This is a genomic window from Streptomyces sp. NPDC021012, from assembly GCF_044333355.1.
In the GTDB taxonomy this organism is placed as follows: domain Bacteria; phylum Actinomycetota; class Actinomycetes; order Streptomycetales; family Streptomycetaceae; genus Streptomyces.
Genome location: NZ_JBIRQU010000013.1, coordinates 1 through 55,822, shown reverse-complemented (window position 1 = coordinate 55,822; position 55,822 = coordinate 1). Strand labels below are relative to the sequence as shown.

Below are 55,822 nucleotides of genomic sequence, written 5' to 3'. Positions count from 1 at the left end.
CGCCACCGCGGCTTCGATGCCGATCGTGTCGATGGTCTTGACGGCCTTGGCGCTCAGGGTGAGGCGGACGTGGCGTCCCTCGCTGGGCAGCCAGTAGCGCTTGCGCTGGATGTTGGGGTCGAAGCGTCGTGACGTACGCCGGTGCGAGTGGGAGATGGTGTTGCCGAATCCCGGCTTGGCGCCGGTCAGTTGGCAGTGGGCTGACATGGGTGGTGCCGCCTTTCTCAGGGGTCGCGCTTGTCGATAATGAAAATCGTTGCCATATAGTACCCGTCGTGGCGCGCAGCGAGATCAGCGACTTCCACGAAGAGCGCCGGCACCGCCCGTCGCCCGCCCCACCCCACCCGACCGTCGAAAGGTTCCTGCCGTGAAGCCCGGCATCCACCCCGCCTACGGGCCCGTCGTCTTCCGCGACTCCGCCTCCGGCACCTCGTTCCTCACCCGGTCCACGATGACCAGCGACAAGACGATCGACTGGGAGGACGGCAACACCTACCCCGTCGTCGACGTGGAGATCTCCTCCGCCAGCCACCCCTACTACACGGGCACGGCACGCGTCCTCGACACCGCCGGCCGCGTGGAGCGCTTCGAGCGCCGCTACGGAGCCCGCTGATGGCGCGCGACCGGCAGCTCCCCGTCGTGATCGTCGCCGGGCTCCACTCCGACGCACGCAAGGAGGTCGTCGACCGCCTCCTGCGGGACGTTCCGGGGAGCGTGGCCCTGCACCACGACCTGGCCTCGGCGCCCGACGGCACCGTGCTCCGCCTCGTCCGCGACGCTGCCGGCCCCGTCTCCAGCGGCGATACGCCGCTGGTGAACGACTGCGCGTGCTGCGCGCTGCGCGAGGACCTCGTCCCCGAGCTGGAGCGCATGGCGGACGGCGGCCTGACCCGGCTGGCCGTCGTCGAACTGTGGGACTCGGTCGAACCGAAGGCCATGGCGGAGGTCATCGCCGCACACGGCGGGGACCGCCTGGTCGTGACGAGCGTGATCACCGCCGTGGACCCCGCCCTCGTCCTGCCGTACCTCGGGAACGGGGACGATCTGGCCGAGGCCGGCCTCGCTGCCGCCGCCACCGACCAGCGGACCGTCGGCGACACCTGGGCACGCCAGCTGGAGTACGCCCCCGTCCTCGCCGTGGTCGACAGCGACGAGGCGGACGAGGAGGACCATGCCCTCCTCGCCCAGCTGCACCCCACCGCCCGACGCGTCCCGGCCGCCTCCGCCGAACTGGCCAGGGCCGCGCTCGCGGGATTCGACGTCGAAGCCGCCGCGGCCGCCCAGCACCCGGCGTGCGCGCTGCTGCCGCAGGAGGCGGACGAGGCCGGAGTCGCCACGCTCGTCTGGCACCGCCGACGGCCCTTCCACCCCGAGCGTCTCTACGAGGCGCTTGAGGACCTGTGCTGCGCGGCGGCCCGGAGCCGCGGCCGGTTCTGGCTCGCCGACCGCCCCGACACGCTGCTCGCCTGGGACGCGGCCGGCGGCGCGCTGTGCGTGGAGAGCGCCGGGCCCTGGCTGGCGTCGCTGCCGGACGCGGCCTGGGAGATGGTTCCTCCCGTGCGCCGGGCGGCGGCGGCGCTCGACTGGCATCCCGAGCACGGCGACTGCTGCCAGCACCTCGTCTTCACCTCGCCCGGCCTGGACCGGGACGGGCTGGAGCGGCTCCTCGACTCCTGCCTGCTGACCGACGCGGAGTACGCGTCGGGGCCCGAGGCCTGGAAGCGACTGCCCGCCGCCTTCGCCTCCCTCCTCGACGCCGCCTGACCGACGCCGTACGAAGCGAACCCCACGACCACGCAAGGAGAAGCCGCCATGGCTCGACGCCCCGAACCCCGCAAGCCCGCCAAGTCCCGCCCCAACCCGCTCGACGCGGCCGGGATCACGTACATCGACTACAAGGACACCGATCTGCTGCGGAAGTTCATCTCCGACCGAGGCAAGATCCGCAGCAGGCGCGTCACCCGCGTGACGGCCCAGCAGCAGCGGGCCATCGCCGCCGCCGTCAAGAACGCCCGCGAGATGGCCCTCCTGCCGTACGCGAGTCGCTGACCCGATCGAGCGCACCCGGCCGGCCGCCCTCCCCGCGAGGGCGGCCGGCGCGGGCGTGAGCACGTGCCTCCCGCGACGGGTGTCCCCGGAGGCACTTGCCACCTCTTATTGAAAATGATTATCGTCTTAGTTGTTCCTGTCGTGCTCGATCTCTGCCCAAGGGGGGCTTCTTTTGCGTGCCTTCACGCGCACTCTCACCGTCACCGGTTCCATAGCCGCGGCCATCGCGGTCGGCGGAATGACCGCCGCACACGCCGCCGGGACCACTCTCTCCAAGGGGCACGTCGACGTCCTCGACGTCGAGTACGCCGCCGGTGCTCTCGAACTCCACGTCCACGACGAGTCGGTCACCCCGGACGTGGAGTACGCCCCGGCGGACGTCGTCCTCCGGGCCCTGCCGGCCTCCGCGTACACCGTTCCCACCGGCACCTGCTACGGCCACCTGGGCACCGCGGGCACCACCGTCTACCGCCTGCCGCAGGTCGAGAACGCCGACCTGCTCTGGCCCGGTCTCTCCGGCGAGCACCTCGCCACCGGCGTCTTCCAGAACGACAAGGTGCAGGTCAAGCTCACCTCCGTCAGCGGCCCCGGCAAGCTCACCGTCTACAAGAACGGCCTCTGCCCGAAGAACAACCGCTCCTACGACAGCGGCGACACGACGCTCGCCAACAGCAAGGACATCGCCGCGGGCGAGCACGACCACGCCAACTGGGTCTTCACCAAGGCCGGTTCCTACACCGCCACCTTCCAGGTGAGCGGCACGCTCGCGAACGGCGCCCCGGTCGGCCCGACCTCCGCCACGTACACCTTCCAGGTCGGCTGACCCCGGCCCGCGTCACAAGCCCCGCGCCGGGGGCGGGCCGTGCCCGCCGTTCGAACCGCCCCCGGCGCGGCCGTGATCCCCCGCTCCCACGCCCGAAGGAGAAGCCCCGTCATGCGGGCCCCCATAGCACCACCCCCTCCCGTACGAGCCGCCGCTCTCGCGGTCGCCCTGTCGCTGCTCTCCGCGGCCCCGCTCGCCCACGCGGCCGACGCGCCACCGAGGGAGGCACCGCCCGGAGAGCGCACCGTCCTGAACGGCGGCCACCTCGACCTGGCGGCCAGGTTGAGGAACGGACGGCTGGAGTTCCGGATCAAGGACGGCACGGTGCCCGGCTCGCCCGTCTGGCGCGAACCCTCCGACGTGCTGCTCCACTTCGACCCCCGCCACGAGGTGGTCATCCCGCCGCGTGAGGAGGTCCCGCAGTTCGAGGGGTTCGGCCAACCGGGCAGCAGCCTCTGGGTCGACAAGGACTTCGAGGTGAAGGAAGGGCTGCTCTGGCCCGGCTGGAACACCCTGGAGATCCTGCCCGCGGACGTGTCGGGCGGGGTGGAGGTCACCTTTCCGAAGATCGAGGGACCGGGCCGATTCGTACTCGGACAGTGGGCCGACGACCCCGACATGGGAGTGCGGATCGGCGTCACCGTCGACAGCGCGAAGCCCGACCCGGGTGCGGTCGACCTTCCCGTGTTCACCCACGCGCACCCGCTGTGGATCTTCGACGCCGAGGGCGTCCACCGCATCACCATGCGGATGACCGCCACCCTGCCCTCCGGCGCCACGGTCTCCGACCGGGAGACGCTCGCCGTCGTGGTCGGCGACGACGTGGATCCCGCCACCGTCGTGCCGGGCGACGGCACGAACACCACACCCGTGCCCACGCAGACCCCGACCCCGACCCCGACCCCGACTCCGACTCCGTCTCCGATCGTCACGCCGACCCCCACGCGGAGTACGGGGTCGCCCTCGGTGACTTCCACGCCGTCCGCCATTTCCACCGCCACGGCGAGCCCCTCCACCGCGCCGACCGAGCCGCCGATCCCGACCGCGAGCCCGTCGGCATCGACGACCCTCCCCACGACGCCGACCCCGGCCTTCCCTTCGGGAGGCGGCGGCTCCACCGGTGCGAACACGGACGGGGGCCGCCTGGCGTCGACCGGTGCCGGTGCCGCCCTGCCGGCCGGAATCGCGGCCGCCGCGCTCGTGGCGGGTGCCACGCTCCTCGCCCTCGTCCGCCGCAAGCGGGTCGTCCGTTGAGCCGCCTGGCCGGCGCGGGAGCCGTCACCGCTGCCGCCCTCGCGACCGTCCTGCTGGCCTCCGGCTGCCGACCCGGCTCCGACGGGCCGGCCCGGGACGCCGTGCTGACCGTCTCCACGACCACCGCGATCATCGCCGACCTCGTACGCAACGTCGGCGGCGACCGGGTCGACGTGGACTCCGTCGTCCCGCACCACGGCGATCCCCACTCGTACGAGCCGAGCCCCGGCGACGCCGCCCGCATCGCAGAGTCGGACCTCGTCTTCAGCAACGGACTGCTCCTCGAAGAGCCCGGCATCATGAAGATGATCCACACCAACGCACCCAGGACCACGCCGAAGGTGCCGGTCAGCGAGGAGCTGGAGCAGTACGGCGGCTCCGTCATCAAACTCAAGGAAGACCTCGGCCTCGACGTCCTGTGGCTCGGGTGGGCCGTCGAGGGCGAGGTCGGCGGTGACGGCTCCCAGGTCCGTACGACGGCGACGAAGCTCGAAGGCCCGGGCGACCTCCACGTCTACCTGACCGACACCCTCGGCACCCCGAAGAGCTACATCGACTCCACGGACGGGTTCGACAAGAAGGACTCCTTCGCGCTGCCGCCGGAGGCCCACACCCACGTCAACTGGGTGTTCACCGCCCCCGGTACGTACCGGCTGACCGTTCAGGGACAGACGGAGACCCTCGAAGGGAAGACCGCCCCCGCCGGCAGCGGCACCATCACCTTCGTCGTCGGAGACGCCCGGGTCCCGCAGGGCAAGACCGTTCTGGACGGCGGGCACGCCGACGTCTCCGTCAACGCGCGGACCCGCACCGTCCAGGTCCGCTCCGACGATCCGGCGACCGGCCGGCGCATCCACCATCCGGCCGACTCGGTCGTGCTGCGCGTCCCCGACCGGGCGAAGGCGTCCGTGCCCGAGGAGGAGACGTACCGCTTCCTGGGACGTCCCGGCGCGGACATCTGGGTGCTGCCCCAGGCCGTCATCGGCAAGCACGTCCACGGCGAGATGGACCCGCATGCCTGGGAGGACGTCGCCAACGCCGAGGCGTACGTCCGCCGCATCGAGGCCGAGCTGATCAAGGCGGATCCGGAGGGCAGGCCCACGTACGAGCGGAACGCCGCACGCCATCTGAAGCGACTGGCGGCGCTGGACGACGAGGTAGCCCGGAAGCTCGCCCGCGTACCGGACGCGAACCGCAAGCTGATCACCACCCACGACGCCTTCGGCTATCTGGCCCACGCCTACGGCATGGAGGTGGCCGGCTTCGTCGTCCCGGTGCCCAGCCGCGAGCCGAGCGCCGCAGAGATCGCCACACTCCGCGCCACTATCCGCGACAAGAAGGTCCCGGCGGTCTTCCTGGAGCCGAACCTCGCCGCGCGGGCGGACGTCCTGCGCCGGGTGGCGGAGGACGAGGGCGTCGCCGTCTGCACGATCTACGGCGACTCCTTCGACGACAAGGTCCACGACTACGTCTCGATGATGCGCCACAACGCGAACGAACTGGCCCGCTGCCTGGGCCGCGAGGGGAGTGGGGCCCGATGAGGCTCGTACGGAACAGCAGGATCGCCCTCACGGCGGCGGGAGCGCTCACCCTCGGGGGCACGGCCATGACCGCCCCGCCCGCGCCCCCGCCCGTCGTCGCCCCCGTCACCCTGACCGACGGCACGCTCAGCCTGGGCGAGGGCGGGGTGATCGACCTCGACGACACCCACAGGACGACCGGCCCGGAGAGCACGGACCGCTGGGAGTTCGAGCCCGTCTGGGACACGACCGGACTGCCCTCGGGCTCCGTGCGCTGGTCCCTCAGCGGCGTGGAGGGGCCGGGCAGCCTCCGGGTCACCGAACCGGACCGCACCGAGGCGGTGGGCGAGGGCGACGAGCCTGTGGTGCGGTTCGACAGCTCGGACGGGCTGCCCGACGGATACGACCTGCCGGCCGCGGCACGCGGCGCGACCCGCTGGTCGTTCGACGCGCCCGGAACGTACGCGCTGACCTTCACGGCCCAGGCCCACGGCGAGGCGGAGGGCCGGTCGTCGGTCGCCGAGACCTCGTACACGGTACGGGTCGGGGACGCGGCCATCGCCCGGCCGCATCCCCGGCCCGAGCCGGAACAGGCGGTTCGGCCGCGAACGGAGCCGGTGGAGCCGGTGGCCACTGTCCCGGCGCCGGCCGCCGATCGGCAGGCCGCCGCTCAGGCCCCCGGCCAGGCCCCGGCCCAGGCCCCCGACCTGCTCCCGGCCGCCGAGCCGGTGGAGACCGCCAAGAAGGTCCTCGACGAAGGACACGTCGACATCGCCGCCCGCGTCGTCGACGGCCGACTGCAGATCCACGTCAAGGACGGCACGGTCCCGGGGAAGACCGTCTGGCGCGAGCCGTCGTCCGTGGTCATGCACGTCAAGCCGGAGGCGCGGAAGACGATTCCGGCGAACAAGGACTTCGCCTTCCTCGGGAAGGCGGGCGACCCGGTCTGGCTCCTCGACCAGGTGCAGCAGCCGGGGCTGCTGTGGCCCGGCTGGTCCACCGACAACATGGCGGCGGGCGCCACGAAGGGCGAGGTCGAGTTCCAGCTGGTGAAGGCCGATGGACCGGGAACGTTCGCCCTCTACAACTACGACGGCCTGTCGGGCGCGGCGATCCGCTTCAACAGCGGCGACGGTGTGCCGGACGCGTTCGGCGTACCGCAGAACACCCACGCGCACGGCGGCTGGGCCTTCGGCGAGGAGGGCGTGTACCGGCTGACCGTCACGATGTCGGCCACGCTGGCCGACGGGACCGGGACGAGTGACACGGAGACGCTGGCCTTCAGCGTGGGCGAGGGCGACCCGAACCAGGTGACGCCCGGCGGCACCGGCGGAGGCTCGACCGGAGGGTCCACGGGGGGCTCCACCGACACGACCGGCGGTTCGACGGACGGCTCGACGGACGGTTCGACGGGCGGTGGGTCGGCCACGGGCAGCACTACGGGTGATGGATCGGCCACCGGCGGTACGACGGGCGGCGGCACCGGCGGTACGACCGGCGTCGCCACGGGCGGCTCCGGTTCGCCCACCACCGGCACCATGGCGAGCACCGGATCGGACGGCACCCTGATGCTCGCCGGTACGGCCGCCGCACTCGCCCTGGCCGGCGCGGGCGCCGTCGCGCTGACCCGCAGGCGCACCTCGTGAGCGCCCCCGAGCAGTTGCTCGGCATCGAGGCGGTCTCCGTCGTCCTCGGCGGCCGCATGGTGGTGCGGGACGCCTCGCTGACCGTGGCGCCCGGTGAACTCGTCGGCCTCCTCGGACCGAACGGTGCGGGCAAGACCACCTTGCTGCGCGCGGTTCTGGGCCTCGTCTCGCCCGCGGCCGGCAGCGTCGAAGCCGTCGGACCTGTCGGCTACGTACCCCAACGCCACGAGTTCGCCTGGGACTTCCCCATCGACGTGGCCGGTGCGGTGATGAGCGGCCGGACCCGTACGATCGGCTGGTTCCGCGGGCCCCGCGCGCACGACCGCGCCGCGACCGAAGAAGCCCTGGAGCTGGCCGGCCTGACCGGCCTGCGACGCCGCCCCATCGGTGAGCTGTCGGGCGGACAGCGCCAGCGTGTTCTGGTGGCGCGTGCGCTCGCCGCGGAGCCCGGGCTGCTGCTCCTGGACGAACCGTTCACCGGAGTGGACGTCCCCACGCAGGAACTGCTGAACGAGCTCTTCGGCCGCCTCACGGCCGAGGGCAGAGGACTGCTGATGACCACACACGACCTGGCCGCCGCGGCCCGCACCTGCACCCGCGTGATCCTGCTCAACCGTACGGTCGTCGCCGAAGGCGGACCGGAACTCCTCTCCGACGCGGACCAGATGCTGCGGGCCTTCGGACTCGACCGAGCCGCCGCCACGAGCGGCGCGGAGGTGACGGCATGACCGACCTGCTCGCCTTCTTCGCCGACCCGTGGCAACTGCCCTTCATGCGACGCGCGTTCACCGTCGCCGCGGTCGTCGGCCTGGTCTGCGGAGTCGTCGGTGTCCACGTCGTCCTGCGGGGCATGGCATTCATCGGTGACGCCGTCGCCCATTCCGCGTTCCCGGGGGTGGCGCTCGCGTACGCCTTCGAGGGCAACCTGCTGCTCGGCGGGGCTGCGGCCGGGGTCACGACGGCGGTGCTCATCGCCTTCGTCTCCCAGAACAGACGACTGAAGGAGGACACCGTCATCGGGGTGTTCTTCGCCTTCGCGTTCGGCCTGGGCATCGTGCTCGTCTCGACCCGGGACAGCTGGACGACCGACCTGTCTTCCTTCCTCTTCGGGCAGGTGCTCGCCGTCGACGACGCCGACATCCGGCGGGTCGCGGTCATGGGCGCCGTACTCGTCGCGGTCGTCCTCGCGCTCCGCAAGGAACTCGTGGCGGTCAGCCTCGACCGCGAGACGGCCCGCGCCGCCGGGCTGCCGGTGCTTCTCCTCGACCTGACGCTGTACGTGGTCGTGACGGCCACCATCGTCATGGCCCTGGAGGCCGTGGGCAACGTCCTCGTCCTCGCCCTCCTGATCACCCCGGCCGCCACGGCCCGCCTGCTCACCGAACGACTGTGGGCGATGACGCTGCTGGCATCCCTCTTCGGCTGCGCGGGCAGCCTCGCCGGTCTGTACGTCAGCTACGCCTACGACCTCGCGGCCGGCGGCTCGGTCGTCGTCGTCCTCACCGCTCTGTTCGCCCTCGTCTGGCTGCTCGCCCCCCGTCACGGACTGGCCGCGAAACTCCGCACCCGAGGCGGAGCCGTCGAGATCGCCGGGAGCAGGTCCGGGCCCTGGCGGACGCTCGACGCGTGTGCCGACACCGCTCCCTGACCCGCACGGACGGGGTCGCGACCGGAGAGGGGAACCGGTCGCGGCCCCGCGCCGTCCTGCCCGGCGCTGTGTCAGTCCCCGGCCCGTACCAGCCCGCTCTCGTAGGCGAAGATCACCGCGTGGACGCGGTCGCGGAGACCGAGTTTGGTCAGGATGCGGCCGAGGTGGGTTTTGACGGTGGTCTCTCCCACGAAGAGGCGGTCGGCGATCTCGCCGTTGGCCAGTCCCCGGGCGACCAGCGCGAGGACTTCCCGTTCCCGGTCGGTGAGTGCGGACAGACGGCCGCGCTGGGCGGGCTCGGGCGCGGAGGCTTGCAGGACGAAGCGTTCGACCAGGCGCCGGGTCAGCGACGGCGCCACCATGAGCTCGCCCCGCAGCACCGCCCGGACGGTCACCAGGATCTCCTCGGCGGGGGCGTCCTTGACGAGGAAGCCGTTCGCGCCGGCCCGCAGGGCGGCGTAGGCGTACTCGTCCAGGTCGAAGGTGGTGACCACGAGGATCCGGGGCCCGTGGGGCCGCGCGCAGAGGTGCTCGGTGGCGGCGAGCCCGTCCAGACCGGGCATGCGTACGTCCATCAGGACGAGGTCCGGCTCAAGGGCGGCCACTCCCGCGATCGCCTCGTCCCCGTCGGCGGCCTCGCCGACCACGGTGAGGTCGGGCTGGCTGTCGATGACCATGCGCAGCCCCATCCGGATCAGCTCCTGGTCGTCGCAGATCAGCACCCGGGACGATGACGGACCCCGGCCGGTCACGGGGTCGCCGTGGTGGGCTCGGGTCCGGCGGGGCGCAGGACGGCGGCGACCCGGTAGCCCCCGTCGGGTGTGGGGCCGGCGTCGACGCTTCCGCCGTACAGGGCGGTGCGTTCGCGCATGCCGGTGAGTCCTCGACCGCGGGAGAGCAGGGGAGCGGGGCGCTTCGGGACGGCTCCCGTCCCGGCTCCGGCCGAGTTCTCCACCCGGACGTGGACCAGTCTTCCGGGCCCCTCGGTGCCGGTGTCGACCCGTACGAGGATCGTGGCGTCCGGCGACGCGTGCTTGACGACGTTGGTGAGCGCCTCCTGCACGATGCGGTACGTCTGCAGGGTGAGATCCGCCGGAAGGCCACCCCGCTCTCCGTGGAGGTCCAGCCGGGCGCGCGTGCCGTTCGTGTTGAGGCGCCCGACCAGCCGCCGCAGATCGGCTGAGAGCGACTCGCCGGTCCCACCGCCATCGGGTCCGGATCCGGGGCCGCCGGTCGGGGCGTCCGCGTCGGGGGTGCTGAGCACCTCCAGCAGTCGGCGCAGTTCGTCCAGGGCCTCGCGGCCGGTCGCGCCGATGACGCGGAGGGTGCGGTCGACGACCGTGGGGTCGGCGTGCCGCATCAGCCTGCCGCCCTCGGCGTTCAGCACCATCACGCTCACGCTGTGCGCGAGGACGTCGTGGATCTCGCGGGCGATGCGCGCCCGCTCCTCGGCGACGGCGACCCGGGCCAGGGCGAGGCGCTCCGACTCGGCGAGCGCGACCCGCCGCTCGAACTCGGCGATGTAGGCGCGCCGGGCGCGGACGTACTCGCCGAACACCCAGCCCCCGGCCAGCAACAGCCCCACGGCGAGCGGGGTGAGCCAGGCACCGCGGGCCCCCGGGCCCCCGTAGTCCCGCTGCCAGCCGGGAACCCACAGCACCACGCAGCAGGCGGCGCAGACCGCCGTCGCCGCGGCGGCCCGGCGCAGGCCACGCACCGTGAGGGTGGCCAGGACCGCGGCCAGGGCGACGGCGCCGCGTCCTGGTTCCTGTCCCCACACCTGGCCGAGGTACTGCGCCCAGAACCCGGCCGTCACCAGGGCCGCGACGACCACCGGCCGACGGCGACGCCACAACAGGGGCAGCACCAGAGCCGCGTACACGCCCGTCTGCACCCAGACGGGCCGCCAGTCCGGCTGGGTGCGGATCACCGGGGGCACGGCGACCAGCACGATCAGCAGCAGGTCCGTCAGCCACGGATGTCCGCGCCGCAGGCGAGGCAGGGTCTCGATCAGCCGTTGCACCGTCCCACGCTACGGCCGGGGCCCCCTCCCCGGCGTCATCCTGGCGGGTGTCACGGGGTCCTCCCGCAGTCGTACGGACACCGGCCGGGGATACGACGTGCGGCCACCCGGAGCGTTTCCACCATGAAGGCCATGTCGATCACTACCGAGTTCCTCAGACGGCCCTTCATGACCGGTGCCGTGGCGGCCAGTTCACGGCGGCTGGCGTACGCGATGACCGAGGGCATCGGCCTGGAGCGGGCCGGGCTCGTCGTCGAACTCGGACCGGGGACCGGGGCGTTCACCGACGCGATCCTCGCCCGGCTCGCCCCCGACGCCCGGCTCGTCGCCGTAGAGCTGAACCCGGTGCTCGCGGCCCGGCTGTCGGCCACCCGGCGCGACACGCGGCTGACCGTGGTCCAGGGCACGGCGGCCGAGCTGCCCGCTGCGGTCTCCGAACCGGTCGACGCGGTGGTCTCCGGGCTGCCGTGGACGGTCATGCCGCAGAACCGGCGCGGGCACATCCTGGATGCCGTGACCGAAGTCCTCGCGCCCGGCGGCCGGTTCACCACCTTTGCCTATCTGCATGCGGCCTGGACACCGCCCGCCCGTCACCTCACCGCCGAACTGACCGGCCGCTTCGACCGGTTGGAGCGCTCGAAGGTGGTGTGGGCGAACCTCCCGCCCGCTTTCGTGCACAGGGCCACCCAGAGGCCGTGACCGTGAGCCGGCCCGCGCAAGCGAGGACCTCCACGGGAAGACCGGCGCGAGAGGGACGCCACGGTGCTCGTCGGCGGCCTGCGCGCGGCGGGCGAGGGCCGGGGCCCGGGTTCCTACGTGGGCGGTTGGAGAATGCTGCGGGCGCCTCTTCGGCATCGGACAGCCGGTGCGGCGGAGGCCCGCCCCGGTGGCCGAGTGTCCGACGCGCGTGCCGTGGTGACCGTGTCCTCTGGGACACATCGGGAAAAGGTGGTTCACTCGTCGGACATTCCACGTACCTCGACAAAGTGAGGGATTCCTTTGACGGTTCTCGGGGACTCGGTCGAATCGATGGAGCAACTGGCTCTGGTCTGGCGGGCCATGGTGCTCGACCGGGACGGGGCCGCGGACGTCCGTGACCTCCCGGGCATCGCGGTGCGCTGGGCCGACTGCCGGTTCGCCTTCTGGAACTGCGTCACCCTGACCGAGGTCGGTGCGGACGGCGCTCTCCTGGAGCGGCGTCTGGGCGAAGCGGCCGAGGTCATGCGCTCGAAGAAGCAGCCGGGCTTCCTGTGGGTCTTCGAGGACCTGATCGAGGACGACGCGCGCGCCGGCCTGGAAGCGGCGGCCGAGCGGGCGGGCCTGGTGCATGCCTTCCCCGGTACGGGCATGGCAGGGGACCTGCTGCCCCTGCCGGAGCCCGTCCACCCGGACCTGACCTTCGTACGCGTGTCGACCGACGAACACCTCACGGCGTACGCCGACCTCAACTCCCGCGCGTACGGCTTCCCCCTGGAGGACGGCCGGGACGGCCTCGCCGGGTCCACCTTCTGGAAGGAAGGGGTGCATGCCTACCTGGGCCTGCGCGACGGAACCCCCGTGACCTGCGCGGCGACGGTGGAAGCGGACGGCCGGCTCTTCGTCGTCCTCGTCGCCACGGACCCGGAGTGGGAACGCCGCGGATACGGCGAGGCCGTGACGCGCAAAGCGCTGTACGAGGGGGCCCGCGCCACCGGCCTGACCCGTGCCACCCTGCACGCCACCGTCGCCGGTGCGCCCGTGTACCCGCGCATCGGGTTCCGGCCGAACTCGCCGATGCGCTTCTTCGCTCTGAAGGGCTGACCTGACCCCTGGATGTCGCCCGTCCCCGTGGGGAGTTCATGAGGCACCCCACGGGGACATAGGTGTGGCTTTCAGTAGCCGATGGTGAAGCGGCGCTGTACGAAGCGCGGCAGCTCCGCCTCGTCGATCAGGGCGATGGCCGCGTCCTCCGCCGAGATGCGGCTGCGGCCGTCGGCGTCCAGGACCGGCTGGTCGCCGCCGATCCGGAAGCGGCCGGTGCGCTCGCCGGGGCCGATCTCTTCCGCGGGGCTGAAGTAGGTCCACAGCCGGTTCGAGGTCCGCAGGACGTTCAGGGCGTCGCGGTGACCGCGGACCGCCGCGGCGTATTCGCGGGGCAGTCCGAGCTGGTCGAGGGAGGCACGCAGCAGTTCGTCGGAGTCGGCGCGCACCACTCCTGGTTCGATCTCGAGGCCGCCGGCGCCGCCGATCACGATGAGCCGGGTCCGCGGGCGGCTCTCCAGGGCCTTCAGCAGGGCCCGCGCCGCCGTCGCGTAGACGGTCGGGTCGGCGATCGAGAGCCGGACGGTGTCGGCGAAGTCCTTGGCCGCATTGCCCGGCTGGAAGCCGCTGACCAGGACGTCGAGTCCGGGCAGGACGTCGGCGATGCTCTTCGGGTCCAGGACGTCGACGCTCGCCCAGGTGATGTTGTCCCGATGCTCCTCGCGCTGCGCCTGAGCGGCGTTCCGACTGAACGCCTTCACGTGGTGGCCGCGGTCGAGGGCCTCGGCGACGACCCGGCTGCCGATGGTGCCCGTGGCGCCGATGACTCCGATGTGCATGGTTCTCCCCTGTACATGCAGACGTGGGACGCCACTGATCGGTGACGCCGTGCCGGAACTATACGCTGTGAAGTTTTCGCGCGGCGCTAAGTAAGTCGACGCTGTAGAGTGCCTGTTGTGACAGTCACGGGAAGCAGGGGACGGCGCGAGCGGCTACGGGCCGAGACCACGGCCGAAATCAAGAAGGTGGCATTGGGGTTGATGGCCTCGGGCGGGCCGGACGCCATCACCCTGCGGGCCATCGCCCGCGAGATGGGCATGACCGCCAACGCCATCTACGGGTACTTCCCGACAAGGGACGACCTGGTCACCACGCTGATCAACGACGTGTACACCGCCTTGGCCGACGCCGTGGACACGGCCTGGGGGGACACGCCCTCCGCCGATCCCGCCGTTCGGATCGAGGCATGGGCCAACGCCTTCCGGGACTGGGCCCTGCTCAACCCCCAGGGGTTCCGCCTCATCTACGGCGACCCCGTGCCCGGCTACCAGGCCCCCGAGGGAGGCCCCGCCCCGGAGGCCGCACGCCGGGTCTGCACCGGACTCACCGCCCTCGCGGCAGCCGCCTGGCCCCATGCCCGGCACCTCTACCAGGACAGCGCCTTCGACTGGCCCGACTTCGACCCCGGGCTCCTCGAGAAGGTGCGTCCCGCCTTCCCCGACCTGCCGCCCGCAGCCGTCGCCCTCGCCCTGCGCATCTGGGGACACCTGCACGGGCTCGTGTCACTGGAGGTCTACGGCCACATGCGCACCCAGACCACCAGCCCGGACAAGCTCTTCCGGGAAGAACTCGCCCAGCTCACGCAGACACTGGGCATCCCGCGCCGACGCTGAGCGTCCCAAGCGCCGACAGGCTCTTCGCACTGCGGAACCGGCCATGCCCAAAGCGTGGAGGCGGAGCCCGTTCGCGGCTCTGCCCCCACGTTCCATGAGGGCCATGGCCGGGTGTTCTCCTCGAAGAGCTCCTCGGCGCGGCGCTAGGGGATCCGGTATTCGCTGCGGTGGTGCTGAGTACGTCTCCGCGATCGAGCAACCGCTCCGAATGCGTTTCCGCTGTGCGGACTTGAGGGGAGTGGACCGTCAGTTCCCGGGGTCGGCGGGCTTACCGGGGCCATGCCCCGGATCCGCCGTCACGGGCAGGCACTCGGCGAGCAGGTCGACGACGTCGCGCCAGGCTCGCTGCGCATGCTGTGGGTGGTAGCCGACGCCGGGGACCGTGGGGTGGTCGACCGGCGGGTGGTGGAAGGCATGCAAGGCGCCGCCGTAGACCGTGAGGCGCCAGTCGACGCCCGCGGCCTGCATCTCAGCGGTGAACGCCTCCCGTTGCGCGGGCGGCATGATCGGGTCTTCCGACCCGACCCCGGCCCACACCGGGCAACGGATGCGCGCCGCCTCGCCCGGTCGGCCCGTGGTCAGCGCGTTGACTGTCCCGATCGCGCGCAGGTCGACGCCACCGCGACCGAGTTCCAGCGCGACGGCACCCCCCGTGCCGTAGCCGACGGCGGCGATCCGGTCGGGGTCGGTCCTCGGTTCGGTGCGCAGCACATCGAGCGCCGCGTGGCCGATGCCTCGCATCCGCTCGGGATCGGCGAGCAGCGGCAGGCAACGGGCCAGCATCTCCTCGGGGTCGTCCACATAGCGCCCGCCGTGAAGGTCGAAGGCCAGCGCTACGTATCCCAGCCCGGCGAGAGCCTCGGCCCGACGTCGCTCGACGTCGCTGAGTCCCATGCCCTCTGGTCCGAGCAGCACCGCGGGCCGGCGGTCGGCACCGGCCGGGAGCGCGAGGTGCCCGATCATCGTCAAACCGTCGGCCGGATACTCGACCGTACGCGTCGTCACCATCGTCATGGGACTGGACTGTAGGGATCGTCGAGCCCGGTCCGGCCGCTGTTCTGCCGCTGGCAGAACAGCACGGGTATCCCTCTGCGATGCGGCGAGGGGCCACTGGGGTGTACCGGTCCGCTCAAGGAGCGGGCAGCCGGGTCGGTCGACCATTTCCATAAACTATGAATATAAAAACGCTATGCTTCGAGCATGAGTCGTCAAGACACCGCCCCTGGCGCGTCCGCCGCCATCGGCGCAGCCCTCTACGGCCTGGCCACCAGGGCCGCGAGACGCCTGCCCCGGGACATGAGCCTGACGTCCGCCGCCACCCTGGCCACCCTGGACCGGACCGGCCCGCGACGGATCACCGATCTGGCGGCGGTCGAGGGCGTCACCCAGCCCGCGATGACCGCCCTGGTCCGGGTGATGGAGGAGTCCGGCCTGGTCGAGAGGAAGGGTGATCCCTCCGACAAGCGGGTCACGCTGGTGTGCCTGACCGAGGCCGGCGCCGCCTATGTACGGACGCGGCGCCAGGCGGGCGTCCGCGCGTTCGAGCGGTTGATCGGCGAGCTCAGCGGCGACGAGGTCGAGGCGCTGGTGGCGGCCCTTCCGGCGCTGAAGCATCTGGCAGAGCTCGAAAGCCAGGAACGCGAAGGGCCGAAGCCGTGACCGGGCAGCCGGTCGGCGGGGCCGTGGCGGAGGCGTTCCCGGCGGCGCGTCCCGAGGCGCGGCTGCTGGTCCCCGCCCTGATGTTCATCGCCCTGGTCGTGGCGGCGGTCGGCAGCCTCGGGACGCCGCTCATCACCAGTGTGGCGACCTCGTTCCACGTCTCGCTCGACAGCGCGCAGTGGACACTGACCATCGCCCTGCTCAGCGGCGCCGTCGCCACACCCGTCCTCGGCCGGCTCGGCGCCGGCCCGCACCGGCGGGCCACGATCCTCGCCACGCTGGCGGTCGTCGTCGCCGGCAGCGCGCTCACCGTGCTGCCGCTGCCGTTCGCGTGGCTGCTGGTCGGCAGGGCGGCCCAGGGCGTCGGGCTCGGGCTGACGGCGCTGATGATGGGCGTGGCCCGGGACCACCTCCCCGAGGAGCGCGGCGCGGCCGTGATCGCCCTGATCTCGGTGGTCTCGATCATCGGGGCCGGCGTCGGCTACCCGCTGGCCGCGCTGCTCGCCGAGCTCGGCGGAGTACGGGCCGCCTACGGCCTCGGCCTGGTCGTCACCGCCGCCGCCCTCCTGACCGCGTGGCGCTCCCTGCCCGAAGCCCCCGAAGGCCGCTCCGCCCACGTGGACGCGGCAGGCGCGGTCGTCCTGGCCGCCGCGCTGCTCCTGGTGCTCTTCCTCGCCGGTGAACGGAACCTGTGGAGCCGGCACCTCGCCGTGGCGGCGGGCCTCGCCGTCGTCGCGGTGGCGCTGCTCTGCGTCTGGGCCGTCATCGAGCTGCGCAGCACGACGCCCCTGGTCGATGTACGGGCGGTGCGGCACCCGGCGGTCGCCGGGGCGAACCTCGCCATGTTCGTCGGCGGGATCGGCATGTACCTCCTGCTCACGCTCCTCACCCGGTACGCGCAGACGCCGCACGGCGCCGGCTACGGCTTCGGACTGACCACCTTCGTCGCCGGGCTGGTCCTCATCCCGTTCTCGGTCCTTGGATTCGTCGCCGGCAAGCTCACGCCGCGGGTCCGGACGCGGATCGTCGAACCCCTGCTCCTGGCCGGCAGCGCCGTCGTGGTCGGCGGCGGGTTCGCCCTGTTCGCGGCGGCCCGCTCGGACCTGGCCGAACTGTTCGCGGCGATGGGCGTGCTCGGCTTCGGCGTCGGCGGCTTCTCGGCCGTGATGCCCGGCGTCATCCTGGCCGTCACCCCCCAGAGCGAGACGTCGAGCGCCATGAGCTTCAACTACGTGGTCCGCAGCGTCGGTTACTCTCTGGGCAGCGCCATCGGCGGCCTGATCCTCGCCTCGGGCACCGGCCCCGGCCACCTCTTCCCCGACGACAGCGCCTACACCACCGCGGCGCTGGTCGGCATCGGCGCCATGGCGATCACGACGCTGACGAGCCTCGCCCTCGCCCGCCGACGCTCGTCCGAGACCACCCCGTAAGTCAGATGCACTCATCCCGACACTGGAGGTTCCATGCCCAAGGGCTACTGGGTCAGCGTCTACCGCACCATTTCAGACCCTGAGAAGCTGGCCGCCTACAACAAGCTGGCCGCTGCGGCCGTCAAGGCCGCAGGCGGTCGGACCATCGTCCGTGGCGGTCGGGTCGCGGCGCACGACGCCGGAATCGCCGAGCGCACCGTCCTGGTCGAGTTCGACAGCTTCGAGCAGGCCGTCGCGGCGCGCGAGAGCGCGGCCTACCAGGAGGCGCTGGTCGCCCTCTCCGACGGCGTCGAGCGTGACTTCCGCATAGTCGAAGGCATCGACTGACCGAGGTCCGGCCGGATCCTCGCCGAACCTCTTTCATCCGGGGGTGCAGGGGTGAGGTGGACTGGTCAGTGAGGGTGGTGACACGGCAGAGCCCCCCTCGGATCCGCCCGTTGGCGTGGTGATCCCACTCCTCACAGCGGCGTCCGAGGGGCCCTGCCGGTTGCGTACCGTGCCACGCCCGACGTCCCGCACGGGCTGATCGAGCTTGCTTCGTGGAGGAGGGCCTGCTCGAAGCAACCGAGCCTTATCCAGGAGGAGTTCAGTCAGCTGATGGGTCCGGCGGGTCAGCCGGCTCCTCAGGCGGCGGGCGTCCGGCTCCGTGGAGGCTCGGTGGACAGCAGCGCCCAGATCCTGCGCCCTTCGTCCGAGGCGTCGGTGCCGCAGCTCACCGTTCCCGTGACGCCGGCGAGAGCGGTCAGCACGGTCTGGTCGGGCTCGGCTTCAGCGTGGCTGAGGACGACGACGAGGACCATGCCGTCCTGGTCGGCCAGGTGGACGCTGACGCGCTTGCCCGCGTCCTTGACGGCGGCGTCGACGAGGAGCCGTACGGTCTCCTGCAGGCAGCCGTCCTGGGGGTGGCTGTACTCCCAGCCGCGCACCGCCTGTGTGACATGGCGGACCGCCTTGCCGGCCGCCCAGGGGTCGGCAGCCAGGACCCAGTTGCTGACGCGCCGGTTCCTCACGGCCATGCGAGGACGACGGGTCTCCATACGGGCCTGTCCCGGCCCGGGCACGGGGAGCGCGGTCCTGACGGGCTTCGTCCCCGGCTCGGGCCGGGGTGCCTCGACCGGCTTCTTCGACGGAGGAGGCGTGCGGGGCGGGTAGGAAGGCGGAACCTTCGGACCCTTGTTCTCCGCCGGCTCGTTCAACGGGACCTCCTCGCACACTGACTGATGCCCCCCTGCCCATCGTGACAGCAGTCCAGGACCACAGGCAGCCACTTCCCCGATCCCGCCCCGGCAACCCCCGGTCAGAAAACACCCCACGCGTGCAACCGCACGCAACTGACGGCCGATCCCGGTCACCGCTGCGCCCGCCATGTCCCCACTGTCCAAGACCAGGGTGGAAATCCGGTGAAACCGCGATGCGAGCGCACCGGAGCCGCCACGATGATGGCGTGAACGAACAGGACGCGGTACCGGGCGAGTGGTCGATGGTGGTGAGGGTTCCGGTGGAACCGGTGGAGGCCGCGATGGAGGCCGACGCCCTGGACGCCGCAGTACGCCACAGCGCCCTGGCGGTACGGGGGCCGCTGTTCGGTGTCGCCTCCCACAGCGAGGACGACGGACGGCGGTGGCGCGTTGTCGTCGAGGTCACCCACGGCTGTCCGCAGCAGGCCCGCGACGCGCTGAACTCCCTGCTGTGGTTCCGGGCGAAGGACGAGGCGAAGAGCAGGCAGGAACGGCGCGCGCTGCTGGCGGCGGTCGCCCGGCTGGAGAAGGAGCACGTCGACGAGCTCACCGTGCTCGACACCCGCTACCGCGTCGTGCGGGCCGAGGAGTACGCGGCGATCGACGCGCACGGCGGTATCGAAACGCCCCGGCCCACCGACCCCGAACCCCTCACCCCCGACTGGAGCCCCGGCTCGGGTGCCCGCGGTCCGCAGGTCGACGACAACCTCGTCCTGGACCCGGACGCGCCGCTGACCCCGCTCCAGGCGGCGGAGCGACTCACCCTGCGTTCTCTGGCCTACAGCGGTACCAGGTTCCCCGGCCCGGTCCTGGCCGACTCCACGCGGGCCGTGGAAAGCCATCCGGACGTCCTGCTCATGCCGGCGGGGTTCCTGATCGTCGAACGGACCGGCAACAGCCCCTGGTCGCCGGGCAGCGGGCTGCAAGCCACCGCCCACGACGCGCGCCGCACCCTGCACTTCGCCCTGACCTGGATGGAACCACGCATCCGTGGCCTGATCCCCTACGACGCCGACCCCACGGTCGACGCCCGCCACCCGGACGCTGGAAACACCGAGGCGGAAGTCGCGGAGCTCAAGGAACTCGTCAAAGCCTCGGACCAGCTGCGCGCCGGCCGCTGCGACGAGGTCGAGGCCCACGGCACCGTCTACCGGATCGCCCGCTCCCGACGCCTGCTGCGCTGGGGCCCCGACGGACCGGAAGGCCCCCGCCCGTCCGACGTCAGCACCCATTCCCCCTCGGTACTCCACCCACGCCTCGACGAGGACGGCACCGTCCACTTCGACGACGAGCCCGCGAGCGACGAATCCACCTCGTGACAGGGAGACCGGACTCACGCGGCGCGCGGTTCAGCCGAGGGCCCGACGCCGGAGCCCGGGCGGGCAGACCGCGCGCCGCGTTGGTATCGGGGCCGCCTGGTGGGCGGTCCGTTCAGACCGTTCGACTCAGACGAGTGTGCCGCGCTCGAGCGGGAGATCGGGATGCCCTTGCCATCCGCGTACCGCGCGTTCCTGGAAGCCGCCGGCGGGGAGAAGCTGGACTACTCGGTCCGCCTCCCGGCGTGTGAGCCGGAACCGGTTCAGGGCTTTGACGAGCTCTTCCAGTTGGGCCGTGACGACGCCGGTGAGTACGGCTGGGGAACTCTCCTGGGCGAGTATCGGCGCAGTCGCGGTGGGCGGCCGGCCGAGAACGCGCACCTGACCGGCCTGCTGCCTATCGCCCGCAACGGCGGAAGCGACACCCTCTTCCTGGACCTGAACGCAGCCACTCATGGCCAGCTTCACGCGTTTGTCCATGCGGTGCCCCTCCCCGAGTACCTGGGCAGCCATGTCTTCACGAAGGTGGCCGAGGACTTCGACACCTACCTCGACAGCCTGTTCATCGACCCGGACACGGCGGAGGGTGTGTGGGCCGACGCCGCTGAATGCGATCCCTCGGATCCGTGGCGGAGGACCATCGAGGAATGGCTGGACAAGGAGCTACCGGGCTGGCGTATCGAAGCCTGGGCAGCCGCGTCCTGACCCCTGGCGCACCAGCGTCCTTCCAGATCTTCGTCGTCCGTGGACGGCCGTAGTTTGTCCTTCCCCCCACACGAACTCGGAGGGAGAAAGTATGGGGTTCTCGGGTGAGCTGATCTCTGGCCGCAGCGGCTGTCCTCTGCTCGTGACGCCGGTGTTCGACATCGCGGCCAGCCACCGCCCCTAACCTCGGCCGCGGCGGGCTTGGCGGTCCAGGAAGTCGATCACTCGCGTCTCCGAACGGAGGAGCCGCTCTCGCTGCTCAGGAGGAAGAGAGGCGAGGAGGTCGACCAGGACCCGCTTCCGTGGGACGTGCACCATGTTGCCGGAGTAGATCCTGCAACATGCACACCAAGCGAGTCCGATGCAGCGCTCGAACATCGGGGACTCGGGTGGATGGAAGCGGTACTGGTACGAGCAGACGGGCGTTCCGCAGACGGCGCAGATACGTCGATTGCCGTCGGGAATCGTGTCCCAGCTCCCGACCTTGCGCCAATGCTGTCGCCCGACCGGTGCTCTTCAAGTCGTCATGCCGAGCATTCTCGCTCACAGAGATCCGCCCAGCACGGCCGTTCCCGAACGAGCCAGGAGCTGCTCCTGTGGTCTTGGAGTTCGAGAACAGCCGCTGAGCTTGTTCTTCAAGGTCGGCCCGGCCCAGTGGCGACATGTGGCAGGGTCACCGACTGCCCCGAGCAAATCCGATGGCACCGAAAGCTTTTCGACGACAAGACTGCACCGGTGAACCCCTTGCCGCCGCCGCCCGACCCGTTCCTCCTGCCGGTACGGGACCCGCGCGCCCGCGACCTGGTTCTCGACTATGCGGACATGCACGCCCTGGTTGCCGACCTGGTTCTGCCAGGCGACGCTTCGATGTACGTCATGAGCGCGATGGAAACCTCCCGCGAGCTCATCCGGCACTCCTACTACCGGTACGAGTTCGCCACCGTCGCCGTCACGCATTCCCTGTTCGCCCTGGAGCACGTCCTAGCCGAGCGTCTGGCCATGAACGAGCCGCTCCACGGACTGATCGAGCGGGCCACCGACGCAGGGCTCATCACGGCCGGACTTGCCGCCGAACTCGACCGCAGCCGACTGCTGCGCGACAGGCTCACGCAGGGCGCCGAGTCAAGTGCCGCCCTCCGCCCGATCCAGGCCGTCGCAATGGTGCGTGCCGTCTTCGATGCCGTCTCCCTGCTCCTTCGCCCACCGTCCGCGGCAGAGGCGACAGCCGCCGACGTGGGCGGAACACAGCCCGAAGGCAGCCTCGCCCGACTGTGGGAGGACCACCTGCGCGCACTGTTCCCCGACGGCTTCCGAGGCGTGGACTTCGACGGCGTGGACCTGGTCCTCCTGGACGCCGACGTCGCCGGCCTCGTGCAGAGGGAACTGAAGAGCGGACTCGACGACAGCGGCATCGCCCACCTCTGGGGCTGCATAGCCGACCTCGACAAGATCGTGCCCCTGATCAACGAGGAGTACTGCGCCTCCTACTTCACGAGACTTCGGACGATGGCCCAGGTCGCAGCAGTGCGCTACATCCCCACCGCGACCTGACCGCCGGGGCTGAAACAGAATCAGGGTTTCCCACGACCCTCGTCAGGGTCTGGCTCGGTCCCGTTCGGTCAGGCTCTCTGGGCGTTTGGCTTCTCCCACGGGCGACGAAGGTCGGCGGCCAGGGGCCGGGCGAGGCGGAGTCGGGTGTGGGCGGCGATGGCCAGCCAGGTCCACCGGTCCGCCGCCGCGGGCATACGGAGCTTCGGACGGGCCCAGCCCAGCATCTGCTTGATCATCCGGAAGGTGTGCTCCAGGTCGAAGCTGCTCAAGAACGCCTGCCGGCGCAGATCGACGTCCTCACCCGACAGGCCGGCCGCCGACGACCACAGCCAGACTGACAGCGGATCGTGGCCGCCGGGCAGACGGTCGACCTCCAGACGGATCAACGTGCGCAGCCTGTCTCCGCTCGCCACCAGGACCTCCTGCCCTCGGCCCGCATCGGCCAACCGATAGGAGCGGGGCTGGAGGCGCCGTCGGGGCGGTGGTTGACGTGGTTGGCTGTTTCAGGGTTCGGTGTGTGTCGGTAATGGGGGAGGTGTGTCGATGCCTGACTTCGGGGCGATGCTCGGTGCGATAGGCAGGGGCGCGGCGACGGTGGGTCGGCTGGTGTGGGAGGCGGTGAATGCTCCCAGGCTTGCTGACGAGAGTGATGCCCAGTATGAGGTTTCCCGGCTGGCCGGTCTGATCGACGAGGGGGTCCCGGAGGAGCTGCGCGAGCGGGCATGGGGGCTGGTGGTCGACGCGCTGCGGGGGGTCGACTACGAGATCGAGCGGATGGTGCAGGAAGAGGCCACGGGCGACGACCAGGGCGATATGGGCAAGGAGAGCTATGCCGGGCGCCCGTCAGGCTTGTGAACGAGGACCTGCCCGTCCTGGGGCATCCTTCGTACGGGCGGCTTCCCGGGTCCCGGGGAGTGATGGTTCTACGCCCGGCCGTTGTCCCTGGTGAGGACGATCTGCTGCTTCCCGCGTCTGTGAGGGTGGCCCCATCCGCGCCACCAGCCGCGCCGAGCGCAAGAAGGCCGCACACGCCCTGGTCCGCGAGGTGCTCGCCCGAGGGCACTCGCGCCGGGTGGCCGCCCGGCACCTGGGCTGGGGCCTCGGCGTCGTGCCCCGGTACGTGAATGCCGCACGCCGGCAGGACACCTTCCGCGAGAACCGGCCCTGGTCCAGCAGGCAGGCTCCTGCAAGCCCTGCCTGGAGCGACGATTCGCCGAGGGATGCGCCAGCGTCATCTGATATCCGTGCTCGCCCTGCCTCGCCGTCGTCCTGGAAGCAGACCGCTGACCTCGCCGCGAGCTGGACGGACCACCGTCAGCAGTAGTGCTCGCCGACGTCACCGCCGAAAGCGCGGCAGCGCCCGGAAGAACCCGGGCCGGGCCCTCCCCGCGCGTGGGATCACTGCTCTGGTTCGGTGACGGGGGCGCGTCCGTCGGGCGTGTCGGTGGGACCGGGGGGATCCCGTCCAAAGGATTGTGGCGGCCGCGCCATCGGTGTCGATCGAATGGCGACCGCTATAGCGAAATGGACATGGTGTGACCAGAAGACACAGGCGGCGCCGGGGTTTCGGTGCTGCGGGAGTGGCGGTAGCCCTTGTCTGGGGATGTGCCGCTGCTGGGAATGCGCGGCCCTCCGACGCGGAATCCGGCGGCTTCGAGCGGGCTGCCGAGCGAGCGGCGGCGGAATTCGGTGTGCCGAAGGAAGTGCTTCTCGGCGTCAGCTACGAGTCCTCGTGGTGGGAGGCAAATGACGGCCGCCCCAGTACCAAGGGGGGTTACGGTCCGATGCACCTGACGGACACGACGTCCGGGGGAGCGTACGCCCATCGCCCAGGCGAAGGGCCGGTGGACGCGACGGGCACCGACGACCCGTCCGAGCACACGTTGCAGGCCGCCGCCACGATGATCGGCGTCGCGCCCCGGGCGCTCAAGCGGGACGAACTGCAGAACCTTCGAGGCGGCGCCGCGCTGCTCGCGTCGTATCAACGGCAGATCACCCGTGAGATGCCGCTCGACCCGGGCAGCTGGTACGGGGCCGTGGCGCACTACAGCCAGGCCTCCGACACCACCGTGGCCGGGCGGTTCGCCGACGGGGTGTTCGAAGCGATCCGCAGCGGCAGGCAGAGGGTGCGCAAGGACGGCCAGAGGGTGTCGTTGCCGAAGACGCCGTCCGTCCGTCCGGCGAGGTCGCAGCTCGCGTCCCTGGGGCTGCGGACGTCGGCCGCGGCGGCAGTGCCGGAGTGTCCCAGCGAGCTGCACTGCCGGTTCGTTCCGGCTGCCGCCTCGAACTACCAGGTGTCCGCGCGAAACTCGAACGGCATGGGTGTCGACTTCATCGTCATCCATGACCTCGAAGGGTCCTATGACGGGGGAGTCAGCTGGTTCCAGGACCCCGTCAGCGGGGTTTCCGCGCATTACGTGATGAAGGCCGACGGCAGCGAGGCAACGCAGATGGTTGCCACCAAGGACATCGCGTTCCACGCCGGTAACTACTGGACCAACCTGCACGGCATCGGTATCGAAATGGAGGGGTACGCCGCCCAGGGACCCACCTGGTTCACTCCGGCCCAGTACAAGGCGACCGCCGCGCTGGTGGTCTACCTGGCGCGGCGCTTCGACGTCCCGCTGGACCGCAAGCACATCATCGGGCACGACAACGTCCTCCCGCCGAGGCCGGCCCGCGTGCCGGACGCGCACTGGGACCCCGGCCCCTACTGGGACTGGGAGAAGTTCATGGCCCTCCTCGACGCCGATCACCGCCTGGCGCGCGAGGCCGAGGGAGCGGGGACGGGCGGGGACATCGCCATCGGACAGGCGGTCACGATCGCCCCGACGTACGGCAAGAACCCGCAGCCGGTGACGGTGTGCGCCCCGACGTGCCGGACCCAGACACAGCCTTCGAACCTCCTCTACGTCCGTACGGAGCCCCGCGACGACGCCCCGCTCGTCTCCGACCTCGCCCTCCACCCGGACGGATCGGCGGGAACCGACCAGATCGACGACTGGGGATCCACCGTGGTGTGGGGGCAGGAATTCGTGGTCGCCGATGTGCGAGGCGACTGGACGGCCATCTGGTTCGGCGGGCAGAAGGGATGGATCCACAACCCGGCGGGCGTGAACACCCGCCTCGCCCCGGACGCGCGGATCGTTCGTCCCGCGAGCGGGGTGAAGTCGGTCTCCCTCTACGCGACGGCCTACCCTCGCGCCGACGAGTACCCCCAGGGGGTGCCCGCATCGGAACAGACGCGGTTCGACATGTACGCCTTCCCCCAGGGGCAGGCGTACGTGGCCGCTCGCACACCGGTGGACGCCGACGACTTCTTCCCCGCCACACCCACGCGCCCGGAGGTCGTGGTCACCGGTGACCAGAAGTACGAGGTGATCCAGTACAACCGACGCCTGGCTACGGTGAACACCGCGGAGACAGCCCGATGACCCCCCCGGAGTGGTCGATCACGAAGACGGCCTCTGTGACGACCTCGTGGCCGATTCCCTCACCGATCCCGGCCTGAGCCGCTTGCGGAACGAACGATTCGCAGTGCGGCTCGCACACAGTGCGGGAGCGGGGGCGCGCTCAGGCCTTCTCTGCGTCGGAGAGCCTACGGGCTGTGCCGGATCCCGGTCGGCCGCCTGCTCGGGCGACGGTGACGCTCGGCGGCGGCTGGTCGGGAGGAAACGCGTTCAAGTCGGCGGGGCGCCGGGCGGGCGTATGCAGGTGAAGATGTGTGTTGCTCCCATCGGCCGCGCGGGACTCCGGGAGCGAGTCGGTCAGCAGCGGGTGCGCGTGCGAGACCTAGGACGAGGTGGACTGCTGCGGGGAGCGGAGCACGAGCAGCGTGATCTCGCTGGGGGCGAGGACGCGGAAGGGCGGGCCCCAGAAGCCGGTGCCGCGGCTGGTGTAGAGCAGGGTGCGAGCGCCGTGGTGGCTGAGGCCGGCGACGGAGGGCTGGTCGAGGCGGACCAGGTGGTGGAAGGGCCAGATCTGGCCGCCGTGGGTGTGGCCGGAGAGCTGGAGGTCGATGCCGTGGGCCGCCGCCCGGTCGATGAACTTGGGCTGGTGCGCGAGGAGGAGGACGGGCAGGTCGGGATCGGCGCCCTGGAGGGCTCCGGCGAGGTGGGCGCGGTGCCCCGCCAGTCCGGAGGACTCGGCAGTGACGTCGTCCACGCCCGCGACCACGAGGGTGTCACCCCCGCGCTCGAGCAGGAGGTGACGGTTGCGCAGCGGCTCCCAGCCCAGCTCGTCCATCAGGTCGACCCAGCCCTGGGCCTCGCTGTAGTACTCGTGGTTGCCGGTGACGTAGACACGGGCCCGCGTCGCCCGCACGGTGCCCAGCGGGGCGGCCTGGGCACGGCGGCGTTCGGCGGTGCCGTCCGCGATGTCGCCGGTGTGGCACACCAGGTCCGCCTCCAGAGCGTTGACCGTCTCGCAGACCCGGGCCGACCAGCGGGCGCGGTCCAGCGGACCGTAGTGGGTGTCGGTGATCAGGACGACTCGGGTGCCGTCCAGTCCCGACCCAAGGCGCGGGAGCGGCACATCGAGCCTGCGCACGCGCGGCACGCGCCGGGCCTCGAAGTACCCCCATCCGAGCAGTACGGCGGTCAGGCCGAGGACCGCCCAGGTGACGATCCGCGCGCGGTCCTGGCCGTCACCGACACCGGCCACGGTCAGGGCGGGCCGCAACAGGACGCCGAACAGCACCGACCAGGTGAACAGCACCCAAGCGCCGCCCAGCAAGGTGTCGCCCACGATCGCGGCCCAGTCCTGCTGACGCCTCCCGTGGCCGCGCACCATCGCGAGCGGCATCCCGACCAGGCCGAGGGCGAACAGCGCGGTGCCGCTCACCGCGACGGGCAGAGGCCAGTGCTGTCCCGCGTACAGGAGGACCCAGCAGGGCACGGACCACAGAAGGAGGGGCGCGATCAAGGGGATGTACCGCATCAGGCGCTGCAACCCGCTCCGTGACGCCCCGGGCGCCTCCCCGGCGGCGGATCGGGTGTTACTGGTGTCAGCCATGCGTCCTCCAGAGGTTCTGTCCGACGGACGGATCGTACGAGCAGCGGACCCGGGCGCCGTCAGCGGCCCGGTGGGTGGTGCGATCGTCTCGTGACGTCCTCGATCGCGGCTGCGACGAGTCGGGCGTCGCGGGTCAGGACCCGGGTGTGTTCGCTGTTCGTGGTGCCGAAGACGGTCACGTGGTCGTTGCGGGCGGCGGCCTTCGCGACGGCGGCGCGGATGGCGTGGTCCTGCCGGCCGGTGGCACCGGGGAGTTCACCGTGTCCGACGACGAACGTCGTCGGACAGGGCAGGGCCGCGAGGTCGGCTTCCAGGCGGCCGTTGACCTCGTCCGTTCCGATGACGACGTCGGCGGCCTGCAGCGGGGTCATTCGGGTCGAGCGTCCGAGGAGGCCCAGGACACGTGCGAGCGGTCCGGGACGGTGGAACCGCGCACGTACGCGCCGGCTTCCTGTCTCGTCCAGCAGTGTGAGGGGGTAGGCGCCGTCGACCAGTACGAGCCCTGCGATCAGGTGGGGGTATTCGACGGCGCAGCACACGGCGAGGGTCGCTCCGTGGGACCAGCCGACCAGGATCGGCCGGTCGAGCCCTGTCGCTTCGATCACGCGGTCGACGTCGTCGATCTGCGCCCGCAGGGAACAGTCCGCGGATGTGCCCGAGCGTCCGCGTGCCCGGGCGTCGAAGGTGACGGTCCGGTGGGTCCCGCCGAGACGGGCAAGGACGTGCCGCCAGCTGTGCTGGGTGGCGAAGCCCCCGTTGAGGAACAACAGTGGCGGCCCCGCGCCGGGAGTGTCGATGCCGCGAAGACGCGTATCGGGGGCGTCGACGGTGAACTTGTGTGACATGGAGGGGCTTTCGTGACTGGGGAAGGGGACAGGGGTGTCGCGTCAGTGACCGACGGCGGTCACACCCGGCGCGCGCTCCTGACGGCCAGAGAGGTGAGCAGGGTGAGGGCGGCGCCGAGGGCGAGGACACCGCTGAGGGCCAGGTGATCGGCCACGACTCCGCCGGCCAGCGCACCGAGGGCGATGGCCAGGTTGAACATCGCGGTGTTCAGCGCCGTCGCGGCCTCGGCCGATGCCGGAGCCGATGTGAGGATCCAGGTCTGCACGCCGACGGGGACTCCGCCGAAGGCCAGTCCCCACAGGACCAGCAGGATCGCTCCGCCGACCGGGGTGCGGCCCGCGAGAGGGAACACCGCCAGGACCAGGGCGAGTGCGGTGGCGATGGTGACGACGGTGGCCCGGACGTTTCGCTGCGCCGCCGCGCCGGCGAGGAAGTTGCCGATGATGCCGGCCACGCCGAAGCCGAGCAGGAGCGGGCCGGTCATGCCCGCGTCGAACCCGGAGACGTCCCTGAGGATCGGGCCGACGTAGGTGAAGGCGGCGTAGTGCCCGCTCACCAGGAGGAAGGTGGCGAGGATGCCGGCACGCACGACGGGGTTGCGGAACTGCTCCGGCAGCGTGCGCAGCCGCACCGGCCGCTCCGGGGGCAGGGACGGCAGGAGCCAGAGCAGCGCGGCGAGGACGAGGACGCCGAGTGCGCCCACGGCGGCGAAGGCGACGCGCCAGTGCGCGAGCGCGCCGATCAGCGTTCCGGCCGGGACGCCCAGGACGTTGGCGGCGGTCGCCCCGCCGAAGACGATCGACACGGCACGGGGGACATGACGCTCCGGAACCAGGCGGACGGCGAGTCCCGCCGCCAGCGCCCAGAAGCCGCCGATGCTGACGCCGATCAGGAACCGCGATGCCAGCAGGACCGCGAAGTCGGGCGCCAGGGCCGACAGCGCGTTCGCCGCCACCATCAGGACGATCAGACCGAGCAGGACGGCCCGGCGGTCAGCGCGTCGTATCGCGACGGGAAGCAACGGTGCGGTGACGGAGGCGACCAGTCCGGGGACGGTCACCATCAGCCCCGCCGTCCCCTGGGAGACGGCGAGGTTCTTGCCGATCGGGGCGAGGAGTCCGACGGGCAGGGACTCGACGGTGACGAGGGCGAAGGTGCCGACAGCCATGGCCACGACGGCGAGCCAGCTCCTGAGAGGGACACGGTCCCTGCCCTTCGACAGCGGCGGGAGGGAGGTGGTGACGCTCATGGGTGCTCCAGGCGGGTAGGGGTCCGGCCGGAAGAGCCGGACGGGAAAGGGGGGTTCAGGCGGCGGCGAGGCCGTCGGGTTCGATGGCGGTGGTGTCCTGGGCGACGGAGATGCGCCAGCGCCCCTCGGACTTCGTCAGGACGTACAGGGAGGTGTCGGACGCGGCAGGGGGGAGCGTGGCCACGAGGGAGGCCCAGCGGCGCACGTTCGCGCTGGAGCCGCGGCATCCGCTCGCCGTACCCGGGGTGTCGGGCCGGCGGAGCAGGTCGTCGAGGAGCTCCCCGTCGCGGGTCACCGGCCGCTGCCTGATCTTGACGGCGGCCACATCGGGGCGCAGGAAGTGGATGTACTCGGTCTCGTACGTGGAGGTCAGCGGCTGATCGGCCGTGGCGGGCAGCACCCGGCGGCAGAACGCGCCGATCTCCTCGATGCCGGCCACGGGGGTCCCGTACGGGAGCGACCACAGGGCATCGGGCCGGAACAGCTCGACGAACGCGTCCGGCAGCGCGTTCTGCTGGGCGTGCTCGACCTCGGCGACCAACGCCACGACGGCGTCCACGTCCTCCGGGGGCATGTCCACGCCGGCGAGTCGTGGCTTCATCGGTGGTCTCCTCATGGGTGTCTCGGTTCTGGTGGTCGAAACCGGCCGGTGCACGGCGGTCGTACGGGTGCCAGGGCGGCGGAGAGGCCCGAAGGCCGCCGGGGACCGCGTCGTGACAGCTCCGCCCGACCCGGCACGGCACCTCTGGCGGGCGCGAGGCCGCGCGGGCTGAGCCGTCGAGGTTCACGGCCCGGCTGTGCCGGCCGGTGGGCACGGCAAGCGATTCCGGCTGTGCCGACCGGTGGGCACGGCAAGCGGTTCCGGCTGTGCTGGCCGGCGGGCACGGCATGCGGTCCCGCCTCCAAGGCCTGTCCGGCGGATCATGGCCGGGGCCGCGGCGTATCCGCCCCTGATCCGCCGGACAGGCCCTAGCGCCAGCCGGCCGCCGGCCCGAGTCCCGGCAGTCGTATGTCGTAGGGGCGGGCGTGGATGTCGTGCCACTGCCGTGTCCGGAGCGGCGTCCACGAGCGGCGGGGCCTGTCCCTCTCGTTCTCCGGGTGCGGCGGCTCGGCCCGGGCGGAGGGCGCTCCCGGCACGGTCCACCCGGTGGAGGGCGTGAGCGGCCCGGTCACGACGCCCCCTGCTCCGTGCCGCGGACGGTGCCGTCGTGGCCGATGCGGACGCTGCGGCCCCACGCGCCCGCGTGGGCGTGCAGGATCGCCTCGACGGCGGCATGCGTCTCCGCACCTGCCCAGTCGCGCTGGAGCTCGCCGAGCAGCTGGAGCCAGGTGAGCGGGACGCCACCGGCCTGCGTGATGCGCTGGAGGCCCAGCTGGTGGGCCTGCGCGCTGGTGCCGCCGGAGGCGTCGGCGACGACGTACACCTCACGCCCCTCCTCCAGCGCGGACAGCGCGGGCAGGACGACGCCGACCTCGGACCACAGACCGGCGATGATGATCTGCCGGCGGCCGGTGGCCAGCACCGCGTCCCGCACCCGCTTGTCGGCCCAGGCGTTGACGAGGGTGCGGCAGATGATCCGCCGGTGCGGGAAGACGTCGGTGAGCTCGGTGAGGAGCGTCCCTCCGAACTCCTCCGGGGCGAGACCGGTGAGAACGGTCGGGACGCCGAACGCGTTTGCCGTCCTGGCCAGCCCCGCCACGTTGTTGCACAGCGCCTCGCGTTCACCGGGGGTACCGCCGGCCATCATCCGAGGCTGGTGGTCGATCAGGACCAGCACGCTCTCGTGCGGGCTGAGCAGGGTCTTGTACGCATGCGAGGTCATCGGTGTCTCTTTCCGTGCCGGGAGGATCGGTGGGTGCGGCGACAGGAAAGAGCTTCTGATGAGGCGGCCCGCACGGTGACGACGTGATCGCGTGATCGCGACGGCGGGGTCACGTGATCCCTAAGGCCGCCCGCGGGGGGTTCTGGTGAGACCGCGTTCGGCGGACGTGATCGCCGGAGGGACCTCATCGGTGAGAGGGGTTGTCCAGCGGCGGGATGCACGTGACATCAGGCCTGGGGGCGGCTCGGCCTCGGCAGCCCGGCTCGGCCTCGGCGACCCCCGGCCTCGGCGTGATCCGCCCGCCCGGTCAGGACCCGCCGACGGGACCCCCCTCGGTGACGTCCGCGCCCGGCGTGCCCGTCTCGGCCAGGTGTACGGCCGTCAGGCGCGCGAGCTCGACCCGGCTCGAGACGCCCAGTTTGGCGAAGACGTTGCGCAGGTGGGCGTCCACGGTGTGGCGGGACAGGAACAGCCGGTTGGCGACCTGGCGGTTGGTGAGTCCGTCGGCCACGAGCCGTACCACCCGCATCTCCGACGGTGTGATCGCACCCCAGCCTTCCGCCTGCCGGTCCGCCGACCGCGGCATCCTGCGGTGTACGCCCAGCGCGCGCAGTTCCTGTCGAGCCCGCCCCGCGCCGCGCCGGGCGCCCGCGGTGCTGTAGAGGGTGAAGGCCTCTTCCCACAGGGCCAGGGCCTCGTCACGGTCCGCGGTGACCTTCGCCGCGTCTTCCAGGGCTGCGGCCAGGGCCAGGGGGCGCGGGGCCGAACGCCACAGCCCCACCACCCGCCGCAGCCCGCCGGGGCTGCCCGACAACAGCGCGTCGACGTGCACGGCGGCGGCCTGGGCCGACGCCAGCCGCGGGCTGCGGACGGCGAGCAGCCGGGACGCCTCCGCCGCGCGCTCGGCCTGCTCGGGCAGCCCCGCCCGCAACGCGATCCGCACCAGCTCCGGCCCGAGTCCGGGCTCGTAGCACAGGGGGCGGATCCAGTCGGGCAGGATCGCCCACAGCCCGTCGCCGGGGTCGGCGGCCTCCTGGTCGCCGGCTGCCTGCGCGTCGCGCAACAGCACCTCCGCCAGCAGCAGTTCGTCGACGGCGACCCGCACCCCGCCCTCCGCGAACCGGTGCGCGGTGGTGAGCAGGGCCCGGGCGGAGGCGAGGTCGTCGCGCCAGATCGCCAGGCGCGCCAGCAGCGCGCGGGTCGCCTGGGCCGTGGGAGGAGTGCCCAGGGCGAGGGCGCTGTTCAGCGTCGCCTCGGCCTCGGCGGTGGCCTGTGCGAGCCGTCCCGCGGCCAGCCACAGCCGCGAGCGGTGACCACGAAGCCGGGGTACGGCCCAGGGCACGCCGAGCTGTTCGGCCTCCCGCTGCCCCAGGTCGAACGCGGCCTCGGCCTCGGCGAAACGCTCGGAGACGGCGAGGGCCTCGCCGAGCCATCTCCGGGGCGCGTGCCAGCGCGCCTCACCGCCGCTGTGCTCGGCGACGGCGGTCGCCCGCTCGGCGAGGACCACGGCCTCCTCGACCCGCCCGGCCGCGAGAGCGGCCCGCGAGCGGGCGGTGTACCCCGACGTCACGGCGGCCGGCACCCCTGCGGCTTCGCCCAGCCGGACCGCTTCGTCCCCGGCCGCGTCGGCGGCCGCGCAGCCCGGGTCCTCGCCCGCCGCGAGTCCGCCGTCGACGAGGGTGTGGGCGCGCAACGACCACAACTGCGCCTGATTGACCGGGGGGACGCCCTCGTCGGCCAGGGCGAGGTCCACCAGCGTGAGGACCTCGGGAGTCCGACCGGCGAACTTCAGGGCCGCCGCGACACCGTGCCGTACCGTGGCCAGGGCGGTCGGATCCGGCGCCGCAGCGAGCTCGGCCTCGCCCAGTTCCATCGCCTCGTCCATGCGCCCGCTGAACGACAGGGCGGCCAGCGCCTTGCAGACGTGGTCGGGACGGTCCGGGTCACCGGGGTCGCCGAGCTCGACCAGCCGGATCAGCAGATCGGCGGCGGTCCCCGGCGCGGCGCCCACGATGCTGTCGGCCGCGTCCCGCAGGACCCGCAGCGCCTGCGCGTCCCCCCTCCGGGCCCCGAAGGCGACGTGCGTCGCCGACTCGGCCGCCGGTCTGCCCTCGGCGGCCAGCACCGAACCCGCCTCGCGGTGCAGCGCGTGCTTCACGGGCGTCGTGAGGTTGTCGTACACGACCTGCCGGATCAGGTCGTGCCGGAACCTGAGCAGCGGGCCCTCCGCGACGAGCTGCCCCTGCGCGACGGCCTCCTCGGTGGCTGCGGCCATCTCCCGTACCGGCACGCCCATCACCCCTGCGGCCTCGTGCACCGTGAACGGCCGCCCCAGGACCGCCCCCGCCTCGGTCAACTGCCTGGCGGCGGGGGACAGGTGACGCCACCGGCGAGCCACCCGGGCCCGGAATCCGTCGGGCAGCGCACCGGGCGTGACGCGGGCGACGCCGTCCTCGACCAGCACCCGCCCCTGCTCGCGCAGCGCCCACAGCAGCTCCCGCAGGAGGAACGGGTTCCCGGCCGCACCCGCCACCCAGTCCCGCAGCCCCTTGCCGGGGCGGGCACCGAGCGTGTGCGTCGCCAGCTCCTCCACGGCCTCGTCGGACAGCGGACCGACAGCCAGGGACCGGGCGCCGTCCTCCACCAACCCCTCGACCGCGGTGCGCATCACGGACGCTTCCGGCAGGGGCCGCCCCGCGAGCACCCACAGCACCCGGGCGTCGGAGAGCGCGGGGACCAGGGAGCGGACCACCAGGGCCGTGACCTCATCCGCCCATTGCACGTCGTCCAGGACGATCAGCAGCGGCCGGGAACGGGCGTACGCGGCGATCCGCTCGCTCAGCAGGGCCGTCTGCCGGTACGGGACGGCCGACCGCGCCGCGAGCTCGGCCCGGTCGGCCTCGTCGAGCACCGGCACGGTGCCACTGCCGAGGGCGGCCACCAGGGTGCCCAGAGGAGAGAGCCGGTCGAGTTCGGCGGCCCTCCCCTCGGCGACGGCCACGCCCCGCGCGGCGGCCTCCCGCGCCGCTTCGGCGAGCAGACGCGACGTACCTATGCCCGCCTCACCGGACACCGCGAGACACTGGCCCGCTCCCGCCACGGCCGCGTCGACGGCCGCCGACACGATCTGAAGAACCTGCCGACGTCCCACCAGCGGAGCCGGTTCCCGGTCCCGGCCCGGCGTGCCCACCATGTGCGTTCCCCCTCGCGCAGGGCCGGTACGCCGGCCGATGCCTATCGGTCCATGATCAACGGGGCGGAAGGAAATCACCAAGCAACAGAAGGAGGCCGGCCGCGGGGATCAGCCGCCGGACGTCTCTGCGCCGACCCGACGGCGCCCTCCCGCAGGGGCGACCGCCGCGTCCGCTCCCGCGACATCCGCCGGATGCTCCGGCAACAGGTCGTCCCACACCGGCAATCACGAACCGTACAGCTGGACTCGCCCCGCGGGTCGGGCGAAGAACCGGATGCGCGGGTGCGCCCGAACTTTCGCCGCGCCGGTGTGCCGGGTGGCGGCGCCGTACAGGTAGGTCTCGACGAACGACGTACCGGTACGCGGGCACGGCATCGGACAGCAGCGGCCGGATCCGCGACCAGGCCCCGTCCGCGCCGACCGGCAGGTCCGCCGCCTCCAGGGCGAGCTGTCCGTTGCAGCCGTGGACGTCGAGCATCCCGCCCTGCGCGCGCCCGGCCACGGCGCCTCATACGGGTCCTGACCGCTGCGGCACAATCGGAGTCGACGAGACGGTCATCGGTGGGGGTGGAACGTGGGGCTTTTCGGTGCGCGGAACCGACGTAAGGGCATACCGAACGATCCGGGGCTGCTGGCCGCGGCTGCCGAGAATCCCGGTGGCAGCGTTGCCGAGATCGACCCGACGTACATCGACGACCCGAACGGCTACGTACCTCCCGAGGCGATCCGCGGCGCGTGGGTGGTCGATGGCAGCGGGAGACTGACCGGTGAGTACCAGGAGAATCCCCGTCACGGGGTGCCGCAGGACGACTTCGGCAAGCTCACTGATCCCGATCACTGGCTCGGCTGGCTCGGCGATGACCCCGCGAGGGCCGTCCGGGAAGGCATCGAGGAGTCCCTGCGCGCCCAGGTGGCAGACGCGGTGGTCGAGTGGGTGAAGATCCTTGAAACGCCCCGGTTCCTCACGGGTGGCCGTCCACGGTCTGACGACGACCAGGTCGTCCTGGTGACCCGCGCGGCACTCGCCGCACCGTTCGCGTTGTCCGTGCGGACAACGCGGCACGGGCGTTCCGTCCTGCTGGGGGTGTTCTCCTGGGCGGCGGTGAACCTCTCACGGCCCGCAGTACGGAAGGACCGGCATTGGTTCGATCTGGGCGTCGGGCTGGAGTGGGCCGGTGAACGGCTCCAAGAGCGGATCTACGAGATCGACGACGAGGACGACACCACCGAGCGGTAGAAGCGGTGGAGACGGGTTCGCCCGGCAGGTCCGGCAGCCGCACTCCGTGGGGCGCGGGCTTCCGGGGCCGGCTGTGGAAGGGAGGATCGCCGTGTCGCAGGAGGCGCGCGATGCCAGGTTGGGTCTGACGGGCTTGACCGGGGTGGAGAGAGAAGCTCGTATACGGCTGCTGACGGAGCGGATCGAGCGGGAAGCGGCCGTGGCGAGGGCCGCACTGCGGGCACAACGACGCGACAGGGACGCGGCCTCCGCGGCGTCTGTCTCGGCGCGCAGCACGGCAGAGGACGAGGACACGGCCGTCTGAGTCGACCTGGGCTGCGGCCGACACCAGCAGCCCGGGGGATGCGGCCCGGGCGCGAAACGGACTTGCTGTGCTACCAGCACAGCTCGAAGCCGAGCCGGAGCAGGATCCGTGCGCGCTCCGGATCGAGCCAGACCCGCAGGGGGCGTCGTCGGGACGGATAAGCCCCTGCCGTCCTGATGGGCGTCGTTCCGGGGAACTCGGAGTGTGGCGCGGCTGTCGGGAGGCCTCTCCGGCTGGGCCGCGTAGGGGTGGAGCGGCCCTATGCGGGCATACGACATGTCCGACGTCTCAACCGCTGCGACCGGAGGCCTCGTTCCCGCGCGAGCACACCGCCTACGTGAAACCCGCCGCGGGCTTCCGCATCAACGAGGGCACCGCCCACGCCTACGTACAGAGCGTGATCAGAGTCCTCGTCTCCAGAGCGCCGTCCCTGACTCGGACACTGCGCCGCGCCCCGGCCGCACCGTGGACATCACCAAGGACGCCCTCACCCCCAAGAGGCAACGCTGACTTCTTCACAGCGCCACGTGTGCACGTTCTCGAACGAGAAGGAGCTGCCCAGCCAGAGGGTGCGGACGTGGTCCGGTGGGCGGGACCGGTCCCGCCCGGTACGGCAGCAGAGCCCTGCCCCATGCGGTGCCGCCTTGCGGCGGCGGTGCGTCAGCTCTGTGCGGGTTCGTCGCCCGCCCGCTCGGCGCCCTCAGCCACGCCGGTCTTCTCGCGCATCTTGCGGACCAGCTCCGCCTTCTTGTCCGCTGCATTCCGACGGTCGAGGTTGCGGTGCGGGCCGTTGTTCTGCCGTTCGGCGCGGGACAGCTTCTTGCGCTGGCCGCCGCCCTGGCCCACGGGGTTGTTGATGTTCTTGCTGTCGGTCACGGGTTCTCCCGGTAATGGTGTGAAGTGGTCTACGGATTCGTCGGTGGGGGACGGGCGGCGACGTCGAAGAACGTCAGCAGAGGCCCATCACGTGCTCACTCGTGAATCGGTTTCTGGAAGAACATGACAAAGACGTTACCCGGTTCCGTCGGCCCCGCACGCCAACCTTTGCGCCGCCCGGCACCGGCCGGGCCTTCGGCGAGCGCCCGGGACAGCCGGTTCCTTCCGTTCCGGGAATCTCAGTCCCTGTCGGCCCCACCAGTGGCGCCGTTCGCCCGGGGCAGGTCCAGAGGGGCGTTACTGGGCCGCTGCGGGCGCTGTCAGCGGTTGCGATCACCCTGCCAGTCCCGGGCGGTCGCCATTCGCTACGACAAGCACGGTTACGTCTTTCTCAGCACCGCCACCGCCACCGCCGCGGCCGTCGCGATCTGGCTCCGGGCATGCACTGCTACGCGACCCAGCAGTAGACGCTCTGGTTCTGGCGCCGGGCGCTGCTGACAAGAGCAGCGAGACCACCCACGATCGCGTCGGCGATCTCAGTGTCGATGACCTCGCCGTCCTCCGCGCGCGACCGGGTCCACGAGGCAGCGACGTTACGCAACCCGGAGTGCCCTGCGTCCGCGAGTGCAGTGGACAGCCGCAGTGAGATCGCGAAGACGACGTATCCGTCGTTGTCCTGGCTGGCGACGATGCGAGGTTCACCGGCCTCGACGAGTTCCTCGAAGCTGCCGCCGGCTTCGGCGTATCCGTCGGCACCGCCCACGCCTACGTCCAGGCCGTCGTCGAGTACCTGTCCCGAAGGGCGCCCGGTCTCCTGCGTGTCCTGCGCGAGGCCGATCCGGACTACGTCCTGCTCGACGGGACGCTCGCCGAGTGCGACCGCGTCGGCGGCAGCCGGGCCGACTTCTCCCAGAAGCACCGCCGTCACGGAGTGAACGTGCGGGTCGTGGCCGATCCCGCGGGCAACCTGCTGTGGATCTCACCCGCGTTGCCCGGCCGTACCCATGACCTGACCGCGGCCCGCACCCACCGCGCCATCCGGATCTGCGAACGCCAGGGCGTTCCCGTCCTCGCCGACCGCGCCTGCATCGGAGCCGGCCCCTGGGTGACCACGCCGATCAGGCGGCCTCCTCGCCGGGACCTCACCACGACCCGGCGGACGATCAACCGGGCCCTGTCAGCGGCACGAGCGCCGGTCGAACGCAGCATCGCGAGGCTGAAGTCCTGGCGCATCTTCCGCCGGGCCCGCTTCAGCCCCAACCGCATGACCGTCATCGCCGCCGTCATCCTCACTCTGAAGCGGCAACGCTGAAAATGCTCACTCGTTCGGAGGACGGACCAATCCGCCCAGCGGGGGCCGCCGAATGCCGGGTGTGAGCAGCTTCCGCAGCAGACTCGTCCGCGCCGCGCTCGGCGCGTCGGTCGGGATCCTGGCCGCGTTCACGGCTCTGGCCGTGGCCGAGCTGGTGTCCGGACTGGTGAGGCCTGGGACAGGGCCGGTGGCCGTCGTGGGCGGTGCGGTGATCGACCGTACTCCCGCTCCGGTGAAGGACTTTGCGATCCGCACCTTCGGAGAGAACGACAAGAGCGTCCTGCAGTTCGGGATTCTCGCGGTTCTCGCCCTCATCGCCGTCGCCCTGGGCATCCTCGCCACGTCGCATCGGCGAGCGGGAGCCGCAGGCGTGCTGCTGTTCGGGATCATCGGAGCGGCAGCCGCCCTCGGTCGACCCGACTCCACCGGCATCGGCGACGTACTTCCCTCTGCCGCCGGAGCACTGGCCGGAGCCTTCGTCCTCTGTCTCCTTGCCGCGAAGGCCGTAGAGGTACCCGACCCGGCCGGCGCGGGCGGGGAGGAGGGCGTCGGCGGATCGAGCCGGCGTGGTCTTCTCGCTGCGGCCGGTGTGACGGCCGCGGTGGCAATCTCGGCCGGTGCACTGGGCAGGTTCTTCACCGACCGGCAAGGTCAGGGAGCCGTCGCGTCCCGAGACGGGCTGGTCTTGCCCACGCCCGCCTCCCCGGCTCCCGCCGTCCCGGTCGGCGTCCAGTCGAAGGCCCCCGGCATCAGCGCCTTCACCACTTCCAGCTCCGACTTCTACCGCGTCGACACCGCCCTGACCGTGCCCAGGATCGACGCCAGGACCTGGCGGCTGCGCATCCACGGCAGAGGCGTCACGAGGCCCCGCACCTACACCCTCGACCAGCTCCTGGCCCGCCCCCTCATCGAACGCGACATCACCCTGACCTGTGTCTCCAACGAGGTCGGCGGCCCCTACATCGGCAACGCCCGCTGGATCGGCGTCCCGCTCGCCGACCTGTTGAAGGAGGCCGGCGTCATCCCCCCGGCGCGGGGAGGCAAGGCCGATCAGCTTGTGGCGCGCTCGGCGGACGGCATGACGCTCGGCTCTCCGGTCGAGGACGTCATGGACGGCCGCGACGCGATGCTCGCCGTCGGCATGAACGGCGAACCCCTGCCGTTCGACCACGGCTTCCCCGTACGGATGCTCGTCCCCGGCCTCTACGGATACGTGTCAGCCTGCAAATGGATCACCGACATCGAGCTGACCACGTTCGAGGCTTACGACCCGTACTGGGTGAAGCGGAAGTGGGCGCGCAGGGCGCCGATCAAGACACAGTCCCGCATCGACACCCCCAAGCCCTTCGCCCGCCCGGCCGCCGGCACGGTCACCATCGCAGGCGTCGCCTGGGCGCAGCGCCGAGGCATCACCCGGGTCGAAATCCGCATCGACGACGGCCCGTGGCAGGACGCGGACCTCGCCGCACAGGCCGGCGTCGACACGTGGCGCCAGTGGTCCTACCGCTGGGACGCGACTCCCGGCGGCCACCACATCACCGTCCGCGCGACCGACGGCACCGGCCTCGTCCAGACCGAACAGCGCACCCGGACCATCCCCGACGGAGCGAGCGGCCGGCACAGCGTCTTCGTCACCGTCACCTAGACCACCCGGTCGGCAAACCGTGGCCGGGCCACACGACCAACCACGTCAACACCCGCGTAAGAACAGCATTCCGAAGGAGCAATCGATCATGAATGGCATGAAGATCCGCCGCACCGCCATCGCCGTGACCGCAGCAGCCCTGCTGCCCCTCTCCCTGGCCGCGTGCTCGGACTCCGGCAGCGACACCAAGGCCGCACCGTCGAGTGCGGCGGACGACCAGGCCCAGACCAGCGCAACGCCCACCGGGGACACCATGAGCGACGACCAGCCCTTCGGCCCCGCCTGCGCGGGCGTGCCCAAGGAGGGCGCGGGCTCCTTCGACGGCATGGCGAAGGACCCGGTCGCCACCGCCGCGTCCCACAACCCGGCCCTGTCGACCCTGGTCGCCGCCGTCAAGCAGGCCGGCCTCGTCGACACCCTCAACAACGCCGAGAACATCACGGTCTTCGCGCCGACGAACGACGCCTTCGCGAAGATCCCGAAGGCCGACCTGGACAAGGTCCTCGCGGACAAGGCCACGCTCACGAAGATCCTCACGTACCACGTCGTCGGCCGGAGGCTGACGCCGGAGCAGCTGCAGAACGGCTCCTTCGAGACCCTCCAGAAGGGCATGATCACAACGAAGGGCTCCGGCCAGGACTACACCGTCAACGACACCGCCAAGGTCGTCTGCGGCAAGGTGGAGACCGCCAACGCCAACGTCTACATCGTCGACACCGTCCTCATGCCCAAGTAGTCCGGAGCACGGGACGGGGGAGCTCCGAGGAGCCCGAGGACGAGACTGCTTCAGTCCGAGGAGCCCGAGGACAGGACCGCTCCGGCAAATCCCTGCAGGGGGCGCGCGCCGTCAGGCCGCGCCCCCTGCAGGTCGTACGGGATCGTACGGGCAGCCCGCGCCCCCGGGGCCGGCGCGCCCTGCAGGGAGCCGGTCGCCCGGTGTTCCCCGCACACGTGCCTTCCGGGGGCCCACAGCGTCCCCCGGAAGGCCGGGTGGGGCCGGGTATCGCCGGCAGTGGAGCGTCGGCGACCGTGACGCGGTGTACGGGTTCCCAGTCGCCCGTGTCCGGGCCGTACACGTCGCCGAGCGCCCGCAGCACCGCGTCCGTGTCCGACGGGCCGGGGGAGCCGGGCACGGAGGTGGACGTCGCGGAGCGTGCGCTGTTCGTCCGCCCAGGCGGCGAACTCCTCGGGGCCGACCAGGAAGCCGCGCGGCGGCAGCACGGTGACGTTGCCGAGTGATCGGACGAGACGCAGTGCCGCCCGATCGGGTGAGGCGGCCGTGAGGTGACCGCCACCCGCATCCGGCGTACCCGTGTCCTGAGAAGTACTGAGGGCACGCACCGAGACGTCGGCCCCGTAACACCCTCTCCTCATCGGAGGCCCCCATGCCCCGTTCCCCGGAACCCCGAGGCCGTGTCGCGGTCGTCACCGGCGCCGCCCGAGGGCTCGGCGCCGGACTGACGCGACTGCTGGCCGCGCGCGGCATGCGCGTGGCCCTGCTGGGGCGGGAGCACGCCAGGCTCGCCGCCGTCGCCGTGACGCTCGGCACCGAGAGCCACGTCGTGGAGGTCGACGTCACCGACGACGCGGCGATGGAGCGGGCCGCCGAGGAGGTGACGCGGATCCTCGGCCCCCCGTCGGTCGTCATCGCCAACGCGGGCGTCGCGGAGGGCGGCCCCTTCGAGAGCTCCGACCCCGAGACCTGGCGCCGTGTCGTGGAGGTCAACCTGGTCGGCAGCGCCATCACCGCGCGGGCCTTCCTGCCGGGGCTGCGGGCCACCCGGGGCTACTTCCTCCAGGTCGCCTCCACCGCCGCCTTCGGCGCGGCCCCGATGATGAGCGCGTACTGCGCGTCCAAAGCGGGGGCCGAGGCCTTCGCCCGCTCCCTGCGGGCCGAGGTGGCGCACCTGCGCGTCGGCGTGGGCGTGGCGTACCTGCACTGGACCGACACCGACATGGTCCGCGACGTCGAGCGCCACACGGTCCTGCGCGAACTGCGTGGACACATGCCCGCCCCCGCCCGCCGCGTGTATCCGGTGGACCGGGTCGCGTCCTGGCTGGTGCGGGGGATCGAGCGGCGCCGCGCCTCTGTCTACGCCCCGCCATGGCTCCGGCTCGCCCAGGCCGGGCGGCCGTTCTTCCCCGTCGCGGTGGACCTGCTCTCCCGCCGCGAGCTTCCCCGGCTCCTGAAGGAGCACTCTTTCGAGCAGACCGGTCTGCTGGGCACGGGCGGCCACATCGAGGAGAAGCTGATCGACCGCTCCGCCGCCCAGGCGGCGACCAGCCCCGACCGCGGGCACCCGGCTTCCTGAACGGCGCCGCCAAATACCCCCGTCGCGGACCTCTTCGCAGTCAGTCCGCATCCGTCGCGTGTGGATCGGGGGAAGGGACGGTGACCGGTCGGCCGACACCGCCTCACGAGGGTCGGTGACGGGAGCCCGGTGCCTCCGTGGTCGAACACGTCTCGATCATCGAGGTAGTTGATTGCTGAGACATTTCTGGGGGAGTGCTCCATGTTCACGCCCGCGCGCTCGGCGAGCAGACTGCTGCCGCTGCTGGTGCTCGTCGTCTGGCTCGCCGTCGGAGGAGGGCTCGGCCCGTACGCCGGCAAGCTCGGCGAGGTCGCCACCAACGACCAGGCCGCCTTCCTGCCCCGCGGTGCCGAGTCGACCCAGGTCCTCAAGGCCCAGGAGGCGTTCCGCCAGGAGGAGACCCTGCCCACGCTGGTCGTCTGGACCACGGACGGCGGCGGCCGCGTCGACCCGGCCGCGCGGGAGAGCGCGAGCCGCGCGCTGGCCTCCCTGAAGGGCGCCGAGGGAGTGGTCGGCACGCCCTCCCCGGCCCTCCCCTCCGAGGACGGTGAGGCCCTTCGCGGCATCGTCCAGCTCCGTCCCGACCTCGGCGAGGAACTCCCCGTGGCCCTGGACGAGGTCGAGGCGGCCGTCTCCGCCGTACCGGGGACCGAAGTGTGGCTCGCGGGCCCCGCCGCGACCCAGGCGGACCTCGGCGACGCGTTCTCCGGCATCGACGGCCTCCTGCTGGTCGTCGCGCTGGTGACGGTCCTGGTGATCCTGCTCCTGGTCTACCGGAGCGTCCTGCTGCCGCTGCTGATCATTCTCGGCGCCGTGTTCGCGCTCGGACTGGCCTGCGCCGTCGTGTACGTGCTCGCCGACCACGACGTCGTCCGGGTCGACGGTCAGGTGCAGGGCATCCTGTCCATCCTGGTCATCGGCGCCGCCACCGACTACGCCCTGCTGCTTGCCGCTCGTTACCGGGAGGAGCTCGGCGCCCGCGACGGCGACCGCGTCCCCGCGATGCGCGCCGCCCTCAGGCAGTCCTTCGGACCGATCGTCGCCAGCGCCGCCACCGTCGTGCTCGGCCTGCTCGCCCTGCTGCTCAGCGACCTCACCAACAACCGGGCCCTCGGCCCTGTCGGCGCCGTCGGCATCGTCTGCGCCGTGCTGAGCTCGGTGACGTTCCTCCCCGCCGTCCTGGTGCTGCTCGGCCGCGCCGCCTACTGGCCGACCCGCCCCAAGGCCACCGCCGACGGCGAGGCGGCCCACCCCGTCTGGCACAGGGTCGCAGGGCTCGTCGACCGCGCCCCCCGCAAGGTCTGGGCCGGCTCCCTGGCCGCTCTCGTCGCCTGCGCCGCCTTCTCCTTCTCGCTCGACTCCAAGGGCGTCCCGTTCGACGAGATCTTCGTCAAGGACGCCCCCTCCGTCGCCGCCCAGGCACGCCTGAGCGAGCACTTCCCGGGCGGCGCGGGCACCCCCGCCGTGGTCATCGCCGACGCCGACGCCGCGGAGAAGGTGCGGACGGCCGCGGCGGCCGTCCAGGGCGTCGACTCCGCGACGCTCTTCGCCGCCCCCGGCTCCGGCCGGCCGCTCGTCGCCGACGGCCGCGTCCGGATCGACGTCACCCTCACGGACGCCGCGGACAGCGACGCGGCCAGGGACACCGTCGTCGCCCTGCGCGGCACCCTCCACGCGGTCCCCGGCGCCGACGCCCTCGTCGGCGGGTCCACCGCCCAGAAGTACGACACCCAGGTGACGGCCGAGCGGGACCGGAATCTCATCGTCCCCGTCGTGCTCGCGATCGTCCTGGTCATCCTCGTCGGCCTGCTGCGCTCGCTGCTGCTGCCCGTGCTCCTGGTGGCCACGGTCGCGCTCGGTTTCCTCGCGACGCTGGGCGTCTCGGCCCTGGTCTTCGAGCACGTCTTCGGCTTCACCGGGACCGATTCCGCCGTGCCCTTGTACGGGTTCGTCTTCCTGGTGGCCCTCGGCGTCGACTACAACATCTTCCTCATGTCGCGCGTACGGGAGGAGACGGAGCTGTACGGCACCCGCGAGGGCCTGCGTCGGGGCCTGGTGGCCACGGGCGGGGTCATCACCTCGGCCGGCGTCGTCCTCGCTGCGACCTTCGCGGCGCTCGGCGTGATCCCGCTGGCGTTCCTCGTCCAGATCGCCTTCATCGTCGCCTTCGGCGTCCTCCTCGACACCCTCGTGGTCCGGTCGCTCCTGGTCCCGGCGCTGGTCCGGGACATCGGCCCCACGGTCTGGTGGCCGGGCGCCCTCCGCCACCGTCCTTGACCCACCGTCCCTGACCCCCGCCCGGCGGTCTCCGACCGCCCGGGGAAACGGCGCTCCCCCTCGGCCCCGTCAGGCCGAGGGGGAGCGCCACGTCGTCCGTCCTCAGGGCGGCGGCCCGGACACCGGACCCGGTGGGGGAGGGGTCAGGCCGGGAGGGCCAGCAGGAGCAGGGGCTGGGTCGTGGGCTGCCTCGAACCGCCTGCCGGTTCGAGGGTGAGCCCCACCCCCGTCGCGTCGGCCGGGTCGCCGTCGAGGAGGACGGTGCCGTCGGCGTGGATGAGCCCGGCGGGCCGCATGGTGCCCTTGTGGTCGAGCCACAGCTGGTACGTGTGGCCCTCCGCCGGGACCGGAAGCCCGGTGGCCGTGAACACCGCCCGGTTCTGCCGGTCCGACGAGACGACCGTGGCCACCGCGCCGTTGGCGGTCCGCCCGTGCACGGTCCGCGCGTCGGGCGCGGCCAGCACCCCGCTCACGGCCTCCAGCCGTTCTTCGGCCTGCCGGGCCTGCTGCCGCGCGGCCTCGTTCTCCTGGTGCTGCCAGGCGGCGAGGCCGGCGAACGAGACGGCGGCGACCAGGCTCGCGGCGAGCGCGAGCGGGACCGCCCTGCGCCTGACCACCTGGGCCAGGCTCGCCGCCGGGCCGACGGCGGGCACGCGGGGCGGCAGCTGGCGTACGCCCTCGACGGCGGCGAGCGTCCGCCGCTTGAGGGCCTCCGGCGGGGTCCGGCCGACGGCGCCCGCGAGCCGTGCGGCGGTCGCCTCGAACCCGCTCACCTCCCTGCGGCAGTCCTCGCAGTGCGCGAGGTGGGCGACGAACTCGTCCCGTTCGACGGCGTCGAGGGCGTGGAGGGCGTAGGCGGCCGTGAGCGCGTGGAGGTCGGAGTGGTGCTGCTGTGTCACGAGGTCACCCCCATGCAGTCGCGGAGGCGGATCAGTCCGTCGCGCATGCGTGTCTTGATGGTGGGAAGCGGGGTCTGCAGGCTCTGGGCGACCTCACGATAGGTCAGGCCCTGGTAGTAGGCGAGGGTCACGGCCTCGCGCTGGAGTTCGGTCAGGCCGCGCAGGCAACGGCGTACCCGCTCGCTCTCCAGCCGGGTCTCCACCTGCTCGGCGACCTCGTCGAAGGCGGTGGTGTGCTCCCGCGCCGCCCGGGCGTGCTCCCGGTCGGAGGCGGCCTGGGCCGACCGTACGCGGTCGACGGCCCGCCGGTGGGCGATCGTCGTCGCCCAGGTCGTCACGCTTCCTGCCGTCGGCTCGTAGCGGGCGGCCTGGCGCCACAGCTCGATCATGACCTCCTGGGTGACCTCCTCGGACTGGGCCCGGTCGCGCACCACACGGAGGACGACGCCGAAGACCAGCGGGGCGAGGGCGTCGTAGAGCGTGGAGAACGCCTGCTTGTCGCCCCTGGCGACCTCCCGCATCACTTCGGCCAGGTCGCCCCGCGCGTCGGCGTCGGAGGCACCGGCGGGGAGCGGCCGGGTCACCTGGCCGGCTCCGGGCGTCGGGACCGGACGGAGCCGCCGCCTCGAGCGGTCGTCCTCGGAGTGGGGAGCCATCGCATGCTGGTCCTTCGCGGTTCGGCGGGCCGGTGTCCGCCCTTTCGGCGGCCCGGCGGAGAGCCTGCGGACAGCTCCCCGGGATACTTCGGCGCGGACGCCCTCCCGGATGGGCCGGGAAGGTCACGATGTCGTCGCGGTGTCGGTGGCGCTGCGTCCTCCTCCGCGGCGGCACCCGTCCGGTGGGACCCATCCGCCGGGCGGTCGCTGCCGAAGGACCGGATGCGAGCAGCTTCCGGAACACCCTCGGCCCCTCGCGCGGGGCGCGCTCGGCGTCCCGGCGTTCGGGATCGTCGGCGCCGTCGCCGTAACCCTGGCGGCTCATCCGACTCGACAGGGCGGCCGTTGCCCGGCAGCGCGGCCGTTGATTACCCGGACGCGGTGGTCGCACCCTCCCCAGGGCCGGCCTGCTTCAGGGGGCTTCGCGGTACCACCTGACCTGCGGTGTTCCTCGCTCGCATCGATACACGGAGATTTCCGATGCGAAAACGATGCGAGTTGTGGGCGGGGAGGTGCCGGGCGGAACGTGAAGCGCACGGGGTCATCGAGGTCCCGGAGCCGCCGCTCTCGAAGCGCGTGCGGCACACCCGGTGGACGCCCGAGCCACCACCTGGAGGAGGAAGCGCCATGACCGCACACCGGCCGACCGGAGCCCCTGCCCCCGCCCCGCCCACGGCAGCCGTCACCGCGGATACCGCCACCGCCCGTACCGAGCCGACCGCGGCCACGGACGTCGCCGCCGCCACCGACGACCGGATCGCCCGGGGCCTGGTCGGCGGCGACGAGCAGTGCTTGGCCGTCGCCCACCAGCGCTGGGGCCGCCTGGTTCACACCCTCGCGACCCGCGCCCTGGGGGACCCCCGCGAGGCGGAGGACGTCACCCAGCAGGTGTTCGTCGCCGCCTGGTGCGGCCGGGCCAACTTCCGTCCCGAACGGGGCAGTCTGCCGGCCTGGCTCACCGGCATCGCCCGACGCAAGATCGCCGACGCCCTGACCGCCCGTACGCGGCGGACCGAACTCGCGGCGAGCCTCGGCGCGTCCCTGGAACACGAGAGCCGGGCACACGAGGAACCCGAGCGGGTCCTCGACCGGTTGGTCGTCACCCAGGAGTTGTCCCGGCTGCCCCACGTCCAGCGGGACGTCCTGGAACTCGCCTTCTTCGCGGACCTGACCCAGACCCAGATCGCCGACCGGACCGGCATGCCGCTCGGCACGGTCAAGAGCCACGCCCGCCGCGGCCTCCAGCGCATGCGGCACAGCCTCGAACTGGCCGGCGCCGGCGTAGGCCGCTGACCGACCCACCACGACCGACCCACCACGACCGACCCACCACGACCGACCCGCCACGGCCGATCCGCCACGGCCGGCCCACCACGGCCGATCCGCCACGACCGACCCACCGGAGCGCCCATCCGAGCGCCCGGTCGATCCGGTCCCGAATCCGTTCGCGATCCGACCCATCCGGCCGGCCGACGGCTCCGAACGACCACACGGCCCGACGGCCGGACAACCGAGCACAGCACACGACACGCCGTCGCCCCCGCACGGGAGCGCCGCACAAAGGGGATGGGAAACGATGAACGGACGCAGCGTCGCCGTGGTGGGGGCGGGGGTGGCGGGCCTCACCGCCGCCCACTACCTGTCCCGCACGCACGACGTGGTGCTGTACGAGTCGGACGACCGGCTCGGCGGCCACGCGCACACCCACGAACTGCCCGTCGCCGAGGGCGGGACGGTCCACGTCGACACCGGCTTCATCGTCCACAACGAGCACACCTACCCCCAGCTCCTGCGCCTCTTCCGCGAGTTGGGCGTCGCCACCCAGGACGCCGAGATGAGCATGTCGGTGCGCTGCGACGGCTGCGGCCTGGAGTACGCGGGCGCGCGGGGTCTCCGCGGCCTGCTCGGCGGTGGCAACGTCCGCCGGCGCAGGCACCTGCTGACGCTCGCCCACGTCCCCAGGTTCCACCGTGCCGCCCGCGGTCTGCTCACCGCCGACGACATGACCCTCACCTTCGGCGACTTCCTCCACGCCCACCGCTTCTCCGCCCACTTCGTCAGCCACTTCGCGATCCCCCTCGTCTCCTCCGTCTGGTCCTGCGCCCCCGACACGGCCCTGCGGTACCCCGCCGTGTACCTCTTCCGCTTCCTCGACCACCACGGCCTCCTCTCGGTGACCGGATCCCCGCAGTGGAAGACCGTCACCGGCGGATCCGCGGCCTACGTCGAACGCCTCGCCAAGTCGATCCCCTCCGTGCGGACCGCCACCCCGGTGCGCGCCGTGGTCCGGGGCGACGACCGTGCCACGGTCGTCACCGAGGACGGCGAGTCGGCCGAACACGCCGCCGTCGTGCTCGCGGTCCACCCCGACCAGGCTCTGCGGCTGCTCGCCGACCCCACCGAGCAGGAACGGCGGGTCCTCGGCGCGTTCACCTACTCCCACAACCCGACCGTCCTGCACCGCGACACGAGCCTGCTGCCGCGCTCGCCCCACGCCCGTGCCTCCTGGAACTACCTCCTGCCGTCCTGCACCGCCCGCCCGGGCTCCGTCCGGGTCAGCTACGACATGAACCGGCTCCAGCGGCTCCGCACCGGCGAGCCGCACGTCGTCACCCTCAACCCCGGCGACCGCGTCGACCCCTCGACCGTCCTGGCCCGCATGACGTACGAACACCCCGTCTACACACCGGAGTCGGTGGCCGCCCAGCGGCTCCTGCCGACCCTGCGCACGCCCATCACCGTCTACGCCGGCGCCTACCACGGCTGGGGCTTCCACGAGGACGGCTGCCGCTCGGGCGTCGAGGCCGCCCGCCACCTGGGAGCCAGGACGTGAAGCCCGCTGCCCCGAGACCGCCCCTCGTGCCGGCCCTGTACGAGGCGGAGATCGCGCACACCCGCGTCACCCCGCTCCGGCACAGGCTCCAGCACCGCACGTACATGTGGCTGGTCGACCTCGACGACCTGCCGGTCCTGCCGCGTCCGCTCCGGCCGCTCGCCCGCTTCGACCCGGCCGACCACTTCGACGGTGACGCCCCCACCCTCCGGGCCGGGCTCGACGCCCGCCTGGCCGCGCACGGCGTGCACGACGCGGACGGCCGGGTCCTGATGCTCGCCCACGCGCGCGTGCTGGGACACGTCTTCAACCCCCTCACCCTCTACTGGTGCCACGACCGGGCCGGCCGGCCCGTGTGCGTCGTCGCCGAGGTGCACAACACGTACGGCGGACGGCACACGTACCTGCTGCGTACCGACGCGGAAGGCCGCGCCGAAACGGCCAAGGACTTCTACGTCTCGCCGTTCCTCGACGTCGCCGGCACCTACCGGATGCGGCTGCCGCTCCCCGGCGACCGCCTCGACCTGACCGTCCAGCTCCGCCACACCGACGGCACCCGCCCCCTGACGGCCACCGTCCGCGGCACCCGGCGGCCCGCCGGCCCCCGCAGCCTCCTGGCGGCCACGCTCCGCCACCCGTGGTCGACCGCCGCCGTCTCCTTCGGCATCCGCCGCCACGGCGTCCACCTCTACCTCAAGGGCGTCCGCGTCCGGCCCCGCACCACCCCCACCCCGCAGGAAGGCACCCCGTGACCCTCTCGTCCCCACTGCCCGCCACCCACGAGGCCCAGGCCGGCCACGATGTCCACGGGGGCCGCGTCGAGGTCGACCCCGACCGCTGGCCGGACGTCGCCCGTGTGCCGCACGCCTCCGCCGTGCGCACCACCGTGGCCCGCCTCATCGTCGGACGCGCGCTCACCCGGCTGCCCCTGCGGGTAGGAACGGACGGCCGCACCACCGTCCCGGCGTCGCGGAACGGTGACGCCGGCGCAGTACCGACGCTCACGCTCCACGATCCCGAGGCCTTCCACCGACGGATCGCCGCCGACGGGCTGATCGGCTTCGGGGAGTCGTACATGGCCGGCGAGTGGGACGCCGACGACCTCGTCGGCGTCCTCACCGTCCTCGCCCGTCACGTCGACGACCTCGTCCCCGCCCCGCTGCACCGGTTCAGGGGCGCCTGGGTCCGGCGCAGGCCGCGCGCCGACCTCAACACCCCCGACGGGTCCCGCGAGAACATCCGCCGTCACTACGACCTCTCCAACGAGCTCTTCGCCCTCTTCCTCGACCCCGGACTCAGCTACTCGTCGGCCGTCTTCGACCCGCTCCCCGACACCCCCGACGTCCTCTCCGACGCGGCCTTCACCGCCGCCCAGCACCGAAAGATCGACCGCCTCCTCGACCTGGCGGAGACCGGCCCGGGCACCGAACTCCTGGAGATCGGCACCGGTTGGGGCGAACTCGCGATCCGCGCCGCGGCCCGCGGCGCCCGCGTCCGCACCGTCACCCTCTCCGAGGAGCAGCTCGCCCTCGCGCGCGACCGCGCCGCCCGGGCCGGCGTCGCCGACCGCGTCACCGTCGAACTCCTCGACTACCGCGCCGTACGCGGCCGTTACGACGCCGTCGTGAGCGTCGAGATGATCGAGGCCGTCGGCGCCGAGTTCTGGCCCGACTACTTCACCGCGCTCCGCCGCCTCCTCGCCCCCGGCGGCCGGGTCGCGCTCCAGGCCATCACGATGCCGCACGAACGGATGCTCGCCACCGCCCGCACCCACACCTGGATCAGCAAGTACGTCTTCCCCGGCGGCCTGATCCCCTCCCCGGAGGCCATCGCCCGCGAGTCCGCCGCCGCCGGGCTGCGCATCACCCACGACACCGGGTTCGGCGACCACTACGCGGAGACCCTCCACCAGTGGCGCGCCCGCTTCCGGCACGAGGAGGCCGCCGTCGCGGCCCTCGGTTTCGACCGCGTCTTCCGGCGCATGTGGGAGTTCTACCTCGCCTGGTCCGAGGCCGGGTTCCGCGCCCGCTACCTCGACGTCCGCCAGCTCCGGCTCACCGCCGACGACGCGGGCACGGCGTCCTCCTTCCCGGCTGACCGGTACGGGGAGGCGCCGTGAGTCCCGTCGACACCACGGCGCTCGGTTCCGTCCTGGCCGCCTCGGCCGCCGCCGCCCTCGCCGTCATGCTGGTGGCCTTCGCCGTCGGCACCGCCCGACGGCTGCACCGGATCGTCGACGTCGCCTGGGGGATCGCGTTCGCGGGCGTCGCATCGGTGTCCTGGTTCCTGGCGGACGGCCACGGCGACGACGTCCGGCGGAGCGTCGTCGCGCTCGCCACCGTCGTCTGGGGACTGCGGCTCGCCGTCCACATCGCCCGCCGCGGTCGCGGCCGCGGAGAGGACCCCCGGTACGCGCGCATGCTCGCCCGCGCCCGCAGACACCCCGCCCTCTACGCCTTGTGGAAGGTGTACCTGCTCCAGGGCGCCCTCGTCTGGCTCGTCTCCCTGCCCGTCCAGTTCGCGGTCCTGCTGCCCCGGCCACTGGGGGCGACCGCGTACCTCGGGCTCGCCGTGTGGGCGGCCGGCCTCGCCTGTGAGGCGGTGGGGGACCACCAGCTCGCCCGCTTCACGTCGGACCCGGCGAACCGGGGGCGCGTCATGGACCGGGGACTGTGGAGCTGGACCCGGCACCCGAACTATTTCGGTGACTTCCTGGTGTGGTGGGGCCTGTACCTGACGGCCTGCGCCACCTGGCAGACCGCCCTGCTCGCCCTGGTCTCCCCGCTCGTCATGAGCGGCCTCCTCATCTGGGGCAGCGGCAAACGGCTACTGGAGGCCCACATGAGGGACCGGCCGGGGTACGCGGAGTACCAGGCCCGGACGAGCGGCTTCGTCCCCCGACCGCCCCGCCCGTCCCGACAGCCCCGCCCGCGACGGACATCGGGCGCGCCCCGTCCCTGAGGCGTCCGGGGCCGGGGTCAGCCACCGGCCCCGACGGCGCCTTCCTCCTGGCCGACCCGCTCCTGGACGCCCTCGCCCTCCCCGTACAGCCGGGAGATCACGGCGAGCGCCTCCCGCAGGCCGGTGGGACGTACCGTGCCCGGCGCCGGCGTCCGGCCGAGCCAGCCCGGGCCCGCGAGGAGGACCAGGGGTGAGGTGCGCGCTCCCTGCATTCCGAACGCCGTCCGCGCGACGTGCCGGGCCAGGGCGTGGTTGGCGGTGGAGCGGGACTGGGACCAGAGGACGACGGCGGCGGGCCCCGACCGCCGCACCGCCGCGTCGAGGGCCTCGGCGGGCACGGCCGCGCCGAACATCCTGGTCGGCAGTCCGCGTTCGGCCAGGCCCGCGGCGAGCGCCTCCAGGGGCAGCGTGTGCTGTTCCGAAGGGACGCACGCCAGCACGACCGGAGGAGCCTGCGAGGTGACCGCGGGTCCGGAGACGGCGGCCCGCCGCAGCGCCGTGGAGATGTGCCAGGAGAGCAGGTGCTCCACCTCGACGTAGCGGTCGTCCGACGACTCCCACTTCCGGCCCACCGCATGCAGTGTCGGCGCCATGATCTCCTCCCAGGAGGTGACGAGGCCGTACTCGGCCAGCGCCGCCCGGAGGAGCTCTTCCATGGCGAGGGCGTCGAGCCGCACGGCGGCACGGGCCAGACCCCGGCACTCCTGCCGGACGTCTCCCAGCGGCAGGCCGCTGCCGGCCACCGGCCGCCGGGAGGGCGAAGCCGGTTCCGACGCGGGTTCCGACACGGCCTCCTCGACGGGTGCGACCGGCGCGGTGGCGGCGGCCCGGGCCGGAACGGCGACACTCACGGCGGGCGCCTCCGGCGAGGAGCGCTCCCGTCGTGCGGCCCGCGCCGCCTCGGCGGGCGGGACGCCGGACGCCGTGAGACGGCACATCTCCTCCAGCATCGCCACGTCCGCGGGGCTCCACCGCCGGTGGCGTCCGTCCCCGCGGTCGGCCGGGCCGATCCCGTACCGCCGGTCCCAGGACCGGACCGTGGTCGGGGAGACGCCGAGACGCCGGGCCAGGGCGCCGGTGGTGATGCCGTGATCGGTGTCGTACATGGTCACCACCGTAGGGTGCGGAAACGATGCGAGCAGGTGCGTTCGGAGCCGGGGCGCATGGTCAGGAGTGCCACGCCACGGCCGCTGGCGGAAGGCGGTCGGCCACGTCGTCGGCCATCCGCTCGAATTCCCCGCGCAGGAACGGCGCGGCCAGCCGTGCGAAGCCCTTGAAGGTGAGCGACGCACGGTACGTCAGCCGTGTCGCCGTCCCTTCCTCGGCGAACCGCAGATCGTCCAGCGCCGTCACGGTCTTGTTCTCGCCGCGGAACACCAGGCGGAAGGGCTCCCGGACGGCGAGTTCGTACCGCAGCTCGGTCGTGCGGCCCCGGAAACGGGACGTGTTCCGCCACCGGGCGCCCTGCCGCACGGGCCCGTCGTCGAGCCGCACGCAGCGTACGGTGCCGGGGTCCCATTCCTCCGCACGGCCGAAGTCCTCCAGGTAGGCCACGACCTCCGCGAGGGGCCGTCGCACCACGAGCACCCGCTCCACACTGATCACCGTACGGCCTCCTCCACGTCGTACCGGTCCGCGCGCCGGCTCCGGTCATCCGGGGTTTCCGGCCGGGCGGCCGAGCCGGATGCACCCGACACGAGGCCGCGCCCGCGCTGGTGACCGACGACGGGCCGGCCACCCGAGCCGGCGGTCAGCCGCGCGGCGTCGTCCCGGGGGAGCAGCCGCGGGCGGCGCGGCCGCCGACCGGCTCACCAGCCCCACGTGCCGGGACCGCCCTTGAAGGGACCCTCGATCTCGCGGGTGATCCACCCGCCGTAGAAGTCGCCCTCCTGGGCGACCACCGGCTCTCCGTCGACGGTGCAGCCCACCGCGGACGGATAGAAGGCCAGGTGGCCGCGGAGGGCCTCGTACGCGTCGAGGGGCCGCTCGTAGCTCCATGCGGCGCGGGGTACGACGAAGTCGCCGACGACGACGTCCCAGTAAGAGGCGGCGCCCTTCCACTCGCAGTGGGTGCGGCCGGGCCGGGGGCGCAGGAACTCCGCGCGCACGTCGCGGCGGGGCAGGTAGAACGTCGGCGGGTGGCTGGTCTCCAGGACCCGCAGGCTCGCGCGTGTGTCCGCGACGACCCGGCCGTCCACCGTCACCGTCACGCGGCGGTCGTCACCGACCAGCCGGGGCGGTCGCGGGTAGTCCCACACGCACTCCGTCGGCCGGGCGCCGGGCCGCGCGAGCCCTCGGGGGCCGCCCGCCATGTCGTCAGCGTCGTCCATGGGGCCCTCCTCGCCTTTGGTTGCGGCTCCGCTGTCGGTTCTTCTCCCGCACACCGGTCCGCGGATGCAACGGGGCCGCCCGACGAGGGTGGACGGGTGAACGGCTCGCTGTCGGGCGGTGAGGCGCATCCGGACGCTCCCGTGACGGGAAAAAGGCATTGAAGCATCACAAAAGGTGCTTCGGTGCAGGTCCGTTCGCGCGGAGCCCGATCCGTACGGCAGTGGCCTCGGGCGACGGACGGAACCACGGACGGGTAGGGGAACAGCTGTGCGGCTCAAAGACGAACTTCCTGTGGACCACCACCTCGCCACCGTGTACCGCTGGGGCGCCGCCCTCTGCGGTTGCGTCCTGCTCGTGTTCGGCTGCCTCGGCTTCGCCGACGCGCTCAGCCCCTTCGACACCTCCGGTGAGCGGATCGCCGGGATGACCACCAACACCGCACTGAGCTGGATCTCGGTGCTGACGGGACTCGCCCTCCTGGCCGCTGCGGTCGCGGGCGGGAACATCGCCTCCACCGTGAACATGCTCGTGGGCGGCTCGTTCCTGCTCAGCGGCTTTTACCACCTGTTCGTGCTCGACCGGCCCGCCAACTTCCTCGACTTCGGCATGACCAACGTGATGTTCAGCTTCCTCATGGGGCTGTTGATCCTCACGTTCGGCATGTACGGGCGGGTGTCCAGCAAGCTGTCGCACGACAACCCCTACTGGATCAGGCGCCACCCGCGCGAGGCCGCCGCGGAGTCGCTCGCACGCCGCCGCCTCGCCGCCGCGCCCCTCCCGGCCGGGACCGCGCGCACCACGGCCCCGACGCTTCCCGGAACGTCCGGTCAGACGCTTCCCGAAGGGCCCCCGCGGTGAACGCGGTCCTGGTCGTGGGAGCGACGGGGACGGTCGGCGGCCTCGCCGCGCGGGCGTTGCACCGCCAGGGCGCGTCGGTGGCCCTGGCCGGCAGGAACGCGGAGCGGCTCGCCGACCGGTCGCGGCTGCCGGGCGACTGCCCCCGCCGTGTCTTCGACGCCTACGACCTCGACGGCTGCGCGGCGCTCGCACCGTGGGCGGCCCGTTCCCTCGGACGCCTGGACCGCGTCGTCGTGGCCGTCGGAGTGGCGGGCTTCGGGCGGGCCGAGAGCGTCGACGAGGCCGCCGCCGAGCACCTCATGACCGTGAACGCCCTGGCGCCCATGGCAGTGGTCCGGGGCGCCCTGCCCGTGCTGGAGGCCGGAGGCGCGATCGGTGTCGTCACCGGCTCGGTCGTCGACGCGCCCCCGCAGGGCATGGCCGACTACGCGGCCGCCAAGACGGCCCTCGCCACCTGGCTGGGCGTGGTCGGCAGGGAACAACGGGCCCGGGGCGTCCGGATCGTCGACGTGCGCTTGCCCCACCTGGAGGGCGGGTTCACCGCCCGGGCGGTGACGGGGGAGCCGCCGAGACTCCCGCCCGGCGCAGACCCGGCGGCAGAGGTCGAACGGCATCTGCTTGCGCCCCTGACCGACGCCCCGGGGCGCCCGCACCGAGCGTCCCCGGGGCTCCTGGGCGCTCCTCAGGCGTAGGTGCTGTCGGCGCCGGCGGCGGCGGGCCGCTCCGCCCTGGCCGGGCAGCAGCCGATCGGGCAGAGGTCGTGGGAGGGGCCGAGGGCGCCGAGCGCGCAGCGTTCGGTCCTGGTCCCCCGTTCGTTCGCGGCGCGTTCCAGGACGAGCTCGCGGACGGCGGCGGCGAAGCGCGGGTCGGCGCCGACGGTCGCCGAGCGCCGGACGGGCAGGCCGAGCTCGGCGGCCTTGGC

At 72.5% G+C, this 55,822-nt stretch carries 52 protein-coding genes and 5 pseudogenes (1 of these 57 cut by a window edge); 34 read left to right on the top strand and 23 right to left on the bottom strand.

The annotated features are described in order from the left end of the window. On the bottom strand, nucleotides 1-207 hold the 5' portion of the coding sequence (gene rpmB / locus ACH4TP_RS32545) for a 50S ribosomal protein L28 (protein WP_389233426.1). Its footprint begins 30 nt before the window's first position; 207 of the gene's 237 nt are visible here — the first part of the coding sequence; the start codon lies at nucleotides 205-207; the stop codon falls past the left edge of the window. A 160-nt stretch (nucleotides 208-367) separates the two neighbouring features. Between rpmB and ACH4TP_RS32540 the strand changes: the two genes are divergently transcribed. From ACH4TP_RS32540 to ACH4TP_RS32500, 9 genes are all read left to right on the top strand, one after another. Continuing rightward, nucleotides 368-613: a type B 50S ribosomal protein L31 gene (locus tag ACH4TP_RS32540; protein WP_365327312.1), complete on the top strand. Its 246-nt coding sequence runs from the start codon at nucleotides 368-370 to the stop codon at nucleotides 611-613. Then, entirely contained in the window at nucleotides 613-1,764 is a 1,152-nt protein-coding gene (locus tag ACH4TP_RS32535; RefSeq protein WP_398439949.1) for a CobW family GTP-binding protein, read from the top strand. The genes ACH4TP_RS32540 and ACH4TP_RS32535 overlap by 1 nt, the downstream gene beginning before the upstream one ends. A gap of 48 nt (nucleotides 1,765-1,812) precedes the next feature. Continuing rightward, nucleotides 1,813-2,049, top strand: coding sequence for a 30S ribosomal protein S18 (gene rpsR / locus ACH4TP_RS32530; protein WP_389233419.1), 237 nt, complete (start codon nucleotides 1,813-1,815; stop codon nucleotides 2,047-2,049). Nucleotides 2,050-2,221: 172 nt separating this feature from the next. Next, complete coding sequence (locus ACH4TP_RS32525) at nucleotides 2,222-2,872, top strand: choice-of-anchor M domain-containing protein (RefSeq protein WP_398182781.1); 651 nt, start codon at nucleotides 2,222-2,224, stop codon at nucleotides 2,870-2,872. Nucleotides 2,873-2,983: 111 nt separating this feature from the next. After that, nucleotides 2,984-4,126 (top strand): choice-of-anchor M domain-containing protein, encoded by a 1,143-nt coding sequence (locus tag ACH4TP_RS32520; protein ID WP_398439948.1) that lies wholly within the window; start codon nucleotides 2,984-2,986, stop codon nucleotides 4,124-4,126. Then, a complete protein-coding gene (locus ACH4TP_RS32515; RefSeq protein ID WP_398439947.1) occupies nucleotides 4,123-5,667 on the top strand; it encodes an anchored repeat ABC transporter, substrate-binding protein in 1,545 nt (514 codons plus the stop codon). The genes ACH4TP_RS32520 and ACH4TP_RS32515 overlap by 4 nt, the downstream gene beginning before the upstream one ends. Continuing rightward, entirely contained in the window at nucleotides 5,664-7,292 is a 1,629-nt protein-coding gene (locus tag ACH4TP_RS32510) for a choice-of-anchor M domain-containing protein (RefSeq protein WP_398439946.1), read from the top strand. Before ACH4TP_RS32515 ends, ACH4TP_RS32510 begins: the two co-directional genes overlap by 4 nt. After that, nucleotides 7,289-8,020, top strand: coding sequence for an anchored repeat-type ABC transporter ATP-binding subunit (locus ACH4TP_RS32505; RefSeq protein WP_398439945.1), 732 nt, complete (start codon nucleotides 7,289-7,291; stop codon nucleotides 8,018-8,020). Before ACH4TP_RS32510 ends, ACH4TP_RS32505 begins: the two co-directional genes overlap by 4 nt. Next, entirely contained in the window at nucleotides 8,017-8,940 is a 924-nt protein-coding gene (locus ACH4TP_RS32500) for an anchored repeat-type ABC transporter permease subunit (RefSeq protein WP_398439944.1), read from the top strand. The genes ACH4TP_RS32505 and ACH4TP_RS32500 overlap by 4 nt, the downstream gene beginning before the upstream one ends. A 71-nt stretch (nucleotides 8,941-9,011) precedes the next feature. Here ACH4TP_RS32500 and ACH4TP_RS32495 read toward each other — a convergent pair whose 3' ends face one another. Then, on the bottom strand, nucleotides 9,012-9,662 hold the full coding sequence (locus ACH4TP_RS32495) for a response regulator (RefSeq protein WP_398439943.1): 651 nt from the start codon (nucleotides 9,660-9,662) through the stop codon (nucleotides 9,012-9,014). A gap of 26 nt (nucleotides 9,663-9,688) precedes the next feature. Next, a complete protein-coding gene (locus tag ACH4TP_RS32490) occupies nucleotides 9,689-10,963 on the bottom strand; it encodes a sensor histidine kinase (RefSeq protein WP_398439942.1) in 1,275 nt (424 codons plus the stop codon). A gap of 132 nt (nucleotides 10,964-11,095) precedes the next feature. On the opposite strand from ACH4TP_RS32490, the gene ACH4TP_RS32485 reads away from it, so the two are divergent. Next, nucleotides 11,096-11,662: a class I SAM-dependent methyltransferase gene (locus tag ACH4TP_RS32485; protein ID WP_398182761.1), complete on the top strand. Its 567-nt coding sequence runs from the start codon at nucleotides 11,096-11,098 to the stop codon at nucleotides 11,660-11,662. A gap of 330 nt (nucleotides 11,663-11,992) precedes the next feature. Beyond that, nucleotides 11,993-12,763: a GNAT family N-acetyltransferase gene (locus ACH4TP_RS32480; RefSeq protein ID WP_398439941.1), complete on the top strand. Its 771-nt coding sequence runs from the start codon at nucleotides 11,993-11,995 to the stop codon at nucleotides 12,761-12,763. Nucleotides 12,764-12,834: 71 nt separating this feature from the next. Here ACH4TP_RS32480 and ACH4TP_RS32475 read toward each other — a convergent pair whose 3' ends face one another. Then, nucleotides 12,835-13,542 carry an NAD(P)-dependent oxidoreductase gene (locus ACH4TP_RS32475; protein WP_398439940.1) on the bottom strand — a complete coding sequence of 236 codons (708 nt, stop codon included), beginning with the start codon at nucleotides 13,540-13,542 and terminating at the stop codon, nucleotides 12,835-12,837. A gap of 117 nt (nucleotides 13,543-13,659) precedes the next feature. Between ACH4TP_RS32475 and ACH4TP_RS32470 the strand changes: the two genes are divergently transcribed. Beyond that, nucleotides 13,660-14,376, top strand: coding sequence for a TetR/AcrR family transcriptional regulator (locus tag ACH4TP_RS32470; RefSeq protein WP_398439939.1), 717 nt, complete (start codon nucleotides 13,660-13,662; stop codon nucleotides 14,374-14,376). 246 nt (nucleotides 14,377-14,622) lie between these two features. On the opposite strand, the gene ACH4TP_RS32465 is transcribed toward ACH4TP_RS32470, so the two are convergent. Beyond that, nucleotides 14,623-15,390: a dienelactone hydrolase family protein gene (locus ACH4TP_RS32465; protein WP_398439938.1), complete on the bottom strand. Its 768-nt coding sequence runs from the start codon at nucleotides 15,388-15,390 to the stop codon at nucleotides 14,623-14,625. A gap of 282 nt (nucleotides 15,391-15,672) precedes the next feature. Here ACH4TP_RS32465 and ACH4TP_RS32460 point away from each other — a divergent pair, with 282 nt between their 5' ends. The 3 genes from ACH4TP_RS32460 to ACH4TP_RS32450 are packed head-to-tail and all read left to right on the top strand — an operon-like array spanning nucleotide 15,673 to nucleotide 17,792. Beyond that, nucleotides 15,673-16,035, top strand: a complete 363-nt coding sequence (locus ACH4TP_RS32460) for a MarR family winged helix-turn-helix transcriptional regulator (RefSeq protein WP_398440028.1) — start codon at nucleotides 15,673-15,675, stop codon at nucleotides 16,033-16,035. Then, nucleotides 16,032-17,465, top strand: a complete 1,434-nt coding sequence (locus ACH4TP_RS32455; RefSeq protein WP_398439937.1) for an MFS transporter — start codon at nucleotides 16,032-16,034, stop codon at nucleotides 17,463-17,465. Before ACH4TP_RS32460 ends, ACH4TP_RS32455 begins: the two co-directional genes overlap by 4 nt. Before the next feature lie 33 nt (nucleotides 17,466-17,498). Beyond that, nucleotides 17,499-17,792, top strand: coding sequence for a DUF1330 domain-containing protein (locus ACH4TP_RS32450; RefSeq protein WP_389233375.1), 294 nt, complete (start codon nucleotides 17,499-17,501; stop codon nucleotides 17,790-17,792). Between the two features lie 296 nt (nucleotides 17,793-18,088). On the opposite strand, the gene ACH4TP_RS32445 is transcribed toward ACH4TP_RS32450, so the two are convergent. After that, complete coding sequence (locus ACH4TP_RS32445) at nucleotides 18,089-18,481, bottom strand: hypothetical protein (protein ID WP_398182742.1); 393 nt, start codon at nucleotides 18,479-18,481, stop codon at nucleotides 18,089-18,091. Between the two features lie 464 nt (nucleotides 18,482-18,945). Here ACH4TP_RS32445 and ACH4TP_RS32440 point away from each other — a divergent pair, with 464 nt between their 5' ends. The 3 genes from ACH4TP_RS32440 to ACH4TP_RS32430 all read left to right on the top strand — a co-directional run bounded on the left by ACH4TP_RS32440 (nucleotide 18,946) and on the right by ACH4TP_RS32430 (nucleotide 22,275). Next, nucleotides 18,946-20,022 carry a DUF5954 family protein gene (locus ACH4TP_RS32440; protein WP_398183536.1) on the top strand — a complete coding sequence of 359 codons (1,077 nt, stop codon included), beginning with the start codon at nucleotides 18,946-18,948 and terminating at the stop codon, nucleotides 20,020-20,022. A gap of 99 nt (nucleotides 20,023-20,121) precedes the next feature. Beyond that, nucleotides 20,122-20,724, top strand: a complete 603-nt coding sequence (locus tag ACH4TP_RS32435) for an SMI1/KNR4 family protein (protein ID WP_398439936.1) — start codon at nucleotides 20,122-20,124, stop codon at nucleotides 20,722-20,724. Nucleotides 20,725-21,600: 876 nt separating this feature from the next. Next, nucleotides 21,601-22,275: a hypothetical protein gene (locus ACH4TP_RS32430; RefSeq protein WP_398439935.1), complete on the top strand. Its 675-nt coding sequence runs from the start codon at nucleotides 21,601-21,603 to the stop codon at nucleotides 22,273-22,275. An 86-nt stretch (nucleotides 22,276-22,361) separates the two neighbouring features. Here the strand turns inward: ACH4TP_RS32430 and ACH4TP_RS32425 are convergent. Continuing rightward, a pseudogene (locus ACH4TP_RS32425) lies at nucleotides 22,362-22,664 on the bottom strand (transposase); the annotation flags it as partial. Nucleotides 22,665-22,818: 154 nt separating this feature from the next. Here ACH4TP_RS32425 and ACH4TP_RS32420 point away from each other — a divergent pair. After that, nucleotides 22,819-23,130, top strand: coding sequence for a hypothetical protein (locus ACH4TP_RS32420; RefSeq protein WP_398439934.1), 312 nt, complete (start codon nucleotides 22,819-22,821; stop codon nucleotides 23,128-23,130). Nucleotides 23,131-24,119: 989 nt separating this feature from the next. Then, on the top strand, nucleotides 24,120-25,709 hold the full coding sequence (locus ACH4TP_RS32415; RefSeq protein WP_398439933.1) for an N-acetylmuramoyl-L-alanine amidase: 1,590 nt from the start codon (nucleotides 24,120-24,122) through the stop codon (nucleotides 25,707-25,709). A gap of 358 nt (nucleotides 25,710-26,067) precedes the next feature. Here ACH4TP_RS32415 and ACH4TP_RS32410 read toward each other — a convergent pair whose 3' ends face one another. The 8 genes and pseudogenes from ACH4TP_RS32410 to ACH4TP_RS32375 form a co-directional block, all read right to left on the bottom strand. Beyond that, nucleotides 26,068-27,288 carry a metallophosphoesterase gene (locus ACH4TP_RS32410; RefSeq protein ID WP_398439932.1) on the bottom strand — a complete coding sequence of 407 codons (1,221 nt, stop codon included), beginning with the start codon at nucleotides 27,286-27,288 and terminating at the stop codon, nucleotides 26,068-26,070. A gap of 59 nt (nucleotides 27,289-27,347) precedes the next feature. Then, nucleotides 27,348-28,133: an alpha/beta fold hydrolase gene (locus ACH4TP_RS32405; RefSeq protein ID WP_398439931.1), complete on the bottom strand. Its 786-nt coding sequence runs from the start codon at nucleotides 28,131-28,133 to the stop codon at nucleotides 27,348-27,350. 59 nt (nucleotides 28,134-28,192) lie between these two features. After that, nucleotides 28,193-29,383, bottom strand: coding sequence for an MFS transporter (locus ACH4TP_RS32400; protein WP_398439930.1), 1,191 nt, complete (start codon nucleotides 29,381-29,383; stop codon nucleotides 28,193-28,195). Nucleotides 29,384-29,438: 55 nt separating this feature from the next. After that, nucleotides 29,439-29,984 carry an SgcJ/EcaC family oxidoreductase gene (locus ACH4TP_RS32395; RefSeq protein WP_398182720.1) on the bottom strand — a complete coding sequence of 182 codons (546 nt, stop codon included), beginning with the start codon at nucleotides 29,982-29,984 and terminating at the stop codon, nucleotides 29,439-29,441. Between the two features lie 368 nt (nucleotides 29,985-30,352). Continuing rightward, a complete protein-coding gene (locus tag ACH4TP_RS32390) occupies nucleotides 30,353-30,556 on the bottom strand; it encodes a hypothetical protein (RefSeq protein ID WP_398439929.1) in 204 nt (67 codons plus the stop codon). Beyond that, complete coding sequence (locus ACH4TP_RS32385; RefSeq protein ID WP_398182714.1) at nucleotides 30,553-31,206, bottom strand: hydrolase; 654 nt, start codon at nucleotides 31,204-31,206, stop codon at nucleotides 30,553-30,555. The genes ACH4TP_RS32390 and ACH4TP_RS32385 overlap by 4 nt, the downstream gene beginning before the upstream one ends. A gap of 307 nt (nucleotides 31,207-31,513) precedes the next feature. After that, complete coding sequence (locus ACH4TP_RS32380) at nucleotides 31,514-34,399, bottom strand: AAA family ATPase (RefSeq protein WP_398439928.1); 2,886 nt, start codon at nucleotides 34,397-34,399, stop codon at nucleotides 31,514-31,516. 294 nt (nucleotides 34,400-34,693) lie between these two features. Continuing rightward, nucleotides 34,694-34,826: pseudogene (locus ACH4TP_RS32375) on the bottom strand (FAD-dependent monooxygenase); the annotation flags it as partial. A 147-nt stretch (nucleotides 34,827-34,973) separates the two neighbouring features. Between ACH4TP_RS32375 and ACH4TP_RS32370 the strand changes: the two are divergent. Then, entirely contained in the window at nucleotides 34,974-35,636 is a 663-nt protein-coding gene (locus ACH4TP_RS32370; RefSeq protein WP_389233333.1) for a hypothetical protein, read from the top strand. A 377-nt stretch (nucleotides 35,637-36,013) separates the two neighbouring features. On the opposite strand, the pseudogene ACH4TP_RS32365 reads toward ACH4TP_RS32370, so the two are convergent. Both ACH4TP_RS32365 and ACH4TP_RS32360 read right to left on the bottom strand, forming a co-directional pair. Beyond that, nucleotides 36,014-36,218, bottom strand: a pseudogene (locus ACH4TP_RS32365) (hypothetical protein); the annotation flags it as partial. A 382-nt stretch (nucleotides 36,219-36,600) separates the two neighbouring features. After that, the gene (locus tag ACH4TP_RS32360) at nucleotides 36,601-36,816 is read right to left on the bottom strand and encodes a DUF6243 family protein (protein WP_389233329.1); all 216 of its coding nucleotides are present in this window, start codon (nucleotides 36,814-36,816) and stop codon (nucleotides 36,601-36,603) included. 709 nt (nucleotides 36,817-37,525) lie between these two features. Between ACH4TP_RS32360 and ACH4TP_RS32355 the strand changes: the two are divergent. From ACH4TP_RS32355 to ACH4TP_RS32330, 6 genes and pseudogenes are all read left to right on the top strand, one after another. Then, nucleotides 37,526-38,128, top strand: a pseudogene (locus ACH4TP_RS32355) (transposase family protein); the annotation flags it as partial. A 52-nt stretch (nucleotides 38,129-38,180) separates the two neighbouring features. Continuing rightward, the gene (locus ACH4TP_RS32350; protein ID WP_398439927.1) at nucleotides 38,181-39,773 is read left to right on the top strand and encodes a sulfite oxidase; all 1,593 of its coding nucleotides are present in this window, start codon (nucleotides 38,181-38,183) and stop codon (nucleotides 39,771-39,773) included. An 88-nt stretch (nucleotides 39,774-39,861) separates the two neighbouring features. Further along, nucleotides 39,862-40,509, top strand: a complete 648-nt coding sequence (locus ACH4TP_RS32345; RefSeq protein ID WP_398439926.1) for a fasciclin domain-containing protein — start codon at nucleotides 39,862-39,864, stop codon at nucleotides 40,507-40,509. 368 nt (nucleotides 40,510-40,877) lie between these two features. Next, nucleotides 40,878-41,012: a hypothetical protein gene (locus ACH4TP_RS32340; RefSeq protein WP_398439925.1), complete on the top strand. Its 135-nt coding sequence runs from the start codon at nucleotides 40,878-40,880 to the stop codon at nucleotides 41,010-41,012. A gap of 146 nt (nucleotides 41,013-41,158) precedes the next feature. After that, a complete protein-coding gene (locus ACH4TP_RS32335; protein WP_398182699.1) occupies nucleotides 41,159-42,085 on the top strand; it encodes an SDR family oxidoreductase in 927 nt (308 codons plus the stop codon). Between the two features lie 201 nt (nucleotides 42,086-42,286). Beyond that, nucleotides 42,287-44,362: an MMPL family transporter gene (locus ACH4TP_RS32330; RefSeq protein WP_398439924.1), complete on the top strand. Its 2,076-nt coding sequence runs from the start codon at nucleotides 42,287-42,289 to the stop codon at nucleotides 44,360-44,362. Between the two features lie 143 nt (nucleotides 44,363-44,505). On the opposite strand, the gene ACH4TP_RS32325 is transcribed toward ACH4TP_RS32330, so the two are convergent. Together ACH4TP_RS32325 and sigK are read right to left on the bottom strand one after the other, a co-directional pair. Further along, nucleotides 44,506-45,261, bottom strand: a complete 756-nt coding sequence (locus ACH4TP_RS32325; protein WP_398439923.1) for an anti-sigma factor domain-containing protein — start codon at nucleotides 45,259-45,261, stop codon at nucleotides 44,506-44,508. Continuing rightward, nucleotides 45,258-45,845, bottom strand: coding sequence for an ECF RNA polymerase sigma factor SigK (gene sigK, locus ACH4TP_RS32320; protein WP_398440027.1), 588 nt, complete (start codon nucleotides 45,843-45,845; stop codon nucleotides 45,258-45,260). Before sigK ends, ACH4TP_RS32325 begins: the two co-directional genes overlap by 4 nt. A 699-nt stretch (nucleotides 45,846-46,544) precedes the next feature. Between sigK and ACH4TP_RS32315 the strand changes: the two genes are divergently transcribed. The 5 genes from ACH4TP_RS32315 to ACH4TP_RS32295 all read left to right on the top strand — a co-directional run bounded on the left by ACH4TP_RS32315 (nucleotide 46,545) and on the right by ACH4TP_RS32295 (nucleotide 51,711). After that, complete coding sequence (locus ACH4TP_RS32315) at nucleotides 46,545-47,210, top strand: sigma-70 family RNA polymerase sigma factor (protein WP_398439922.1); 666 nt, start codon at nucleotides 46,545-46,547, stop codon at nucleotides 47,208-47,210. 283 nt (nucleotides 47,211-47,493) lie between these two features. Further along, nucleotides 47,494-48,750, top strand: coding sequence for an NAD(P)/FAD-dependent oxidoreductase (locus ACH4TP_RS32310; protein ID WP_398439921.1), 1,257 nt, complete (start codon nucleotides 47,494-47,496; stop codon nucleotides 48,748-48,750). Then, nucleotides 48,747-49,502 carry a DUF1365 domain-containing protein gene (locus ACH4TP_RS32305; RefSeq protein ID WP_398439920.1) on the top strand — a complete coding sequence of 252 codons (756 nt, stop codon included), beginning with the start codon at nucleotides 48,747-48,749 and terminating at the stop codon, nucleotides 49,500-49,502. The genes ACH4TP_RS32310 and ACH4TP_RS32305 overlap by 4 nt, the downstream gene beginning before the upstream one ends. 14 nt (nucleotides 49,503-49,516) lie before the next feature. After that, the gene (locus ACH4TP_RS32300; protein WP_398440026.1) at nucleotides 49,517-50,869 is read left to right on the top strand and encodes a class I SAM-dependent methyltransferase; all 1,353 of its coding nucleotides are present in this window, start codon (nucleotides 49,517-49,519) and stop codon (nucleotides 50,867-50,869) included. Continuing rightward, entirely contained in the window at nucleotides 50,866-51,711 is an 846-nt protein-coding gene (locus tag ACH4TP_RS32295; RefSeq protein WP_398439919.1) for a DUF1295 domain-containing protein, read from the top strand. Before ACH4TP_RS32300 ends, ACH4TP_RS32295 begins: the two co-directional genes overlap by 4 nt. A 17-nt stretch (nucleotides 51,712-51,728) precedes the next feature. On the opposite strand, the gene ACH4TP_RS32290 is transcribed toward ACH4TP_RS32295, so the two are convergent. The 3 genes from ACH4TP_RS32290 to ACH4TP_RS32280 form a co-directional block, all read right to left on the bottom strand. Then, on the bottom strand, nucleotides 51,729-52,817 hold the full coding sequence (locus ACH4TP_RS32290) for a MerR family transcriptional regulator (protein ID WP_398439918.1): 1,089 nt from the start codon (nucleotides 52,815-52,817) through the stop codon (nucleotides 51,729-51,731). A gap of 61 nt (nucleotides 52,818-52,878) precedes the next feature. Then, entirely contained in the window at nucleotides 52,879-53,316 is a 438-nt protein-coding gene (locus ACH4TP_RS32285) for an SRPBCC family protein (protein WP_398439917.1), read from the bottom strand. A 203-nt stretch (nucleotides 53,317-53,519) separates the two neighbouring features. Further along, nucleotides 53,520-54,041, bottom strand: a complete 522-nt coding sequence (locus tag ACH4TP_RS32280; protein WP_398439916.1) for a DUF427 domain-containing protein — start codon at nucleotides 54,039-54,041, stop codon at nucleotides 53,520-53,522. A 268-nt stretch (nucleotides 54,042-54,309) separates the two neighbouring features. Between ACH4TP_RS32280 and ACH4TP_RS32275 the strand changes: the two genes are divergently transcribed. Both ACH4TP_RS32275 and ACH4TP_RS32270 read left to right on the top strand, forming a co-directional pair. Further along, nucleotides 54,310-54,900, top strand: coding sequence for a DUF4383 domain-containing protein (locus ACH4TP_RS32275; protein ID WP_389233284.1), 591 nt, complete (start codon nucleotides 54,310-54,312; stop codon nucleotides 54,898-54,900). Then, nucleotides 54,897-55,592 (top strand): SDR family NAD(P)-dependent oxidoreductase, encoded by a 696-nt coding sequence (locus ACH4TP_RS32270; RefSeq protein ID WP_389233281.1) that lies wholly within the window; start codon nucleotides 54,897-54,899, stop codon nucleotides 55,590-55,592. Before ACH4TP_RS32275 ends, ACH4TP_RS32270 begins: the two co-directional genes overlap by 4 nt. Here ACH4TP_RS32270 and ACH4TP_RS32265 read toward each other — a convergent pair. Then, nucleotides 55,583-55,822, bottom strand: a pseudogene (locus ACH4TP_RS32265) (ferrochelatase); the annotation flags it as partial. The gene ACH4TP_RS32270 and the pseudogene ACH4TP_RS32265 overlap by 10 nt on opposite strands.

Coding starts and splice junctions, on each gene's coding strand:
- ACH4TP_RS32535 (WP_398439949.1), top strand. CDS start 613: ATGGCGCGCGACCGGCAGCTCCCCGTCGTGATCGTCGCCGGGCTCCAC.
- rpsR (WP_389233419.1), top strand. CDS start 1,813: ATGGCTCGACGCCCCGAACCCCGCAAGCCCGCCAAGTCCCGCCCCAAC.
- ACH4TP_RS32520 (WP_398439948.1), top strand. CDS start 2,984: ATGCGGGCCCCCATAGCACCACCCCCTCCCGTACGAGCCGCCGCTCTC.
- ACH4TP_RS32510 (WP_398439946.1), top strand. CDS start 5,664: ATGAGGCTCGTACGGAACAGCAGGATCGCCCTCACGGCGGCGGGAGCG.
- ACH4TP_RS32500 (WP_398439944.1), top strand. CDS start 8,017: ATGACCGACCTGCTCGCCTTCTTCGCCGACCCGTGGCAACTGCCCTTC.
- ACH4TP_RS32485 (WP_398182761.1), top strand. CDS start 11,096: ATGTCGATCACTACCGAGTTCCTCAGACGGCCCTTCATGACCGGTGCC.
- ACH4TP_RS32480 (WP_398439941.1), top strand. CDS start 11,993: ATGGAGCAACTGGCTCTGGTCTGGCGGGCCATGGTGCTCGACCGGGAC.
- ACH4TP_RS32475 (WP_398439940.1), bottom strand. CDS start 13,542: ATGCACATCGGAGTCATCGGCGCCACGGGCACCATCGGCAGCCGGGTC.
- ACH4TP_RS32465 (WP_398439938.1), bottom strand. CDS start 15,390: ATGACGATGGTGACGACGCGTACGGTCGAGTATCCGGCCGACGGTTTG.
- ACH4TP_RS32460 (WP_398440028.1), top strand. CDS start 15,673: ATGAGCCTGACGTCCGCCGCCACCCTGGCCACCCTGGACCGGACCGGC.
- ACH4TP_RS32450 (WP_389233375.1), top strand. CDS start 17,499: ATGCCCAAGGGCTACTGGGTCAGCGTCTACCGCACCATTTCAGACCCT.
- ACH4TP_RS32445 (WP_398182742.1), bottom strand. CDS start 18,481: ATGGCCGTGAGGAACCGGCGCGTCAGCAACTGGGTCCTGGCTGCCGAC.
- ACH4TP_RS32440 (WP_398183536.1), top strand. CDS start 18,946: ATGGTGGTGAGGGTTCCGGTGGAACCGGTGGAGGCCGCGATGGAGGCC.
- ACH4TP_RS32430 (WP_398439935.1), top strand. CDS start 21,601: ATGAGCGCGATGGAAACCTCCCGCGAGCTCATCCGGCACTCCTACTAC.
- ACH4TP_RS32420 (WP_398439934.1), top strand. CDS start 22,819: ATGCCTGACTTCGGGGCGATGCTCGGTGCGATAGGCAGGGGCGCGGCG.
- ACH4TP_RS32410 (WP_398439932.1), bottom strand. CDS start 27,288: ATGGCTGACACCAGTAACACCCGATCCGCCGCCGGGGAGGCGCCCGGG.
- ACH4TP_RS32405 (WP_398439931.1), bottom strand. CDS start 28,133: ATGTCACACAAGTTCACCGTCGACGCCCCCGATACGCGTCTTCGCGGC.
- ACH4TP_RS32400 (WP_398439930.1), bottom strand. CDS start 29,383: ATGAGCGTCACCACCTCCCTCCCGCCGCTGTCGAAGGGCAGGGACCGT.
- ACH4TP_RS32395 (WP_398182720.1), bottom strand. CDS start 29,984: ATGAAGCCACGACTCGCCGGCGTGGACATGCCCCCGGAGGACGTGGAC.
- ACH4TP_RS32385 (WP_398182714.1), bottom strand. CDS start 31,206: ATGACCTCGCATGCGTACAAGACCCTGCTCAGCCCGCACGAGAGCGTG.
- ACH4TP_RS32380 (WP_398439928.1), bottom strand. CDS start 34,399: ATGGTGGGCACGCCGGGCCGGGACCGGGAACCGGCTCCGCTGGTGGGA.
- ACH4TP_RS32350 (WP_398439927.1), top strand. CDS start 38,181: ATGCCGGGTGTGAGCAGCTTCCGCAGCAGACTCGTCCGCGCCGCGCTC.
- ACH4TP_RS32345 (WP_398439926.1), top strand. CDS start 39,862: ATGAATGGCATGAAGATCCGCCGCACCGCCATCGCCGTGACCGCAGCA.
- ACH4TP_RS32335 (WP_398182699.1), top strand. CDS start 41,159: ATGCCCCGTTCCCCGGAACCCCGAGGCCGTGTCGCGGTCGTCACCGGC.
- ACH4TP_RS32330 (WP_398439924.1), top strand. CDS start 42,287: ATGTTCACGCCCGCGCGCTCGGCGAGCAGACTGCTGCCGCTGCTGGTG.
- ACH4TP_RS32315 (WP_398439922.1), top strand. CDS start 46,545: ATGACCGCACACCGGCCGACCGGAGCCCCTGCCCCCGCCCCGCCCACG.
- ACH4TP_RS32310 (WP_398439921.1), top strand. CDS start 47,494: ATGAACGGACGCAGCGTCGCCGTGGTGGGGGCGGGGGTGGCGGGCCTC.
- ACH4TP_RS32290 (WP_398439918.1), bottom strand. CDS start 52,817: ATGTACGACACCGATCACGGCATCACCACCGGCGCCCTGGCCCGGCGT.
- ACH4TP_RS32280 (WP_398439916.1), bottom strand. CDS start 54,041: ATGGACGACGCTGACGACATGGCGGGCGGCCCCCGAGGGCTCGCGCGG.